The following is a 57,671-nucleotide window of genomic DNA, read 5'->3' as shown; positions in this document are numbered from 1 at the left end:
CCACAGATATTTGTGAGATTTGGAGAGATGGAATAATCCAATGACTATCAGAATACTACATTTTGAAAAAATTGTAAGATTCCATCTCACCAAATAAATAGGTGTGGTTTAATAATGGGTAATGTGCAAAGGGCTTTCAAATCTGAAAGTCCTTTGTTTTTAGATAGTTAATTCAAAGACATTTTTCTATCTTTGTTTTGACCCTATCAAATACTCTATTATTCCATATCATTGACAATCTTACTATATATCTCCGTCCCATTATTAATTTAGAGACCATTAAACACACCCCTATGTCAAAGCGAAAAACAGTCATATCTGAAGACTCATTGGTGGCTTTATTGCGAAATAAAGACCAGCGTGGTTTTTCGATTCTGTATGATAACTATTCGACTGCTTTGTTTGGAGTTATACACAAAATTGTACACTCCGATGAAATAGCTGCAGATGTTATGCAGGATTCCTTTGTGAAAATTTGGAAAAATATCGATGGTTACAATCAGGCGAAAGGTACATTATTTACTTGGATTCTGAATGTAGCGCGCAATACTGCCATTGATAGAATTCGCTCTCAAGAGTATCAAAACTCTCAGCGAAACCAAGACTTAGATTCAACCATAAATTTGATTGACAGTCAGGGCTCTAGTCAGTTTGATATAGATGCCATTGGCTTAGGCAAAGTTGTAGAAAAATTAAAACCAGAGCATCGTCAAGTAATTGATTTGTTGTATTTCAAAGGCTACACACAAGAAGAGGTTTCAAAAGAGTACGGAATTCCATTAGGAACAGTGAAAACACGTGTTAAGTCAGCTATCAATCATTTGAGAGATTACTTTGTAAGTTTTTCATTGATGCTTCTGACGTGGCTTATATAGAGAAAATCGAAGTAGCCATTTCAGTTAGTATTAAAAGTTGGATCTTTCCCACTATAAAATTTTTTTAAAAATGAATATTCAAGAATATATAGCATCAGGTGTTTTGGAAAGCTATGTGCTCGGAACTACCACTGCCGAAGAATCAGCAGAGGTAGAGCGTCTAGCCCAATCCTACCCAATCATTCAGCTAGAAATAGACGCTGTCCGAGACAGTATTGAAGAATATGCCCTAAAATTTGCTAAAACACCTCCTCCAGAGCTAAAATCAAGGGTGATGAACGCACTATTGGAATTGGAGGAAGCTGAAAAAGTAAATACGCAGGCCATTGCACCAGAGGCAAAGGTGGTAAGTTTTACTCCTGAAAGTAAAAAGTCGCCTTTCACTTTTAGTTATGCAGCCTCATGGGTGTTACTAGCATTGAGTATAGCCGCTAACTGGTTTTTGTATAGCAATTGGCAAAAATCTGAAGATAAGGTGGTTGCTCTGGAGTCACAAACACAGATTTTGGCAAGTAGCGAACGTGCCTTAAAAGCTAGTTATCAGGAAAATATTAACATCTTGTTGAATCCAGAAACAAAACGAGTGCAGTTGGGCGGCCAAAAAACAGCGCCAGATGCTCAAGCAATTGTTTATTGGAACTCTGCTACGCAAGAAGTGTATTTGTCATCGGTAAAATTGCCTGTTGCTCCTGAAGGAAAACAATATCAGCTTTGGGCAATTGTAGATGGAAAACCTGTAGATGCAGGTTTGCTGGATAATCCAGAGACTTTTGAAAAAATGAAGTCATTAGGCAATGCTCAGGCATTTGCGATTTCGCTAGAAGCTAAAGGTGGTAGCACTACCGAGGCAGGACCAAAAGGCGAAATCTTTGTACTTGGAAATGTATAGGTTTAAAGTTGAAAATAAATTGAGTGTAAAAACCTCGCAGGAAAATTCTTGCGAGGTTTTTGTTTGAATAGCGAATAAATCGCAACTTCACAAAATACTTGATTCCTATATTTGACTATGAAAAACCATTATGCCCAAAGGATACTGATACTCTTTGGTATCATATCTATTCTCGAATTATTCTTCTTAATTTTTCCAACTGAAAACTTTCCCATTCGGTATTTTACCAAACCTCTACTTTTGCCTTTGTTGATATTCTATGATTACCTAAGCCAACAAGATAGAAAGCCATTCCTCTCTACATTTCGAATTGCCCTTGCCTTTGCATGGCTTGGCGATGTACTTCTGATGTTACCCAATGCTTTTGTGCCTGGCCTACTGGCATTTTTGGTGATGCAGGTATTATATAGTAAGATTTTCTGGCAAGATTGTGTAACCTCTCGAAAGGGTTTTGTTTTTCGTCATCTGTGGATTTTGTTGCTATTAGTAGGCTATCATTTGATGATTATGTTGCCCGTTTGGCCTTATTTAGGAGCTATGCAGATTCCAGTATTGGTATACTCCATCGTCATAAGTATCATGGTTTTAGCGGCTATCAATCGAATAGGAGAGGTGCCAAATGCTTCAACAGTAGCTCTTGGTGCAGTCTTGTTTATGGTATCAGATAGTTTGATTGCTATTACCAAATTTGGTTCAGATTTTGCCTACAGTGGCTTTTGCGTGATGCTAACCTATATCGTTGCCCAATATTTGATTGTAAAAGGTAGAAATAGGTAATAAGAAGTTATTAGTTAACAGTATATCCTTTTTCTGAAGTTAGTGGGCAAAATTATATCTAAGTTTTTTATTTTAGGGACAAGGCAACAGGCACAAGGCAAAGAGTGTTAAAATGTTTTTTATTAACGATAGATATGTTTTGCCGAATGCCCATACCTGAAAGCCGAAAGCTTAAAAATTAAATTCTATTTTGCACGATTACTTATGATAAAATAAAAAAGTGCTAGGTTAAGTATTTTGTCGCTCCTAGTGTTTCTAACCGAAAACCATATTTTAAAAAAAATAAAAAAAGATAGGGGATGTTTATTAAATAGTTGTCATAGAAGTAATTAAGGTTAGTTAATGAGAATATTATTTTTGTACATCATTTCAAAACCTAGGACTTTTTTAAAATACACTATACCTTTTATAATTAATAGATGCCGTTTAAAACTAATTGCTTAAGATTAAAAACTGAAGCTGTGTAACTTTGTGATGTCTTGATTAAAATTGCTTTTTTTAATCAATTTGATTTTCTTTAAACTTAAATCCATCACAAGCTCTTGGCCTTGCAACTTACTGATACCGACATACTCGAAGCAATTCGACAAGGAAATGAACGTGTTTTTGAAGTAGTCTTTCGAAAATACTATCAAGCCTTGTGTAATTATGCCTTTGGCCTTCTCAAAGATATGGACGATGCCGAGGAGATTGTACAAGGGATGTTCCTGAAGGTATGGGATCAGCGTCAGGACTTAGAAATTACTGTTTCGCTGAAATCCTATTTATATCGAGCTGTGCATAATACTTGCTTAAATCGTATTAAGCACCTCAAAATCCAAGATACCTATCGCCAGCATGTGGGTGATTTTATGGAAAATAACCACGTGTCAGCTACCGATGAATTATATAAAGCAGAATTAGAAGCGCGTATTGCCGAGGCCATCGAAAAACTTCCAGAGCAATGTAGATTGATTTTTCGAATGAGTCGTTTTGAGGAACTTAAATACCAAGAAATTGCCAATGAACTCCAACTATCTGTAAAGACGGTTGAAAATCAAATCGGAAAAGCACTCAAGATATTAAGACAAGAGTTAGCAGAGTATTTGCCAAGTATTCTTTGGCTTGGACTGTTGTTATTTCACCACTGATAAAAAGATTCTTACTTGTGCCAAGCGTACACTTGGCTTTGAATAAATATGGCAGAGCATCAAAATATAGACGAACTTTTAGCAAAGTATTTGGCAGAAGAAAGCCCAGAGGAGGATTTCCCCGAAATCCAAAACCATCTGAATGAGCTTTCTGATGGAGATACCGTCTTTGAACATTCCAAAATCATTTGGGATGCGAGCGCTGCATTTCAACAAAAAAAATCTTGTGATGTAAATGCTGCTTGGCAAAAAGTCAAAAAGCAAATGTCCTGTCCTGCCAAATTGGAAAATCAGACGCCAATTGTGCATCTCAACGAGTCTTCCACTATTATTCGTCCATTATCCGAAAAACGAGTAATTCCTTTCAAGAGAGTGGTAGGTATCGCAGCAAGTGTAATTGTACTGATTGGGGTATTGCTCTTTGTCTTTTGGAAACCAACATCTGAATCAGCTCCACTTCAAGAATCATTTGCACAGGAAAAAGTTCTCAACTACACTTTGCCCGATGGTACTAAAGTAACCCTAAATCGTGGTTCAAAAATTTCGTACCCTTCTACCTTCGAAGGACAAACACGTGAGATTACTTTGCAAGGAGAAGCCTTTTTTGATGTCGCGCACGATGCTCAGCATCCTTTTATTATTCATGCACAAGGCGCAGCTATAAAAGTATTGGGAACGTCGTTCAATGTCAATGCTTATTCGAAACAGGTAAAAGTGTGGGTGAAAACAGGTAAAGTTCAAGTCAAAAAATCCTCTTCAGTTATACAATTACTCCCAGGCGAACAAGCGGAAGTCCAAGGCGACGATGTTGTACGCTCGGCCAATGTAGATGCCAATCAAGCTGCTTATTTTTCTCAAAGTTTTAATTTTGAAAATACCGATTTATCTTCTGTTGTAACGACCTTAAGTCAAGTTTATGGGGTAAAAGTAACCTTAGCCAACGAGGCGATGAGCCATTGTAAATTGACCGTAAATTTTGAAAAGGAGTCGTTGGAAAATATTCTTGCCGTAATTGCTACAACTTTCGACATAAATGTACAAAAGCAAGGTCAAAATTTCGTTTTAGAGGGAAAAGGTTGCCAATAATTTCCTAATTTTGGAACCTCAAAACTCTCTTTAAACAATTTGAATCTATGTCCTTTAGTGTACGAAGCATAATAGCGTTTTGGACTTTGTCTGTATGCTTGTTGGTACACTCCAATACCCTTGCACAATCTGCTAATCTTGAGCGAGTAGTGACTGCTCGTTTTTCGGATGCTTCTGTAGAGGAAGTATTATCCTATTTGTCTTCTCAGGGCAATTTTAAGTTTTCATACAATTCTTCATTGATCGACGAAGACAAATCGGTTGAATTAATTCTTGTTAATAAGACGATACGCGAAGCCATTGGTTTGTTGTTCAAAGGAACGATTCGTTACAAGGTGCAAGGTCAATATGTGATTTTGCTCAAGGCCGAACGCGACCCTGTGTATATCAGTGGCGTGGTATACGACGCTGTGTCTGGCAAAAAACTTCCCAATGTCAGTATTTACGAACGTAACAGTTTAGCCTCCACCATTACCAATCAAAATGGTTATTATCGCATAAAGCTCAATCATACAAAAACGATTTTTAAGTTATCAGTATCAAGTCCTCAATATGAATCACAGACCTTGACTATCAAGATTTTACAGTCAGAATCTAAAGATTGGGCACTTCAACCTAAAGTCAAACAGCCTGAATTACCTTTTGATGACAATTCACCTCATTTTCCTAACTTGATAGATACCATTGCGGTGCCAGAGGAGGTTCCTATTTTGGTACCTAGAGTGCCTATGACAGGTTTGCTACTTTCTGAATATAGCGTGGCAGATACTACGGATAATATTTTCCCGATTTATCGAAAAGACTCTAATCGCTTGTTTCGATTTTGGGAAGAAATCAAGTCGAGATTTAGTAGAATGATGATTGCTCGTACCCAAAGAATTCACGATAAAAACGTAACAGATACCTTATCTCGTCCTTTTCAACTATCAGTATTACCATTTTTAGGAACCAATAAGCTTCTTTCTGGAAGTATCGAAAACAGAGTTTCGGTCAATATCCTCATGGGTTATTCGGCAGGAGTACGCAAAATGGAATTTGGGGGTGGTCTGAATGGAGTACGCCGAAATGTCAATGGATTTCAGTTTGCGGGTATCGGGAATATTGTAGGAAAGAATGTAACAGGTGTACAAATGGGCGGGGTGTTCAATACGGTTTTGGGCGAAACCCAAGGTGTGGCTATGACACTTGGTTGGAACCATACATGGAAAAATATGAGGGGTTTACAAGCCGCTGGTCTTATCAATATTACTCATAAAGAAACCAAAGGTGCACAATTATCAGGTGTGTTAAATGTGACAGGGAAGCTATCTAAAGGACTTCAAATGGCGCCAGTCTTGAATGTGGTGTTAAAAGAGTCAAAAGGATGGCAAGTTGGGCTTCTCAACTTTTCCCATAAAATCTCGAAAGGAGGACATCAAATTGGCTTTTTGAACTTTAGTGATTCATCGGCCACCGCACCAATCGGCTTTTTGAGTTTTGTGGGCAAAGGCAATGGCTATAAACGATTTGAAGTAGCTATAGATGAGATACAGTCCGCTAATATCACTTTCAAAACGGGTGTTCCTGCATTTTATAATATCTTGACGCTTGGCTCCAATTTTGTTCGTGCCTACGAACTGGTAAATATTGGTTATGGTTTTGGTCGTGCTTACAAACTAGGAGGTAGGTGGATGATGAATACTGACGTTACAGGTGGGTTGATGGTTGAGTACAATCAGTATGGAGAAATAAATCAAGGGGTTTTATGGCGCTTTGATTTAGGCTTTGAAAAATTCTTAGCACGTAATTCAACGCTTACTTTTGGTCCATCCATCAAGGCACTGGTAATCGACCCTGCCAATTCATCGTATGCCAATGGCAAACCCTTCAAAAATATGCCAACTTATCAGGCGATTCGTTCTACAGAAAGATTTACACTTTGGTATGGTTTCCAAATGGGATTACGCATCAAACAACGATATGGAGACTAGTGGAGTTTGGAGTTGTGAGTGCTGAGTGAGGAGTTATCCTTTGTCCTTGCCTAAAATACGCTATAGGCTTTCAGGTAACGGCTTTCGGCGGAGGGCTTTGTAAAAAAGCATGCCTATGGTCATTAAAAATTGGGTTATTAAAAACATGTTAACACTCTTTGCCTTGTGCCTGTTGCCTTTTTTCAAACTACTTCTATAAAACAAAAAAGGCGTCGAAAATTCGACACCCTTATTGTATGATTAAGAGGCTAAAAGGGATTTCTATCAAATATTTTCTAGAAAACCGATGGAGCCTCAGCTAAAGAATCTTCCGATTATTTACCAGATTTTTTCTTAGCAGGCTTTGCTGGAGCAGCAGGAGCAGCATTTTTAGTTACTGTTGGTACTGGAGCCACTGCAGGAGCAGCTTCAGTTGCAGTTCCTTTTGGAGCTACTTCACCTTTGATTGTCAAAGCGATTGTTGGAGTTTCTGAGTTACTGATAACTGTAACAGTTTTGTTAAAAGCACCAGGGCGACCAGTTGAGTTAAAAGAAGCAGTTACTTTACCTGTTTTTCCTGGAAGTACTGGTTCTCTAGTCCAATCTGGAGTTGTACATCCGCAAGAAGGTTGAGCATTAGAAATTACTACAGGTGCAGTACCAGTGTTAGTAAATTCAAATGTGTAAGTAGCCTGTGTTCCTTCTTCGATTTTACCAAAATCGTGACTTTCAGTTTTGAATTTGATTACTCCTTGTGCATTTGCCAATGTCGCAGTGAACAAAAATGCGAAAAAGAAAAATAGTTTTTTCATTTGAACAGAATGTTTAGTTGTTATTAAATAGCTTTACAAGCTTTCGTAATAAATATACGAAAAAGTAAGGAATTTGTTTCCGCAAAACTTATTTAAAGGACCAAACTAATGAGCTTTAAGCGGATTTTATTCTAAAAAAAAGCTGAAAAATTATATTTTTTTGAAAAAAGTATAAAATAATACAGAATCAAAATAATACTTCAGTTTTTCTTGAGTGAATTGATTTATTCCGAAACAAAAGTATACTACATCAAAAGGTTGGCAAAATCTTTGAGAACCTTTAACAAATTATTAACAACTCTCCAAAATTTCTACTGTTTGTTATACTAATTAAATTATCTTATTTTTGATACAGCTTTAAGTTGGAGGGTAGATGATTTTGATTCTAACTTAGAAAACTTAAACACACCATCAACTGTATCTTTAATTCTATTTTTATCAGCCCGAAATTGCCGTGTTGGAAAACGAACTACTGTCAGAAACAATTTTATTTAAAAAAGAGTCGGTTATCGAGGATTACCGTCTTGCACGTATTAGCCGCGAATGTTCTTTATTAGTAAGGAAAGAAGTGTTTGCTGGACGTGCCAAGTTTGGTATTTATGGTGACGGCAAAGAGCTCGCCCAAATTGCTCTTGCAAGAGCTATGAAGGCAGGTGACTTTATTTCTGGGTATTATCGTGACCAAACGATTGTGGCTGCTGTAGGTGATTTGACTTGGCAACAGTACTTCGCACAGCTGTATGGTCATCCTGATAAGGCGCACGACCCCCACACTGGCGGACGTACCATGAACAACCACCACGCTACACAGTGGCTAGATGAAAATGGGCATTGGGTAGACCAAACAAAATTATTTAATTCGGTTGCTGGTATATCTTCTACAGCTGGACAAGTACCAAGAGCTATTGGTATTGCCTACGCTTCGAAGCTCTATAGAAATGTACCTGAACTTCAGGGTGAAATCGCTGAAAAGTTTTCGAAACAAGGCAATGAAGTATGCTTTTCGACGATTGGTGATGCTTCTACTTCAGAGGGTATGTTCCTAGAGTGCATCAATGCCGCTGGCGTTTTACAAATACCACTAGTGATGGCAGTTTGGGATGATGGTTATGGAATTTCGGTGCCAACTCAATATCAAACTACTAAACATTCTATTTCAAAGGCGCTTGCAGGTTATCAACGTACAGAAGATGAAGCTGGTCTTGAAATTATTTCCGTAAAAGCCTATGATTATGTAGGCTTGATGGAGGCTTTTCACAAAGCAGCTCAGTTGGCTCGTGAAAACCATATTCCTTCCTTGATTCACGTAGAAGAGGTGACCCAACAACAAGGACACTCGGCTTCTGGCTCGCATGAGCGCTATAAATCTCCCGAACGTTTACAATTCGAAATAGACTTTGACTGTAATACTCACTTCAGAAAATGGATTCTTGACAACGAGTTTGCTACAGAAGAAGAATTATTAGCCATAGATCAGGAAGCTGTAAAAATTGCTCGTAAATCACAGAAAGATGCTTGGCAGGCCTATATGGACTCAATTAAGCCTGAAAAAGAAGATGCTCTTTCGTTGATGAACCAAGCAGCGGCAGAAAGTAAAAATGGCGCTACCATTAAACAAATAGTAGAAGAACTTCGTAAAACCATGAATCCTATCCACCGTGATAGCGTAGTGGCAGTAAAGAAAGCCTTACGTTTGTTAAGGTTCGAAGAATTTCCTGCTAAACGTGGTTTAATAGAATGGCTTGAAAAGTCAAAAGAGGCTAATTTTGATCGCTTTAACTCGTTCCAATTTTCGAATTCAGACGAATCGGCTTTCAAAGTTTCAGCACAACCAGCTATTTACGAAGAAGGTGCGCCACTGGTAGATGGTCGTGAAATTTTAAATAAAAACTTTGATCATTGGTTAGCTACAGACCCACGTGTTTTTATCATTGGGGAAGACGTTGGAAAAATCGGTGACGTTAACCAAACTCTTTCAGGCTTGCAAGATAAGTTTGGGGAGTTGAGAATTACCGATACTGGTATCCGTGAAATGACCATTGTAGGTCAGGGAATTGGTGCTGCAATGCGTGGATTGCGTCCGATTGTTGAAATTCAATATTTAGATTATATATTTTATCCATTTGCAACACTTTCAGACGATTTGGCTTGTTTGCATTACCGTACAAAAGGTGGACAAAAGTCTCCGATGATTGTGCGTACTCGTGGACACCGTTTGGAGGGAATCTGGCACTCAGGTTCGCCAATGGGAGTGTTATTAAATGGTTTGAGAGGGGTTCATTTATGTGTACCTCGCAACATGACCCAAGCGGCAGGTATGTACAATACATTGCTTCACAGCGATGACCCTGCTGTGGTAATTGAATGCTTGAATGGCTATCGTCTCAAAGAAAAATTACCTATAAACTTGTACGATACGCGTGTTCCTTTGGGTGTTCCTGATATCCTTCTTGAAGGTAGCGATGTTACTATTGTTACGTATGGTTCTATGTGTCGTATTGTGATGGAAGCAGCAGCTCAATTGGCGCAAGTAGGTATTTCGGTGGAAGTTATAGATATTCAAACCTTGTTGCCATTTGATTTAGGACATAAAATCGTAGAGTCAATCAAGAAAACGAATCGAGTAATTTTTGCTGACGAAGATATGCCAGGCGGAGGTACAGGTTATATGATGGGCGAGGTATTAGACAAACAAAATGCCTATCGTTGGCTCGATTCAAAACCTGTTTGTATTGCTGCCCAACCGCATCGTCCTGCTTATACATCTGATGGCGATTATTTCTCAAAGCCTAATGTTGACACAGTTTTCGATGCCGTTTATGAAATGATGTCTGAAGCTCAACCAAGTCGTTTCCCTGATTTATATTAGGGATTACATTTTGGGAAAAATATCAATGATAGTATGAGTTATTCCTAATTTTAGGATTATTCTCCAACGTTTCATCAAAAAAAGCGGTCGAAAAAGCAATTTCCGACCGCTTTTTTTGATACTAATTGCTAGCTGATTCAGCTTTAGGCGCAAGGTATAGGAATAGAGATTTTAAAAATAATCACTCATTCACTCAATCTCAACTCACTAAATTAGGGATGAGTCATGTTTATAGCAAATACCCGCTTCACAGGCTCAACTTGTTACTAAAAACTGTCCCCTCGGATTCATTTTCCAAAAAAAATGGTTTACTCTATAAAATCAGTATTTTATAGAGTAGTTTTGTGGTAATTGTCTGGAGAGCTAAAATTTCAAGGATAAAATCTTATCAAAAACTCTCCAAATGATATTATTCGGTATCAAATTATGCAAAAAGGAGCAAACAGTACATATTGGGGAAATATCAAAGAGGGCATTAAATCTTCTCTGAAAGGTTTGTCTTTGTCGTTTAAGCACTTTAAAGATGCTCGTCAAAGTCGCAAACCGATATTTGTAGATGACCCACAGTATTTCGATCAAAAAACAGGGATTGTCACTACACAATATCCTTATGAGCAATTACCTGTACCTGACAATGGACGTTATCAATTGCACAATGAAATGGATGATTGTATTGTGTGTGATAAATGTGCTAAAATCTGTCCTGTTGATTGTATCGAAATTGAGCCCATCAAAGCAACTGGTGTGGTGAGTTATGCTTCGGATGGCTCGGCAATTCGTTTGTATGCTGCCAAGTTTGATATCGATATGTCAAAATGTTGTTTCTGTGGCTTGTGTACGACGGTATGTCCTACCGAATGTCTTACCATGAAAAAGGAGTATGATTTTTCAGTATTTGATATCACGGAACACAATTTTGCTTTTGGCAACCTTACAGAGGAGCAAGCTGACGAAAAGAAAAAATTGTATGAGCAGTATATGCTTGAGAAAGAAGCATTCAAAAAAGAAACTGCTGCTCAAAAAGCAGAACCTAAAGTTGCGCCAAAACCAGCATTTAAGCCTGCTGCTCGTCCTGTAGCAAACAATACCGAGACTCCTGCTGAGTCTTCAGCGGAAGCTACTGCCGAAGCGCCAAAACCAGCACCAAGACCTGCTTTTAAACCAAAAATGAAGGTTGAAAGCGATGAGTCTAAACCTACTACAGACGAAACTTCTACGGGAGATACCCCAAAACCAGTATCTCGTCCAGCATTTAAGCCAAAAATGAAGGTTGCACCTTCAACCGAGACTTCTGTTGAAAATACGACAGAAGGTACGAATGAAAATGTTACAACGGCGGCTGATGAAGTCAAGCCTGCTGCTCGTCCAGCCTTCAGGCCGAAGTTTAAACCAGCCTCAAAACCAGCCGATGAGGTAACTGAGCCAGTTGTAGAAGCTAGCACAGAGGTATCGCTAGAAGTTGAAACACCATCTGATGAAGTCAAGCCTGCTCGTCCAGCTTTTAGACCGAAGTTTAAGCCAGCTTCAAAGCCAGCCGATGAGGTAACTGAGCCAGTTGTAGAGGCCAGTGCAGAGGTAGCTCCAGAAGTCGAAACACCATCGGAGGAAGTCAAGCCCGCTCGTCCAGCCTTCAGACCTAAGTTTAAGCCAGCTTCAAAGCCAGCCGATGAGGTATCACCAGAAGTTGAAACACCATCTGATAAAGTCAAGCCTGCTCGTCCAGCCTTCAGACCGAAGTTTAAAGTTCCAGCAAAAGCAGAAGATGAAACATCTGAGCCTGTTGCTAAAGTCGAACAAGAAGAGATAAAAACCGAAGAAACCAAGCAGGTGGATAGCACTACAAGCGAAGAAGCGCCCAAGCCTCGTCCTGTTTTTCGACCAAAATTTAAAAGACCAGAATAAGGTTTTTGAACTAGATATTTGACCAACCATAAATCTCAAGAGTTTTGATACAATTTGTATTTATAGCTTTCATGGTACTGACCTTAGCCTCGGCTTTGGTCGTATTACTTACCAAAAATGTCTTGTATGCGGCCTTTAGTTTGCTTGGTACATTTTTAGGAGTATCGGCATTGTATGTATTGGCAGGGGCAGATTTTTTGGCTGTAGCCCAAATCTTAGTTTACGTTGGAGGGGTATTAGTACTTCTTATTTTTGGGGTAATGCTAACCAATCAACAAGGAAATAAAAGCCGTGGACGCAATGATATTACCACCGAAAGTTCCAACCGAGTTCTTGGGGTATTTGTGATGTTGGGTTTTAGTGCTACTTTGCTATACACCTTTGGTAGAGCAAGATTTTTGACTATTCAAGATAACCTATTTGAGGCAGTAGAGCCTACTTCTACTACTCAAACGATAGGAGTAGAGCTAATGACCAACTATGTATTGCCCTTTGAAGTTTCAGGTATATTATTGATGGCAGTACTGATTGGAGCAGCTTATTTAAGTACCAAAACTAAAAACTAATCAATCCATGGATAACAGCTTTTTGCCTTACTACTTACTCACAAGTGCCTTGTTGTTTAGCATAGGACTTGCTTTGGTGGTTGTCAAACGAAACATTATTGTGGTACTGATGGGTATCGAATTAATGCTTAATGCTGTCAATGTGAATTTGGTGGCTTTTAGTAAAAATGACCCTAGTCTTCAGGGACAAATATTTTCTTTGTTCGTAATCGTTGTGGCAGCTTGTGAAGCAGTCATTGCTTTGGCGATTGTTTTGAAGGTTTATGAACATTTCAAAACCGTTAATCTCGACGAGATAAATGAGTTAAAGAAATAAATTCTTTCAATTGTCCTTTTCTCTTTTGCATTCAAGCCTGTCTGCCCAGGTCTGGTATATATAACTTCATCAATCTAGTAATAGGTAGAAATTACTTTTATTTAAACAATGGCAAAGAGCAAACCAGTATCAGAATCGCTTACTACCATGACCGAAATGATTTTTCCAAACGATACCAATACGCTTGGAAATTTGATGGGTGGAAACCTCATGAGAATGATGGACGTAGTAGGGGCTATTTGTGCACAAAAACATTCGAACCGAATTGTAGTAACAGCTTCTGTTGACAACGTGTCGTTCAAAGAGTCTATTCCGCTTGGAAGCGTAGTAACACTACAAGCCAAAGTGACTCGTGCATTTAGTTCTTCGATGGAAGTGGTGATTGATGTGTGGGCCGAAAATATCCCAGCAAAAGAAAGAGTTTCGACCAATAAAGCCTTTTTTACTTTTGTAGCAGTAGATCAATCTGGTCGCCCTATTGATGTGCCTCAGGCTGTTCCTGAAACAGAAGATGAAATTGCCTTGTACGAAGGAGCTTTACGTCGTCGTCAATTGCGTTTGGTATTGGCTGGACGTATGAAAGCTCAGGATGCTGTCGAACTAAAATCGATTTTCGAATAAACGTTTCGAGTAACGATATAACATGAGTTATTCAAAATTGAGTGATTGATGATTGAGTAAATGAGTGATTTTTATCTATATTCAAATAATAATCACTCATTCACTCAATCGCAAATCACTCAATGATTTCCACTCTTTCTGAAGAAAAAGCAATAGGCTTTTCCTTGAACAATGCTTTTGTGGCCGCCCAAGTTTTTTGGAAAAGTTCTGAATCACGATATTGATTCAAATGGTTTTCGCTTTCCCAATAACTGTACGTCATAAAGACATTCGGTTGGTTGGCATCTTTGAGAAATTCGAGATGATGGCAGCCTTCAAAATGCCGAATCTTATTTTTGGACGTATTAAAAATTTCAAGAAAATCATCTACTTTATCTTCCTGAAAAGTCATTCTTACCATTCTAATAATCATCTTTTTCTTGGGTTTTGTTTTGTTATAGCTGTTGGTTTTCGGCTATCAGTAAGCTGTACTATTAGGCAAAAAGTCGTTAAAGTATCTTATATTTCTTTAGCTTTTGGCTATAGGCATTCGGCAAAAATATATCTATTTTTTGCTAAAAAACATTTAAACACTCTGTGCCTTGTGCCTGTTGCCTTGTCCCTAAACACTTAAATCAAATCTTATTCTGCACGATTACTTAAAAGAATTATTTATTTTATTCTAAACTTTTCCATGCCTTTGCGGTCTTGTAAAGTCACGAATGCTTCTTTTTGATTTGGACTGAATACCAGATTACTCGTTTGCTTGCCTTTGGTAGTGACTTCTTTGATCAGTTGTCCCGAAGGGTTGAAAATAAGAATTTTACCTAATCCCCAACGAGTTACATACAGTTTTCCTGATTTATCACATTTCATGCCATCCAAACCACCGTCTTTGAATGAGGTAAAAAGACGTTTGTTACTGATATTTCCCTGAGCATCCACATCAAATGCCCAGATATTTCGCTGGATACTTTCATTGACATATAACGTTTTTTCATCGGGACTCAAACAAATACCATTGGTTGTACCCATGTCTGACGACAACAAATGTGAAGAGCCATCTGTATCTATTCTCCAGATTTGACCTGTGCTTTGTTTCCAATTGGGATCACTTGCAAAAAGTACATTTTTACGAGTAATACAAATATCATTTGGTTGATTAAAACGGTCATTATGGCTAAATTCCGATACTTCTTTGGTCTGCATATTTACCTTCAATACATTATGCCCTGAGAAATCTGCCAAATACATAGCACCTTTATCATCGAATTGAATAGCATTTGCAGTGCTTCCTTGTGGTAAAGTAAGAAATAATTCACAAGAGCCATCAGGCATTACCTTAGCGATGGTACCATCTTTTTGGAAGTTTACCACATACAATTGTCCTTTGGAGTCAAAGTTGGGGCCTTCGATGTTTTGAGTAAAAAGATTTTCCTTCGTGAAATCTTGTGCTTGAAATAAAGTTTTGGGACTACAAGAAGAAAGTCCAATAGCTGCGATAGCGCAAGCGAGGTAAGTTGACTTAAACATAGTTGATTAGAAAAAATTGGATAGTAGCTTCGAATATACTTGTAATAGGGGAGAATTAAAAGAATTTGAAAAGTTGAAGAGTTGAAAATTGACGTTGCGAAAAAATAGTACTGAAATACAATTAACGACTTTTCTCTTTTTGGATATTAGTGCAAAACAAGATTACATTGTTGGGCTTTCAGAAATTAGCTATAGGCATTCGGCAAAGTGTTTTATGGTTGCCCAAAGAATATTTTTGCCGAATGCCTATTGCTGCCGACTGAAAGTTTAAAAGTAAAATACTTTTATTTTTTACAAAATAGAGAAGCTAATACTTCCGAAATCCAACATCCGATATTAGTGCTGTACGAAGGATTCTAAACTATTTCAGATTTGGGATTTTTGATTTCGGAAATAAAGTAAAATGCCTCTATTTTTTACAAAACATAAAAGATTACAATTCCGAAATCCAACATCCGATATCCGAAATAAACAGTTTTAATGATTCAGAATTTACACTTAGCTTAGTATTCTGTTTTATCACTTTTATCTTTCCAGAATTGGAAAGCTTTTTGTGCTTCTTCACGACCGAGCGGAATCATTTCGATTTTGCGTTGATGTAGTGGTAAAGGAATTTCCTGATAGATAAAGGCATCGTCAAATCCAATTTCTGCGGCATCCTCGCGTGTGTTGGCGTAATATACCTTACGAGGTCGAGCCCAATAGATAGCACCAAGGCACATTGGGCAGGGTTCGCATGAGGTATAAATTTCACAATCTTCCAATTGGAAAGTCCCTAAGTTGTTACACGCATCCCTGATGGCTACTACTTCAGCGTGAGCCGTTGGGTCATTCGAAGAAGTTACTTGGTTAAATCCTCTTCCTACAATTTCTCCATTTTTGACAACCACAGCACCGAATGGGCCTCCTTTTCCACCAGCCGAACCTTTCAAAGAAAGCATGATCGCTTCCTGCATAAATTTTTCTTTTTGCATAAAATCTAAAAAGTTTGTTTAATGAAATTAGTAAGGGAACGAAAGTATATTTATGCTAAATAAATACCTGCTTGAGCCCTAAAAAACTGCCAGCTCGTAGATAGTAATACCTCCTTGTCGCCCAAAAGGCAACTTGGCAAGATACAAAAAAAATGCTTATAAAGGTCAGTGAAGTAAAAAGCGAAAAAACGCTAGTAGAGAAACAAGGATAGATCTAACCAAAATATATTCTTTTTGTAAGAATACATTCGGAATCATGTTAACCAAAAAGAAATAAACTGCAAACTTTCTTCGGTTTGGTGCATATTATTCCAAATTTGCCTAATTTAGATGCAATTTATGATGCCTAAAGCTAGGGTTCGTAATAAATACTCAAAATAAGATTCTATTTTCGATTCATAAATTGTAAATTGCAACATCATTTGAATTTTTGTCGAGTTGTCGAGAGCTCAATAGCTGTAAAAAGTAGAAGAATTCGATAACTTTCCCCAATCATATCCCTTAAACTGTAACCGAAAGATGTCTTATCAAAGAAAGACCAAGATTGTAGCTACGATTGGCCCAGCATCAGAATCACCAGAGATGTTGACCAAGCTTGCCCAAGCAGGTGCAAACATATTCAGACTTAATTTCTCGCATGGTACTCATGAAGATCACCTTCAGAGAGTAAAGAACATCAGAGCTGTCTCTGAAGCATTAGGTACAAACCTAACGATTCTTCAAGATTTACAAGGTCCGAAAATTCGTACTCAGCTTGTTGAAAACAACGGCGTAGAATTGATTGCTGGTAAAACGCTTACTTTCGTGATGGACGAAAATGTGGTAGGTACATCAGAAAGAGTAGGTACTACTTACACTTCAATGTACTTAGACGTGAATCCAGGAGAGCGTATCTTGATGGATGATGGTAACTTAGAAGTAAAAGTATTAGCAGTAGACAAAGAGAAAAAAGAGGTAGTTACCGAAGTAATTTATGGTGGTATCTTGAAGTCTAAAAAAGGTATTAACCTTCCAGGTACAAAAGTTTCATTGCCATGTTTGACTCCAAAAGACGAAGCGGATTTGTACTTCGGTTTGGACAATGGTGTTGACTGGGTTGCGCTTTCATTCGTACGTAAGGCAGATGATATTTATGATATCAAACAAAAAATCGCTGCTTACGGAAAAGATACTAAAGTTATCGCTAAAATCGAGAAACCAGAGGCTATCGATAACCTAGACGAAATCATTGCTGCTACTGATGCGATCATGGTAGCGCGTGGTGACTTGGGTGTTGAGATGGATGGTGCTGAAGTACCACACCTACAACGCGTAATGGTAGAGAAGTGTACTCAAGCTGGTAAACCAGTAATCGTTGCAACTCAAATGTTGGAATCAATGATTACTAATCCAGTTCCTACACGTGCAGAAACTTCTGACGTTGCTAATGCAGTATTGCAAGGTGCTTCGGCAACGATGTTGAGTGCTGAGTCTGCTTCAGGTACTTACCCTGTGAAGTCTGTAGAAACAATGGCACACATCCAAGAGGTGGTTGAAGAACAACAAAACAAAATCGAAATCGTAAAAGGTGACGAGGCTGCTATCTACTTCAAAAATCACTCGTTGGCTAACAATGATTCTAAATACGCTTTGAACGACCGAATGATTGCTAGTGCATGTCGTTTGGCTCGTGATACGAAAGCTGAAGCGATTCTTTGTATAACAAACAGTGGTTACACAGCGTTCCGTTTGTCTGCTCACCGTCCTAAAGCTAATCTTTATGTATTCACATCAAACAAAGCTATCATGACTGTGATGGGATTGTTGTGGGGTGCTAAAGTGTTCTATTACGAAGCTGACGGAAAAGATGTAGAAGCTACTGTAAATGGTATGACTGACATCTTGGTGGCGAAAGGATTACTTGCAAAAGGAGATACATATGTAACTACTTTGAGCGTTCCTTCAAATAAAGATTTGAAAACTAACACCGTACAATTAGGTGTAGTTGAGTAATATTACCCTCCCATAATAAAAAAGGCGTATCCTTCGGGTACGTCTTTTTTATTATTATCTCCTTCAAAATAACAGATTTTTCAGTTACCAAATGGTAATTTTTGTGCCGTAAGCCTAATATTTATGGAGCTTATTAGGAGATGAGGAGGTAATGATTGTATTTTTATGAGAATATACTATTAAAAATTGAGTCTTGTGAAAAATCAGTTGTAAGAGGGGAAATAAAGAGACTGTCGTTATTTCTTATTAGACGGTAGGTATAGTTGGCAAGAAAGTTGTTAATTTTATCCATAAAATACATGATAGTCGTGAGAAATGGGATTTAACACAGTTATTCCTGATACAACTTGGTAAAACTTCCTTAGCAATCCTCATGGTTTTTAGTGTTAATTTTTAATCATTTGAAGAAAAAATTAACATTTTGAGCAAAGACGATTTTTCGAATCTATTTGACTAAAAATAGGGCTGAGTTTTTCGAAATAATCAATGAGGACACAAACAAAATGCAATAGAATTTGCTATATTAGCAATAAATCCGAGGTATTTACTAAAATATCAATCCTGATTAGTTCACAGGTGTTGAACTGTTGTTGTTAATTAATTGAAAATCAGTTACTCAGGTATGGCTAATAGACTGCCTTATTCTCCAAGAGCTGGTAACCGCCATTATCACGACTTGTTAAATTTACAACCGATGAGTAAGAAAATTAAAACTATCTTGGTAGATGACGAGAGACTCGCGCGCCAAGAGCTAAAGTACTTATTACAAGAGTTTTCAGACATTCAAATCATTGATGAAGCTGAGAACGTAGATGAGGCTTTGGAGAAAATACACCGTCTTCAACCTGATTTGATTTTTCTAGACATTGAAATGCCAGAAAAAAATGGCTTTGATTTGCTAGAAGAATTAGAGTTTGTTCCGAAAGTGGTGTTTGTAACAGCCTACAATCAATATGCGATTCAAGCATTTGAATCTGAGGCTATGGACTATATTCTGAAGCCTACAAAAACTGAACGTTTGGCTAAAACGATTGAGAAAGTACGCTCAGAAATTCAGCAAGAAAGAGCTACAGCAGCTGTTTCAGAAGGTCGATTGTCACCAGACAAACGTATTTTCTTGAAAGATGGCGAAAAGTGCTATTTCGTGAGATTGTCTGAAGTGTTCATGATTGAATCTGTTGGTAACTATTGTCGCTTCCATTTTGGCAACAATCGCCCGATGATTCACCGTTCGTTAAACAAAATCCAAGAACGCCTCGATCCTACGATTTTCTTTAGAGCAAATCGTCAGCAAATTATTAATACTGAGTATATCCACGATATAGATTCTTACTACAAAGGTGGAATGAAAGTGGTGTTGAATAATGGTATCGAATTAGAAATTTCGACCAGAAACTCAGTAGCCTTCAAAGAAATGATGGGAATCTAAGTTTAATATTGACAGCTCATATCTATGATTATAGCAATATACAGAGACTAAATGTGATTCTTGCAATACAATATTTCCAGAGCTTGGTAGCTATTGCTATCAGGCTTTTTTATTGTTTTCTCAATTCTTTCCTGACAATTATCTTCTCACAACTGAAGACTTTTCTCTAATTTTGTCTCTATGCGTATTTTTAAAACTCTTTACAATATCTGGGCAGCGTTTTGGTTGCTATTTATTTTCTTGCTTCTGTTTCCGTTTTTCTGGTTATTTCTTCAAAAAGAATCATGGAAACCTAAAGCTCACTATCTAAATCGTTTGTGGGGAAAACTGTATTTCCCAATGATTGGAGTGCCTATTCGTGTTGAATATCGTTTTCAACCTGATACACAACAAGCTTATGTTTTTTGTGCTAATCACTTTTCATATTTGGATATTGCCGCTATGGGAGTTGTGTTGAAAAACTACTACGCATTTGTGGGTAAAAGTGCTATTAAGAAGGTGCCTCTTTTTGGGTATATGTTTTCAAAACTGCATATTCAGGTAGACAGAGAAGACCGTAGTAGTCGTGCCAAATCGATGACTCGTTCGGTAAGAGCTTTGCAAAATGGTAGAAGTATCGTGATTTTTCCTGAAGGTGGCATTAAATCTAAAACGCCACCATTGATGCACAAACCTTTGAAAGATGGGGCTTTTGTGATGGCAGTGCAGCAGCAGGTTCCAATTGTGCCTGTGACGTTTGTGAATAACTACAAAATCATGTTCGATAGTAATCCTTCGTTGACTCGTATGCCTTTGCGTGTGGTTGTGCATGAGCCTATTTCAACGATTGGAAAAACTCAGGAAGATATCGAGGCATTGAAAGAAGAAGTTTTTCAAGTAATTCAAAGTACGCTTTTGGCATACAATTCATAATATTTGCTAGTTTTTGAAGTACAGATATTTGACAGAGATAAGGTCGTCAGTTTTAAACACCGATTACTCAACAAATTTGCCAATTATCCACAAATGTTATTTTTAGAACTAATTCTTTATCTTAATTTGCAACATAAGATTAGCGTTTTACTGAATCTAAAAACTAAAACAAACTATGTACTCGCACGAAATTGATTACAAGATTATTGGTGAAGATATCCAAATTGTAGAGATTGAATTAGACCCTAACGAAACTGTGATAGCCGAAGCAGGCGCCATGGTTTATATGGAAGATGGTATTACTTTTGAAACTAAAATGGGTGATGGCTCTAATGCCGACAACTCTGTTTTGGGTAAAATCTTCCAAGCTGGGAGTCGTTTGTTGACAGGAGAGTCCTTGTTTATGACGCACTTTACCAATCGTGGCTATGGCAAACGTAAGGTAGCTTTTGCTGCACCACACCCAGGTACAATCGTTCCTATTAATTTGGCTACTATGCCAGGCAATACTTTAATTGCTCAGAAGGATAGTTTCTTGTGTGCAGCATTGGGTACAAAAGTATCTATTACCTTCAACCAACGTATTGGCTCTGGTTTCTTTGGAGGCGAAGGTTTTATTCTTGAAAAATTACAAGGCGATGGTTTGGCGTTTGTACACGCTGGCGGTACAATTGTAGAAAAGTACCTGAACAACGAAACCTTAAGAATTGATACAGGTTGTATCGTAGCGTTTGAGCCAACCTTGAGTTATGACATTCAACGTGCAGGTAATTTGAAATCAATGGTTTTTGGTGGAGAAGGGCTATTTTTAGCTACAATGCGTGGTACAGGGCGTGTTTGGATTCAATCAATGCCACTTTCTAAATTAATCCGTACACTTTCGCCTTATGGTCAAAATACTAATAAGGAAGGTGGCTCGGTATTGGGTGGATTAGGTAATTTGTTTGAAGATTAAGCGTGGACGTAAATTTTGCAATAAAGTTCACATAAGAACGTTTCCTCTTAGATTTTATACTTGAATGATGTAGTTTTGCAAGTATTATCAGCCTATCTGAAGCGTCTAGCTATTTGGAATAGGGCACAATCACCAATAACTACTTTTGTAATGAATCTCAAAAAAATTCATACATATACGATTCAAAGAAAACCTCATGGTCTGATGGCTGTGAGGTTTTCTGCTTTGTTAGTACTCCTTTTGATGAGCGTATCGGCTTGTCGTCAAAAGAAGGAGGATGATGGTTTTACGCCCAAACCTAAAGGCTATAATCGTATTGATCTGCCCAAAGCCGAATATCAAATGCTAACCGAAAAGCATCCATATAGCTTTGAATATTCTAAACATGCAATCATAAAACCCGATACTGTTCGATGGGCGGAGCCACACTGGATTTATATTTATTATCCAGAGATGAAAGCAATGATTCAGTTGACCTATAAATCTTTGGATGGCGACCAACAAAAGCTGGCTAAACTGATTGACGATGCTCACCGTTTGGCTGCAAGGCATAATATTAAGGCCTATTCTATCAAAGATTTGGTGATGAAAACCAAGTCGGGCAAAACGGCTAAATTGATAGAATTAGAAGGAGAGGTACCAACGTATGTGCAGTTTTATACGACTGATTCAACAAAACATTACTTACGTGGTGCTTTATATTTCAATACTGCCACCAAAAGCGATTCTTTAGCTCCTGTCATTGACTATCTCAAAACCGACGTCATTCGCTTGATTAATACCTTGCAGTGGCGTTAGTGGAATTGTGAGTTGTGAGTGAAGAATTGTGAATTATTTTAACAAGACTAGAAAATGGTAGAAGGTTTATTCTAATTCAAAAAATAATTCACAATTCACTCATTCAAAATTCACAATTAATGAATCGGTACTACCAATTTTATACTGACATTCCTTCCCATGTTATAAACTCCACGTCGTTGTGTAGTGGGGTTGGTGTCGAGGTATTTGAGTCGGCTTTGATGGTTTTGGTAGGCCAAGTCAAAGAGGTTGTTGACATTGATATAGAGAGAAGCAATGGTCTTTTTATCTTTGTTCCGCCAAGTCATACCTGTTCCTAAATTTACTAGGGAATAAGCTGGCGTAATCGTTTCGGTATTGTAAGCCAACAGGACCTGATTTTGGGTTTGATGATGTTCTAATTCTGCCAAGAAATACACATTTTCTATATATTTTCCCCAAGCTTTTTTATTCCATTTTACTTGACTAATCCATCGTGCTGGTGGCATAAACGGTAGATATTTTGACGAATCATTAGTAGCTTGTTGATTAATGCCTTTTACCATCGAATAGCTTTGATTAAGACTCAACCAAGGTACAGGAGTGAAGTTGACAGTTGCTTCCAAACCTTGCAGTAGAGCATTGCCTTGTACATATCTAAACACGGGCACTTGATTAACCAATGAATCTTTGCCATTTGGCGCCTGAACTCTCTCCGAATAGGTATAATGCTGAATTTGGTTTCTAAACCAGCTCACATCAAGATACCATTGACGGTTTTCCCATGTAAAACCAATATCTGTCTGTAGCGAAACTTCTGATTTTTGATTGATATTCCCAATTTCATAGCGAAAAGTCCCTGCGTGTTCGCCGTTGGATGATAATTCGGGAACAGATGGCGCCCGAAATCCTCTCGCCATATTGCTACGCATACTTAGATTGGAGTTGAATTTATATACTAGTCCCAAGCTACCAGTTATGTTACTATAAGAGCTACTTAAACCACTAAAACGTTCTTCGATTGCACCGTTAGGAGAGGTCTGAAATTTGCCATCAGCATCTACGTAAAGTTGTGCGATATTTAATTGACGATAGTCATAGCGAAGTCCTCCGCTCACAATCAAATTATTCCATTTCTTTTTTGAAAAAATAAAAACTCCTTTATCTGCTAAATCAAAATTAGGATATAGCGTTTCATTGCCTTTGTTATCCATATTTTGCCATAATCCATTACTTCCAAAGCTAGTTTCCCATTGATTTCGCTCGGGCAAATGTAAGCGAATATCATAGTAATAGTTTTGCAAAAAGAAATACAAATCTGGCTCAAAAGGCTTGTAGATATTCCCATATTCACGACGATGATTTTGGGCATATGAGAATGTAAAACTCAATGAAGATGCCCCTAGTTGAAATAAAGAGTTACTGGTTAATTTGTAATTACTCAATGCTTGTGAGTTACTAGGGTTAATGGTTCTGCCTTCAAGTTCTTGAGGAGATACAGGAATCAATTTTTCTTCTCCATTTTCTAAAATAGCTTTTACAAAACGTCCTTGTGTATCGCGCTGTCCATCGATGATATTGATATTTTGTCCAAACTTTGAAAAGTACAAACGAGTGTATCCCCATTTCTTTTGTACCCCAGCGATTCCGGAAAAATTGAGTTCATTGAAGTTTGAACCCCAAACTCGACCATCATACTTATTTTGATAGTTTTGAGCATCTTTTAGACTGAATCTCGCTTGCCAGAGTAAGCCATTTTGGTTGTGTGCCAAAGTGCCAGATACTCCATGAAATCCTTGATTACTCTGATAATTGTATAAAATATTTCCAGCTAATGAGGTATTTTCTGGTGGTAAAATGGAAATGACAGACATGACCCCTCCAATACCATCCGAGCCGTACATCAACGAACCAGCACCTCGAATAATCTCATATCGATCAATAGAATATTCGTCGATATGTAATGAATGTTCTTCGCCCCATTGATTATCCTCTTGCCGTACTCCATCATGCATCGTAATTACTCGATTAAAACCCAGTCCACGAATAATAGGCTTCGACAACGTAGCACCAGTGGTAATTTGCGACATGCCAGGGAGTTTACTAATTGCATCGACAAGGTTGGTACTACCCGATTGTAGCCATTGTGTTTTGGAGAGTGCCGCAATAGGAATAGGACTTTCCTTAACGACCGTCTTGCTTGCCGAGCCAGAAACAATAACTTCTTCGAGCGAAACTGCACTTGGTGTAAGCTTAATATGTAGCGTAGTGTCAGTGTGAAGATCGATTTTTTGAGTATAGGTTTTATACCCAATATGACTTATTTGTAGAGTATAGGTGCCTTTTTTAAGGTCACTGAAGTAAAATTTACCATGCTGTTGACTCAAATTTCCTCGACGCAATTCAACAAGGTAGAGATTAGCCCCGATGATTTCTTCTTGATTATCGGAGGAAATAACCTTTCCTTGAATTTGTACCTGTGCTTGGCACATCACAGAGTACAATAGTCCTAAAAGTAGTAATAATTTTTTCATGAGAGTGAAACAAGAGTTTTGTAGGGCTTAGATAGATCTAACTATTGACAATAGTTTAGTTTTGGTTTATTAAATTTTTAGGTTAATCTAAAAATTCAAACAAATATAGGCTAAAAAATATATTTGTCAATACTTATATCTCTAAAAATCAGAAGGGAACAAGGTTTTAGTTGTCAAATCGATTGTATCAAAATGATTTTTTCCTTGGTATTCCCTGCCTTTCTGCTTTGATTTTTGGCTAAGAATTTTAACTTTGTAAAACAAGCCCAATTTGATTCATCAACACACGACTCATGCAGCAAGATTTTTTTGCCAAGATTGTTAACTATCGCCGTTCGGTTCGAGTATATGATGCTCAAGCCGAAATAGACGAGCAGGTTATCCAAAAAAGTTTGGAGTTAGCCACACTTTCGCCCAATAGCAGTAATATGCAACTTTGGGAGTTTGTGTGGGTAAGTAGTCCAGAGAAAAAGGAAGCTATAGCCAAGGCTTGTTTCAATCAGTCTGCCGCTCGAACAGCCCCGCATCTTATCATATTTTTAACCCGCCAAGACCGTTGGAAAAATATGGCTCAATGGAACTTGGACAATATCAAAAAACAATTTCAGGGAAAAGAACTCACGGGTCGTGACAAGCGAGCTATGGATTATTATGGCAAACTGATGCCCTTGTTTTACCGCAATGACTGGTTTGGCTTTATGACTTTGCTTCGCAAACTTATCATTTTAGTCAAAGGATTTAATCGACCGTTTTTGAGAGTTTCGTCACATGCTGACCAACGAGTGATGGTGCATAAGTCATGTGCTTTAGCAGCACAAACATTTATGCTGAGTATGGCCTCGCATCAATATGATACCTGTCCGATGGAAGGTTTTGATAGTCGTTTGGTCAAAAAATTGATTGACGCTCCAGCAGGAGCCGAGGTGTGTATGATTGTAGCTTGTGGAAAGGGAGCAGACGATGGCGTCTATGCAGCCAGAACAAGAGTGCCATCAGAGGAGATCATTCGGAAAATATAGTATGTTAGTGGGCAAAAATTAGAGCTAAGTTTTGTGTTTAGGCACAAGGCAACAGGCATAAGGCAAAGAGTGTTAAAATGTGTTTAATGATCACAGACATGCATTTTTCCCAAAGCCCACCGCCGAAAGCCGATACCTGCAAGCCCAAAGTACAATCTTAAATTTTATTTTGCCACTAACTTAATACCAAAGTCCACAATATTCACTTTACTAAAACTAAAACTTACCTTTATTTATGAAGAAATGCGTTTTGCTAGTGCTTTCGATGTTATCATTCGCAAGTATGGCACAAAAAAAGAAAGCTGCTACAGCAAGTCCTTTGGAAGCTGAGAAGCAAGCGATGATTGGTAATCTTGACAAACGATTCGATGAATATGCCAAGATTTCAAAACAAATTTGGGATTATGCAGAGCTTGGCTACATGGAAGAAAAGAGTTCTCTTTTATTGCAAGAGCAATTGAAAAAAGAGGGCTTTCAAGTACAAGCAGGTATAGCTGGCATTCCTACGGCCTTTGTTGCAACCTACGGTGCAGGTAAGCCCGTGATTGGTATTTTAGGCGAGTATGATGCTTTACCGGGCTTGGCACAAGAAGCTACTCCCGAAATAAAACCTATTCCTAATCAAAAGGGAGGACATGGTTGTGGACATAACCTTTTTGGTACGGCGTCGGTGGCGGCGGCTATTGAAGTAAAGAATTGGTTGCAAAAATCAGGTAAGCCAGGAACCATCAAAATTTATGGCTGTCCAGCCGAAGAGGGTGGTTCAGGCAAAGTATATATGGTTCGTGAAGGGTATTTCAACGATGTAGACGTGGTATTGCACTGGCACCCAAGTTCTGCGAATGCGGCGGATGCAAGTACGTCATTGGCCAACAAAAATGCGAAATTTCGTTTCAAAGGCATTGCTTCGCACGCAGCGGCCGCACCTGAGCGTGGTCGTTCGGCATTGGATGGCGTAGAGTCGATGAATTATATGATTAATATGATGCGTGAGCATATCCCTCAGGATACGCGTATTCATTATGTAATTACCAAAGGTGGTGAGGCTCCTAACGTAGTACCAGCTTATGCCGAGGTATATTATTATGCACGTCATAAAGACAGAGCAATTTTACAGAGTATTTGGAAACGTATCGAAAATGCAGCTCAAGGTGCAGCTTTAGGTACAGGCACAAAAGTTGAATGGGAAGTGTTAGGGGGTGTTTACAACCTTTTACCCAATGTAACATTAGCAACGCTTGTTCATCAAAATATGCAGAAAGTAGGAGGGGTTGTGTATAATGATGAAGAGAAAAAGTTTGCAGAAAAAATCGCTGAAACATTAGGGGAGCAAAAGCAGGATATCAACAATGCTGCTAAGATTAAAAATTTTACTGATGCATCAGAAAGTGCCACATCGGGAGGTTCGACCGACGTAGGCGATGTAAGTTGGGTAGTACCAACGGTTGGTTTAGGTACTGCGACTTGGGTGCCAGGCTCATCGGCACATAGCTGGCAATCTACCGCAGCAAGTGGTATGTCGATTGGACAGAAAGGAATGATTGTAGCCGCGAAAACACTCGCAATTACTGCCCTTGATTTGATGAACGACCAAGCGACGATCGATAAGGCTAAGGCTGAGTGGCTCGAAAAACGAGGAGGAGCGGACTTTAAATATGAAGCCTTGTTGGGCGACAGAAAACCAGCTTTGGATTATAGAAAGTAAGCATGAGTCATCCCTAATTTAGTGATTGGTGATTGAGTGCATGAGTGATTTTTCGAAAATTGGCATAGTGATATCAAAAAAGCGGTCGAAAACATGTTTTTCGACCGCTTTTTGATGCTATTAAGCTAGATATGAATGGCTTAAGACGCAATCATTGCGTCTCTACTGATGCAATACAAATTTTTACATAATCCCTCACTCGCTTAATCACTAAATCGCTACATTAGTTATGTTTCATGTTTGTAAGAAAAAATAGATGTTAAGAATGACATTTTTGAGAATCAATCGTTTCTAGTTAGACTATATTAATTCTCTATTTCAAGCTAAATGATTTAGGCTTTGGTAAACTAAAGGATGTTTTTTTTACCTAAAACTTATTACCTTTATTCTAAAGCCTCACAATTAAAGTTTCATTTTACTCATTCTTACTTATGAAAACACTTGGATTCCTTTGCGTTACTTTACTACTTTTTGTCAGTACTGTTACAGCTCAAAACACCGTTAGTCCCGAAGACCAAAGCAAAATCAAACAATTGATAGCTGACGAGACCAGAGCTTTTTATGCTAAAGATTATGAAACATGGATGACGCTTTATCGCCAAACGCCACAAACCTACTTTGCTCAATACGAAAAAGGTCAATTGATTGTGAAAGATGGTTGGGATGCCTTGAGCTCTTGGGCAACTACTTGGTTTAATGAGGGCAAAAAAGGGGCAAAGCCTACGTTTGCTAGAGAAAAAACAAATTTCAGAAAAGTAAATCCTACCTATGTTTGGGTGACTTTTAAACAAATAAAAACCTTAGATGGTAAAAAAGAAACTTCTCAAGAGTTAAGAATTGTAGAGCTGATTAAAGGCGAATGGAAAATGGTAAATCATACCAGTATGCCAGCCTCAACAAGTTCTGTCAAAGAAGAATTACCGATTTCTGAAAAAGATAAAAAGCCCTCAGCTAAGTCAGAAAAGAAACAGAAATAATCTCAGCCACTGATGGGAACAACAGGTAGATATGTTTTTGCAAGATTGAATTTTACTTTGTAAAAAGTATTTAGAAAAAGGAATAAAGGCACAAAGTGTAAAACGCTTTGTGCCTTTATATTTGAAGAAATATTCGCAATTATTTAAAGAAATTAGCCTATGTCGCACAAAATAGGATGGAAAACCGCCACTATGTTAGTTATCTCTAATATGGTGGGAACGGGCGTTTTTACGAGTTTAGGATACCAGTTAGTCGATGTACAAAATGTTTGGAGTATTGTATTGCTGTGGGTGTTAGGAGGTGTTTTAGCATTGATTGGCGCATTTACATTCGCCGAACTAGGAACGCACTATAATGAATCCGGTGGCGATTATATTTTTGTCAGTAAAGGTTTTCATCCTTTCTGGGGTTATCTCACCGCTTGGGCTTCTTTGATTGTAGGTTTTTCGTCGCCCGTAGCCATTGCAGCGCTTGCCATGGAAGCCTATTTGAGCCCGTTTGACATACCTAATTTGCGTTGGTATATCGTTTTGCTGATTATTTTAATCAGTTTATTGCACTCATTTTCACTCAAACATAGTAGTGTTTTTCAGAATATTACCACTGTGGTAAAAGTACTATTTATCGGTTTTTTATTAGGAATAGGCATTTGGTATGCACCTATTCCTCAAAATGCCATCAATGTACAAGTGCCAATTTTGGATGAAATAACCCAAACGGGTTTTGCTGTTTCACTCCTTTATGTGACCTATGCTTACACAGGATGGAATGCTGCGGCGTATATCGTAGGCGAAATCCGAAACCCAAGCAAAGATTTACCCAAAGCTTTGATTTTTGGCACCTTGGGCGTCATTGTAGTGTACGTACTTTTGCAGCTGGTATTCTTGAAATTTGGAACTTATGCACAGTTGAAAGGACAAGCCGAGGTAGCGATTTTAGCAACTCAAAATATACTAGGTCCTACCGCCAATAAGTGGATTAGTGCAGGGATTGGATTTCAATTGATAGCTACAATGAGTTCTTATATTTGGATAGGTTCTAGAATAGTACACTCGATGGCACAACATTACACTTTATGGAAATGGATTCGTCCAACTAACAAGCACGATGTGCCAATTCGAGCAATATGGCTATTATGTGCAGTGATTTTGATATTGTTGTTGTCGGGAAGTTTGCAACAGATTTTACTGTATTCGTCTTTCGTATTGCAATTGATGGGAACAATCGCTGTGGCAAGTTTCTTGAAAATTCCTCACGAGGGCGACCGTTTCAGAAGTCCTTTGAGTCCTTATATTCAGTATTTGTATGTGGGTTTTAGTATGATTGTTTTATTATTTATCATTTATGACAAACCTCAAGAAAGCTTTATTGGCTTAGGGATTTTGTTGGTTGGGGCAATAACGTATTTTTGGTCTAAGAGAATGTAAAACGCCAAAGAGCTATCTCTAATTTAGTGATTGAATGAATGAGTGATTAATTTAAAATTTGTATTCTGGCGGTAGAGACGCAATGATTGCGTCTTAAGCTGAGTGAAATTTAGTATAGTAGTATCAAAAAAGCGGTCAGAAAATATTTCCTGACCGCTTTTTTGATGAAAACTTAGAGAATAACCTCAACCTTAAAATTCGGGATTACTCATATTGATGAAATTTATAGAATCGTTCTAATTTCAAGATGACCTATGTTGATATTTCGAATAATAGCTCTGGTGAGGCAAAGCATTGTATCCCTACAGTAAAATACCTATTAAAATTAATCACTCATTCGCTCAATCACTAAATCGCTCAATTACGAATGATTGAAAATCCGAACTCCAACATCCACAATCTCCAATCTAAATGACTGGCATAGCGAAGAGTTTTACGTCATCGAGGTTAATGATATCACCACACATGATGACCAAGCGTTCCACTACGTTGCGTAGTTCACGAACATTACCCGTCCATGGAAGCGACTGAAGATACTTCATGGCATCATCGGTTACTTCTTTGGTTGGCTGACCGTATTCATCGGCGATATCTTGTAAGAATTTATCTACCAATAATGGTACGTCAGTTGGGCGCTGATTCAAAGCAGGAACGTGGATAGGAATTACGTTCAAACGGTGGAATAAGTCTTCACGGAAACGTCCTTCTGCTATTTCCAATTGTAAATTTTTATTGGTAGCGGCAAAAACACGTACATTGATTTTGATTTCTTTATCGCCACCTACGCGTGTGATTTTATTTTCTTGCAAAGCACGAAGTACTTTAGCTTGAGCCGAAAGACTCATATCGCCAATTTCGTCCAAAAATAAAGTCCCACCATCTGCTTGCTCAAACTTTCCAATTCGTTGTTTGATGGCAGAAGTAAAGGCTCCTTTTTCATGTCCGAACAGTTCTGACTCAATCAGTTCAGAAGGAATAGCTGCGCAGTTTACCTCGATTAAAGGCATGTGGGCACGATTACTTCTTTCGTGAAGACGTTTGGCAACCATTTCTTTTCCTGAACCATTTGGTCCTGTAATTAATACTCGAGCTTCGGTAGGTCCTACACGGTCAGAAGTATCAATTACTCGGCGAATAGCATCCGAGTCTCCAACAATTTCATTGAGTTTATATACTCTCTTTTTGAGTACTTTGGTTTCAGTGATCATTTTTCCCCTTTCCAAGGCATTTCGTACTGTCACCAATAGGCGGTTCAAATCTGGTGGCTTCGAAATAAAATCAAAGGCTCCACGTTTGGTTGCTTCAACGGCTGTTTCCACATTACCAAAAGCCGAAATCATAATGAATTGAGTCCCTTTGCCCATTTCTGTGGCTCGTAGCAACAAATCCAAACCTTCGATTTTGGGCATTCGTATGTCACAAAGAACTACATCATAGTCATTGTTTTTGACCATTTCTAGTCCCTGTTCTCCATCGCTTGCTTCTTCTACGCTATACCCTTCATATTCAAGAATATCACGTAAGGCGCCACGGATGGCTTTTTCATCGTCGATTATTAATAGTTTTGCCATAGGCAGATTGTAAATTTTCTGGCGAACTGGTTCGTTTGGATTAGGATGGTAAATTCAATATTAGTAATTGTCAAAAATACACAAATTTTGAAGCTTTTAGACTAAACTAGCTCGATAATATGAAGTTTTATTAACTTTCTAGTAAAAATTTACCCGTACAGTCGCAATTAATTATGGTTTATCAAAGTAAAAATTATTGAATTGTATTGTCAAACCTAGTGATTATTTATTGCTACTAGATTCTAGGAGAAAGATACATACTATACGTAATTTTTGAGCTAAGGTTACATAAATATTGACTTTTGTTAAGAGTTTATGGTAGTTCTTTGCCGCAATGTGGACAAAACCTATGTTTTTCTCGCTCTTTTTTGTGAATATTGATATGTTCTGCAAATCCTGACGCTAAAATACCTGTTGGTAGTGCAATGATAGCAATTCCCGAAATTGCGATTATCCCGCCGAATACTTTTCCCAAAATAGTAACTGGGTAAATATCGCCATAACCGATTGATGTTATGGTGGTTATGCCCCACCATAAAGTTGCAGGAATACTCGAAAAAACTCTTGGCTGAGCTGGACTCTCGAGATAGTACATTACCGAAGATGCAATGAGTAGTAGGAAAATTAGAAAAACTAAACTCAATACTAATTCTTCTCTTTTTTCCTTAATCACACCTTCAATCACTCTTAAGGCATGAACATATCGAGAAAATTTGAATAGCCTAAATACCCTGAATAATCTCAAAATACGGATTAGTCCAGTATCCGAAGTAAAGTGAGATACGTAAAACGGTAGAATAGCCAGCAAATCAATAATACCGCCTGTTGAGGTCATATACCGTAAACGCCCCCAAATAGGATGTTTATATTTCTCGTTTTCGGTGCAAACCCATAATCGTAAGCAGTATTCGATAGTGAAAAATACAGCTGAAAAATATTCAAAATCAACAAAAACTTCATCAAATTCGCGTCTAATACTTCGGACAGAATGGAGAATAATGGCCACGGTATTGAGCGCAATAATGCTCATAATAAGGATATTGACTAGCCAATTGACCCCATTTTTTTCCCCCGCGCTACCTCTAAGACGTGATATACTTTGTGTTTGAATGTATGCTGCATAAGCACTTATCGTTTTCAAGAATATAATGACTGATTAGGAATCTGATTTGAATAAATTAAAATGCACAAACGCAAAAAACGCCCTGCCTTTACAAGCAGAGCGTTTTGCTGAATATATTAAAGCTAAATCGTCACTCCAAAATTTTATAAAGGTTAGCTCCAATTTACGAATTAGTTTCTTCTGTTTGAAGTTGTTTCTCAAAAAGTTCTTTATAGGCGCCTTCCTTAGCCATAAGTTCATCATGCGTTCCCTGCTCGATAACATGACCGCCATCAAGCATGATAATTTTATCAGCTAGCTTTGCTGAAGATACTCTATGAGAAATTACGACAGATGTTCTGCCTTTCATAATTTCTTGTAAGTTATTCAAAATCTGATGCTCTGTTTTGGTGTCTACGGCCGAAAGACAGTCGTCCAAAATAAGAATCTTCGGACTTTTTGCAATGGCTCTTGCTATAGACAAACGTTGCTTTTGACCGCCTGATAATGTAACACCTCTTTCGCCCAACACGGTATCAAATTGTTCGGGGAAGTCCATGATATTATTGTATAAATCGGCATCTTTCGTGGCTTGAATTACCTGTTCGTCAGACATATCTGTGCTACCAAAACGTACATTGTTTTTGATAGAATCAGAAAACAAGAATACATCTTGAGGCACATAGCCGATTTGACCTCGGAGACTTTGTACATTCCATTCTTTCAACTCAAAACCATCCACTTTGATTTGTCCTTCTGTGGTATCGTACATTCTACAAAGCAAGTTGGCTACGGTACTTTTACCCGAGCCTGTAGTGCCCAAAATCGCTACAGATTCACCTGCTTTTACGTGCATACTAAAATCATGTAGCGCTTCAATTCCTGAGTCTGGATACACAAATCGTACATGGTTAATATCAATAGTTCCTTCGATGGTCTGAGAGATGTCTTTTGTTGAAACGATATCTGTTTTGATATTCAAAAATTCATTGATACGTTGCTGCGAAGCTGCCGCACGCTGAATTTGAGAGGTAGTCCAACCCAAGGCAATCATTGGCCATGTGAGCATATACACATACATGATAAATTCGGTAATACTACCAGGCGTTAGTCTGCCTGACATTACTTCTTGTCCACCAATATATACAACCAAAACCGAACTTAACCCTGCCAAAATAGAAACCAGCGGTGTAAAGAGAGAATCTACTTTTACCAAGTCTAATGATTTTTCACGATAAATATTCGATTGTTTGGTAAAAGCCACCGTAGATGGCTCTTCCTGTACAAAAGCTTTTAGCACTCTAATTCCTGAAAAAGCTTCCTGAACAAATGTGGATATTTTGGAAAGGTTTGCTTGTATCTCTTCTGATTTACGAATGATAATGGTATTAACAAAATAGATACTTCCTGACAAGAACGGCACAGGCAATAATACATACCAAGTCAACTTAGCATTTACCGAAAGCATATATCCAACCACCAAAACAAATACCGAAATAAGGTTGAGTCCATACATCAAACTCGGCCCTACGTACATTCTCACTTTGCCAACATCTTCCGAAATACGAGCCATCAAATCGCCAGTATTGTTTTTACGGTAAAAGCTTAAAGGCAAGGTTTGGTAATGATGATAAATTTCGTTTTTGAGGTCATACTCAATATGGCGTGACATCACGATGAGGGTTTGTCTTACAAAAAATAAGAAAATCCCTTTGAGTAAAGCCATGATGAGAATCAAAGAACCATAGAGTAAAATCGAGAAAGCAAATATTTCATATACGACGGTTTGCGCACCAAATCCATCATATAGAAAATAAAGAGAAATTGTTTCTTTTACTAAATCTAAAGCGTAACGAACAATTTGGGCAGGCACCACTCCAAACAAATTGGAGATAAATGTAAAAAGCGTACCCAGAATCAAATACCACTTATATTGGAAGAAATACTTATTGAGATGTTTTAATGCTTTCATGTATAATTAACCAATGTACTTTCGCAATAGTTTCCAGCGATGTTGATACATTGATATGTTTTTGGGTCTATTGTACAATCTTCCACAAACATAATTAGATGATTGTGGATTTTGGATATTTGATTTTAATTTTTTGCTTACAAGTCATTATTGGTCATGCACTTCTTGAGGTTTTGGGTTGATTTAGAAAGAATTGCGAAAAGAATGGACAATTTCAAGCCCTTGCTTCAGAAATCGAAAAGTATCGCTTTAAAATCGAAGCTTTTTTTCTTTTTACTAATGTATGTTTCTAAAAAAAATACTAATTTTGCACACTGATTTTCAGCGCCAAGGTATGGTGCAGTTAAAAATTTACAAAAACGTTCTTTGCATATCCAATGGTCAACCGACGCTTACTCCGTACAAAAGCATTCCAAACTATCTATGCCTTCCGCACAGTGGAACGTGCCAATTATCAATTAGCCTTCGATTATATTGCCGAGCAATTTTTACCAAATCTTGATTTAATGATTCCGAAAGAAGAACAGATGCCTAAACTTGAAGGTTTACGCAAGCTGGCTGAACTCTATTTCGAAGAATTATTCAAGGGTGAGGTTAAAGCTGAAGATATTCCTGCTGATTCAAAAAATGCAGGAAGACAAGCATTGGCCATTTATCGCGATGCGGTAAAACGCGACCGTGTGCGTATCAAGCACGCTATGATTGAAGAAGTAGAAAAAATCTATGATAATTACTTGAAATTACTTTTGTTGTTGGTCGAACTTGCTGACGTGGCAGTTTGGGACGAACAACGTCGCCTTTTGGAAAGTGAACACAAAACTTCTCGTTTTGGCGAAAACCAAGTAATTCTTGCCCTTCGTAATCTTCCTAACTTCGAAAACGAAATCATCAGACGTGATCTTCGTTGGACAGAAGATGACCAAAACTTTATCCGTAAACTTTTCTTGGATGCGGTTTTGCCAGATACACAATTCCAATCTTACCTTCGTACATCAAAGCATAATTTTGAAGAAGATTTAGCCATTGTTGTACATATTCTTAAGACTTTCATTTTGAAACATCACTCTGTGGTGGCGTATTTTGAAGAAAAAGACTTAAATTGGGGCGAAAATAAAGATGTTTTGAAAAGCTTAACAACGAAGACTTTCAAAATCCAAAACATCGCTGAATTGGTGTTACAGCCATTAGCTTTGAATTGGGACGACGATAAATTTTATTTTACAGACCTATTTGACCAAACGCTCAACAATGACGATGAATATGAAAAAATCATCATTGAGCAAACCAAAAACTGGGAAGCTGACCGTTTGGCAATGACCGACATGATTATCTTGAAAATGGGCTTGGCCGAAATGATTCATTTCTCAAGTATTCCAGTAAAAGTATCTATCAACGAATATATCGAGCTTGCTAAAAATTACTCGACGCCAAAATCGGGACAATTTGTGAACGGTTTGTTAGATGTACTTTCTCAAAAACTTGCCGAGGACGGTATCGTTCGTAAGTCTGGTCGTGGTTTGATTGATAATAAATAATTTTTGATTGATGAGTTGTGGATGTTGATGTATATATTCGCAACTCATTGAATAATAAAAATAGGCGATTAGTAGCCTAGTTATGGTTAGAAATGGATTGTAAACAGCAATGTTTACAATGAATGTTTGAAAATTAGATGATAACGTGTTAGCTGACATCAAACCTATTTTGCCATAGTCTACCGCTTTTCTAACGTCTTAACACTTGGTTCAGTTATAAATCTAATTAACGAAAACAACTCATGAGCAAATCATCAAAGACCTTTTGGGCATTTATGACAGGTGCTGCTGTTGGTGCGGTGTTGGGCATCTTGTATGCTCCAGATAAAGGAGAAAATACTCGTAGCAAATTGTTGTTCCAATTGCAAAAATATCGTGATCAACTACAAAACCTTATTACTGATTTGATCGAAGGAAAAGAAATTCCTGAAACTATGGCAAAATCAGAAGGGAAAAAAGTAGTAAACGAGGCTCGTGAAAAAGCTGAGAGACTACTTGAAGATGTTGAGAATATGATGAATCAAATCAAAGCAAAAGCTTAATAGAACTCAAAAATACAGACGGTTGGTCAATACACACCCCAATCGTCTGTTCTTCTTTTTGCCTTTATCATCATGAAAAAGATTCTTATCGTTGTTGCGGCAATCGTAACATTGGCGGCCTGCCAAAACAAACAAAAATCACCTAGCGAAGCTTTAGCCGATTCATTGGCAGGTCTTCGCCCTACAGCCGACAGCTTCCCTGTGATGCAAATCGATACACCATTTGTCGATCTTGGCACACTTACCGAAGGCGATTCTGTCGTTCATACCTACAAATTCAAAAATACTGGTAACATGCCGTTGGTAATTAGTAATGTTAGTACTTCTTGTGGTTGTACTACACCTTCTTATTCAACACAGCCAGTAGCTCCGGGTGAACAAGGCTTTATTACGGTAAAGTTTAATAGTAAAAATAAAGAAGGCAAGCAAAATAAGACCATTACGGCTTATGCTAATACGGTGCCTTCCGAAAATACATTTAGCTTTAAAGTAGAAGTGTTTAAAAGAAAATAAGAATTTCTAAGCACAAAAGAATCCCAATAATTCCCATATTTGGGAATATTTTCAAATGTTAAATCTTCAAATTGGTAAAAATTTTATGTTGAATTCAATTCTTTTACAAGTAGCAGGTAGTAATATGTCATCATTGTTTTTGATTGTTGGGATGTTTGTTATCATGTATTTCTTCATGATTCGTCCTCAACAAAAGAAACAAAAAGAGCAACAAGCTTATGTAGATTCACTTAAAGCTGGTGACAAGGTAGTTACAATTGGTGGTGCTCATGGAACAATCGTTTCGGTTCGTGAAAAAACAGTTGTAGTTGAAGTTGATGCTAGCAAAGGTGTACGTATTGTATTTCTAAAGACAGCCATTTCTAAAGATGCTTCTTCTCAATTAACTGCTGAATAAGTAGTTGAGAGCCATTCATCTAAGGAAATAGAGTGGGTGTGAAGATTTACATTTCTCTTTTCTGACTGAAATCTTATTTTCGATGAAACCAAATACTTCAAAAACAGACTATCGTGCGTTTTTTCTAAGCATTTTGGCTGCAACAGTTTTTTGGATCATGAATGCGTTGAATAAAGACGGTTATTCCCAAAAGATTTCGTTTCCGCTTCGTTTTACGTACAACGATTCTCTGTATATCCCGACTCAGCCATTACCCGAAAAAATTACAGTTCATGTAACAGGTAACGGATGGAGTTTGCTACGAAAGGCCTTGGCTTTAGATGTAGCACCCGTATATTACTCGATTAATAAGCCCTTAAAAACTAAGTTTTTAAATACAGGTTCATTAGCCGACTCTCTTTCAGATTATATCAAAGATGTTCGTGTAAATTATGTTGTTACCGACCGCTTTGAATTGGAGTTTGACAAAAAAGTAAAACGTATCATCAGGTTGCGTGTCGATAGCCTTAGTATTCCTTTACAGGAACGCTACATTGTTTCTAGTGTGATTAATCTTAATCCTAGTACAATTGAAGTGGAAGGTCCTGAAAGTACCTTAAATGAGCTAGGAGAGACACTTAATGTCAAAGTGCCAGGTCGCCGAATTCAAGATAATTATGACGATGAAATAAGAATTCCACTTCCTAAAAATTCTTATCTCAAAGCCAATAAAGAACGTGTTTCGGTGAGTTTTGAAGTTGCAGAATTATTGAAGTAATTCATAAATTAGTGGCCGATAGTTTTCTATCGGCTATTTTTTGTCTAGTATTATCAAAAACAATAATTAATAGTTAAAATATACAATTCAAAATTAAAAATTTGAATTTTTTTTTCAAATTTTTTAATTATTGAATTGTATATTTGCTTTCCGAAATAAATAATAATAATAATAATAACAGATATGTTGATAGAATTCAGTTTAGAGAATTTCCTTTCATTTAAAGACTTTACAACACTTTCAATGGTTGTTGCTAAATCTTTTAAGGAACACACTGATACACATATTATTGAGACAGAAAGTAATCTTAATCTCTTAAAATCGGCTGTGGTTTATGGAAATAATGCAAGTGGTAAAAGTAATCTTCTTGAAGCGATGGGCTTCATGAAGCAAACTGTTTTGAATTCTTTCCGAGATGCTTTAATGGAAAATAGCGAAAGAAAATTTCCATTAGAAAAATTTGCACTTAATACCAAAACAGAAAAGGACACTAGTTTCTTTGAAATATCTTTCATTCAAAAAGAAACTAAGTATCGATACGGATTTGAAATAGACTATGATAAAGTTGTAGCTGAATGGCTTTTCCATACAACTAGTAAAGAAGTTTATCTATTCAAACGAGACCAGCAAAAAATCGAAGTTAACAAATCAGCTTTTAAAGAAGGATTAGGAAAAGAAGAAGATGTAAAAGAGAATGTTTTATTTCTTTCCCTTTTAGCAACTTTAGGGAAAGAAACCTCTACAAATATTGTTGACTGGTTTAAAAAATTTAGTTTCGTTAATGGAATTCATGATCAAGGACACAAAAGATACACTATCAACAAATTAAAGTCAGATAAACAGTTCTTTAACTGGGTTTTACATTTTGTTAAATACTTAGAAATAGCCAATCTATCAACGACTGAAGAGGATGTTAATGAAGTAAATCTTGACTCTTTAAGAGAAAAAGAGAAAGATGAAGAAATAATCAATCTGCTCACAAGTATCCAAAAGATACAGTCGAAACAGCCTAAAAGAGACCAGCTAGTTACCTTTCACAGAAAATATGATGAAAATAATATATTGGTTGACACAGTGCCGTTCAACTTTGATCAACAGGAATCTGAAGGGACTAAAAAGCTTTTATACTTACTCGGACCTTGGTTTGATACACTACAAAATGACAAAGTGTTAGTTATAGATGAACTTGATTCAAAATTACACAGTCGTTTAACCTTACGGCTCATAGATTACTTTCATAAGTTTCACAAAAGTAAAGCTCAGCTAATTTGTGCTGTTCATGATATTTCATTACTCAACAAAGAAACATTTAGAAGAGATCAAATATGGTTTACAGAAAAAAACCAATTTGGAGCTTCTATGTTATTTTCTCTGGCGGACTTTAAAACTGACAAAGTCAGAAACAAATCAGCGTTTGACAAAAACTATCTTGAAGGTAAATATGGAGCAATACCATATTTCGATATGGATGAAAAATTAAATGATTTACTTTATGGGAAAAGGGAAGCAGAGCAAGTTTAAAGAAAGGGGTGCTGCTTCTTATAAAAGAGAAGTTAAAAGCATTGAATTACGTCCAGCCCAAAGAGAAAAATTGATTGTTATTAGTTTTAAGGATTTGGATGGTAATCAAGGACAAACATTTGAATTGTGGGAGGAAGAAAACTTACTCGCTCTAGCTGTGAGAAAACTTCAAGGTGTATGTAGCCTAACCAGAATTGAAGCAACACGGCAACAAATTATTAAGGAATATCCGAAAGGAACATTCCCTGATAAATCGGATTTTTATCACCCAAAACACATTCCTGAAGATATTTCTTGGTGTTCGATGCACATTCAAGGAAAAGAGTGCATTATAGGTTATTTTGAAGATAATGTATTTTATATAGTGTTTCTAGATAAAGATCATAGATTTTGGATAACTGAAAAGAAGCATACTTGAAAGAATACGTGGAATGAAGGGGTAAGGATTATACCCTCAAAAAAGGCGATTCTATGTTTGAATCAAACTGTATTCTTGTATTAAAATTTTTATTTGGATAAGTGTAAGTTTCTGCGAAATTGCGTCCTTCAAGTAGGTCATAAAATATGTAGAAAATGGAAAGTAAAATACCCATTGTTGTTGGCATTACAGGTGGTATTGGCTCAGGTAAGAGTACCGTAGCCAAGGTATTTTCGCTATTGGGTGTACCTGTTTACGAAGCCGATTCGAGAGCGAAATGGATTATTATCCAAAATCAAGAGCTGAAAAGGGAAATTATTGCTTTGTTGGGTTCTGAGGCATATTTACCTGATGGTAGCTATAATCGTGCATGGGTCGCCTCACAAGTTTTTGGCCAACCTGCATTGCTTCAAAAGCTCAATGCTCTTGTGCATCCTGCTGTACGAAAAGATGCGCAAGATTGGGTAATACAACATCAGGATGTCCCTTATGTGTTATATGAAGCGGCTTTACTAAAGGGCGCAGGAGATGGTAATCTTTGTGATAAAATGATTAGTGTAATAGCTCCGATTGATTTAAGGGTAAAACGTGTCAAATTGAGAGATAATCGTACGGAGGAAGAAATAAGAGCGATTATCGAAAGGCAACTTCCAGATGCCGAACGAATCAAGTTTTCGGATTGGCTTATTCAAAATGACGACCAGACTCCAGTGATTCCTCAGATTTTGCAGATTCATCAAAGTTTGCTCAAATGATAAGATTGTTCTCTTTTTCGAAAAGTACAAAAAAAGAGACTATCCGATAGGGTAGCCCCTTTTTAAACCTTTTAACACTACAATATTTTATTGGTGTCTCACTAGTAATTTTTTGGTAACCAATGAGCGTCCGTCTGCTGTCAATTGATACAAGTAAATGCCGTTAGGCCAATCTTTTGTCGAAATTCTAGACTTACGTTGATCTTTTTCTAAAATCTCTTCTTTTACTTCACTACCCAAAATATTATAGAAAGTAATTTTTGCTTCACTTACCTGCGACGAGATATTGAAATTGATATCTGCATGATCGTCTGCTGGATTCGGGAAAATATTAGATACCCAAAGTTTATCGTTAGAGAACAAATGTTCTTCTGAGCTTACTGCTTCCTCTGTACGAACTGTTTCTGCTATAGCGTTATTATTCGTAACCTCATTTTTTGCTACAGTCTTAACTGATTGTTGAGACATTAATGAGTTAGAAAAATATTGATTAATGGCAGTAGAGCGCTGTATATGAATACCACGATCAACACGGTCAAGTGTATTCGAATAAGGTTGAAAATAAGAAAAAGTTGATTTTCTTAAAGATGAAACCGTGGATGTTGAAGTGCTAGTTTTTTGCTTAGGCTTAATATCCAAACGGCTTTTATATTTATTTTCAGTTTGGGCGTTAGCATCAATGCTCGACATTACTGCTGTGAGCATTAATAAACTACCCAATATGTATTTTTGTAGAAGTTTCATTTCATCTAGTTGGTATTAATAAATTTTTAAAACAAAAAATAAGGAAGTTTACAACGATAAGTTTAATGATGCTTGGTGTTTTCTATTTTCGAGCAATAATCATACAAACTTTATACTATAGACTGATAAATGTATGAAAAGGTTGCTCCAAACGTAAAATTTTTTTTATGATTTGCACAATAATTTTACATAATCACTATTACACAAAAATATAGTAAAATATTTCAATTATACTATCACTAACTATTTTTTAATATTTTTTTAGCTAACGGCTTTGCAGGTGTTTTAACGGTGTTTTTCTTCTGTGAGACAGAATCTTTTGGCACAGGTTTAGTCTCGATAGGTGCGATGTAGGCTACTTTTTTCAAAATACCTTCTTTACTAGGCTTGTCGGCAATTTTCCATCTAAAGCCATCTAGCTCTTTATCGTCTTCTTTGATTTCTTTTGGAGGCATGAACTTGCCGTCAGGTTTAGCTAAGAAAGCAATTTTGCTAATTTTACTTTTCCCAAAATACATATTCATTTTGCTACACTGAACACGATTCATCCCTGTAAGCTTATTCTTATCATCTATGGCAAAATAAATACTCTCACCATTTCCATCGACACTTACCTTTTCTACTTTCGAATCCTTCGTGAAATTGGCTACAATCCTACGACCTTTCACTTGGTTGAAATTATTGAGGGTATCTACCGAGACTACAAAAGATTTACCTTTCATATTCATCACGTGTACTTTGTTGTTTTTCAACAAAATATTGATAGAATCGGCCTCAGATTGATTTTTATTATTCCACAGAATAGGTTTTTGATAAAAATAAATCGTCGAATCAGACACGTTATAACTTAGTGAGTCGCATTTTGCCGAGAGGTCAGATTTATACACTTGAACCTTCTTGTAGGCATAAAGCTTGCGAGTCTTAGTTTCTTTGTTATCCAATGAAACTAGCGTATCGGCAGTTAGAAAAAGCGTATCATTTTCAAATACATTTTTCAGTAAAGCTCTTCCAAAGACTCTCGTTACACCTGTTTTCTTGGCGTAACGTCCATGTTCTCCTGTAAGAATGGCCTTATCTTTTTTCGAAACAAAAACGATATTACCATTGGCAATCCCAATTTCGGTAGGAGGGTCATAAATCATCGTGTCGGCTGTCATGACATAGTCGTCCGTTTTGACGGTTGAGCGTCCTTTGAGATTAGCGATTTTGGTAATGGTATTATATTGACTTCCAGGATTGGCGTAGGTTGTATCTTTTTTGTTGACAACCGTGGTTGGGGCAATAAAGAATGCTTCTTTTGATAAAGTACTGTAGCGCAAGGAGTCGGCGGTAAGTGAGCCATCTTTGTCTACAACTTTTACATTATGCTTAAAATCAAAAAGCTTCGTTACTGTGTTATAATAACCCTCACGACTAGTCAAAGTACTTTTTTTATCCACAATTTTCCCGTTGGTATTGTAATACGCCACGTGTGAATTGAGGTTGTAGTCCATCTGTTTGGTAGTCAGAATAATCGTCCCATCGTCTAGTTTGACACGCCCATTCATTTTCGCCAATCTGTCGTTACCAAAGTAATAGGCCGTATCACCAGTAATAGTCACGGTATCAGCCTGAATGATTTTTACCTTGCCATAAGCCTCCAAAACGTTGGTAGTTTCGTTCAAAATAGCTTGGGTACAATACACCAAAGTAGTGCCTTGACGTAGTGCCACGTTGCCCAAAAGCTTCCGAATTTGCATGAAAGGCGTATTTTGACCCACCAAGCTATCAGCTTTAATGATTTCGACCTGACTTTGTCCAAAAGAGTTTGATTGAAAGCCCAAGAGGCTGAAAATCATGAACAAAAGGATATACGGTTTTGAGGCAAAAAAAGATTTCTTTGTCTCAAATGAATGAATCGAGCGAATAAATGACCCGATTTGCTGTATTTTAGAGTAACTTTGTCGCATAATATTAGAGCTACAAAATTAGCCAATAAAACCATGCTTGACGAGTTTTTAACGTTTATTAACAACAAAAATCTGATTAATTCTTCCGACAAAGTCCTCTTGGCTGTAAGTGGTGGAATGGACTCAGTAGTAATGTGTGATTTATTTAGCAAAGCCAAAATAGACTTTGCGATTGCGCACTGTAATTTTGGACTTCGTGGTGAAGAATCAAACGAAGATGAGACTTTTGTAAAAAAGCTTTCTATAAAATACAAGGTGCCATTCTTTGTAACCACTTTTCAAACAGCCGAATTTGCTGAAAATGAGAAGGTTTCAATCCAAATGGCGGCAAGAGTTTTGAGATATCAGTGGTTTGAAAAATTGCGTACGCAGCACCAATTTGACTATATCGCAACAGCGCACCATCAGAATGATGTACTTGAAACGGTACTTTTGAACCTGACGAAAGGCACAGGCATTGCAGGAATGCACGGGATTCAAATTAAAAATGGTGTAATCATTCGCCCAATTTGGTTTGCCGAAAAAGAGCAGATATTTGACTATGTAGTTGAAAATCAAATTATTTGGCGTGAAGATTCTTCCAATGAGTCTAACAAATACCAACGTAATTTGATTCGTAATGAAGTGGTTCCTTTGTTGAAGCAAATCAATCCAAATCTGGAGCAAACGATTCAACAAACTGTTGAGCGTATTGCTGCGGTAGAGGAGATTTTTTACCAAGAAATCGAAATGCTTCGTAAGCAAATTGTTTGGAGTGATGGTAAGGTGTTTTTTGTGAATTATAAAGCTATTCAAACACTTTCTCAACCGATCGTGAAACTAACGGAGTTGCTGAAGCCTTTCAACTTTACTTACCAACAGTGTCAGGAGATTTTTGCAAGCTTTGACAAAGAACCTGGTCGGACTTTCTTATCGCCTACGCATGAGTTGGTGAAGGATAGAACCGAATTAGTTATTACGCTCAAAAACTTGACTAGCTTCGAAAGTCGCGTCATTGAAGCAAATGACACGAAGGTTAGAACAGATAGTTTCCAATTAGATTTTGAGGTTTTTGACCGCCCAGAAGATTATAAAGTACCGACAGCCAAAAAGTACGCTTGCTTGGATGCTGACAAAGTTCGTTTTCCTTTGCAACTGCGTAAATACAAAGAAGGAGATTGGTTTTGTCCACTTGGGATGAATAAGAAAAAGCTCATCAGCGACTTCTTGACAGACCAGAAAGTACCTTTGAATCTGAAAAAAGAAACCTATTTGCTTACCTCCAATGGCTCAACGATGTGGGTTGTCAACCAGCGTGTAGATGACCGTTTTAAGGTAACGGATAAAACTACTCGTATTTTGTTGATTGAGTGTTTTAGTTAGGGTTTAAAAATACGAAGATGTTTGAAATTTTATTTGGCATTTGTTGAAAAAACAAAATTTCCCTTCGCCACACCTTACTTTTCTTGTCTTGCCACAAGAAAAGTAACAAAAGAAAGGCAAGAAATCCTAAACTCGCCTTCGGCTCAAACAGTAGGATTTCATAAAATAAATACTAAAGATGTAAAATGTTTATTTATAGGATCTTATAGGATTTAAACGTGTTCTAAATAGAGATATGCCCCGAAGGAATTTGAGTCTTTCGGGGTATTTTTTTGTCCATTTTACAAAAAAATAGACCACTCCTGTAATTCTATTGTAGTTGTAACGACTAATGTCATAGATTCCTTAAAATGAGTTTGATGGCAACCTATTTTAGGCAAGGACAAAGGACAACTCATCACTCTCAACTCAAAACTCAGAACTCATACGTGTCTATCGAAAAGCAATTTGTTAAAGCATTACAGGCTCATCAAGCTATTATCCACAAAATTTGTGGGATGTATTGCCGTGACTTTGACGATCGAAAAGACCTTTTTCAAGAAATAGTGATACAGCTATGGAAGGCATTCCCCAAGTTTAGACATGAATCAAAAGTGTCGACTTGGGTGTATCAAATCGCTTTGAATGTTGCCATTTCTGATTTACGAAAAATAAAACGAAAGCCTGTTGCACAATCACTTGACGAGCTTAATCACGACATTCCTGATTGGATACCTGATTCAAGTCAAGAGGAAAAATTACAATTATTATATAAAGCCATGGAATATCTTTCTTCTGTAGAAAAGGCGCTATTGATGTTGTATTTTGAGGAAAAAGAAAATGAAGAAATTGCCGAAATTATGGGTATTACAACCAATAATGTCAGGGTGAAGATGACGAGAATCAGAGAGAAACTAAGAACTGAAATAGGTCGGAAATAGTAATTTATTCCGTTAAATCACTCCATTTCAAATTACAATATCCAATATGGAACTAGATGATTTAAAACATATTTGGCAAAATTCGGGTGAGGCATCTCAGCCTGCGATGAATGCTGAAGCCTTATTGCTGATAACCCGACAACGTTCTCAAAATATCATTGAACGTTTGGTCCGAAATATCTGGTATGAACTTGTAGTTTCTATTTTCGTGGTCATCGCATGGTTCTATTATACCTTGTTTCATGCTGAAGAACATTGGAGAATAGGAGGGCTAACGATGGGTATTGTTATGATAGCAAGTTTAGGGTTTTACCTATGGGGTTTGTTGCGTTTAAAGTCTATTTCGATGGCTGATGTTTCGTTAAAGGAATCTTTGACACAACTCATTAAACAGTTTAAGCTTTATATCAAAGCCTATACATGGCTGAATATTTTGTTGATACCCTTTGCCAATTTTTTAGGAGCATATCTCATTTTTAGTCCATTGGAAGATGGTCTAAAGACTTCTGCGATGATAGCTGTTGGCATGGCTCCCTTAATGTGGTGGTTGATGCGCTGGTATATCAATCGTCTTTATGGGCAGCACCTCACACGATTGGAAGGAGTTTTGCAAGAATTGAATGAATAGTTTTAGTTTTGTGGTTCAAATAGAACATCAATCATGCAAACAGATATTCTCAAAAATTTACTAGCACAAAAAGTAGAAAGTTTTTCGACCGAGCAAAAAAAGCAATATAAGGTAATTGAGCTTTATAAAATCATTCATAAACTTAGTAAGTCCTTGAAAAACAGTGATCAGCAACAAACTGCTTTGAGGCTTTTGAAAAAAACAATTGATGCTATATCTCCTCGAAACCCTGAACCTTCAGACGAGTTTTTGACTAGTTACCAAGCATTACGCCAGCATTGCTTTATGGAGTACAAATATGATCCTGAAGCAAAGGCAACGATTTATTTATTGGTGGGATTACTTTTTGGAGTCGTATTAGGATGGATTATTAAAAGTTTTTGGCTCGGGTTACCAATCGGTTTTTTTGTTGCCTTTTTCTTCTATTATACCTCTCTGAATAACGTGAAGAAAAACTAAGATAATGATTAAAGAAAGTAAAATCTCAAAACTCCTCACTCAAAATTCATAACTCAACATGACTTATTTGGCTAAATGTTTTACGATAGTTTTATGTTTTAGTGCATTGTTGCTTCCGCGCTTGTATGCACAAGAAAAACAGCATTCTTTGCTGTGGGAAATTTCTGGAAATGGACTATCTAAGCCTTCCTATCTTTTTGGGACTATTCATGCGATTTGCCCAAAGGATTTTGTCATGAACCAGAGCATTGAACATAGTGTGACAAAATCATCCCAAGTGTATTTGGAGCTAGACATGGACGAGCCTTCGATGATGATGGATATGCAAAAAATGATGTTTATGCCAGAAGGAACAACCCTTAAGTCACTCATGAAAGAGGGCGATTATCAGTTGGTAGCGCAATTTTTTAAAGATTCGATAGGGATAAATGTTGATAAAGTACAAAAATTAAAACCCTTTGCCTTGAGTTCGATGACCGTGATGAAAATGCTTAACTGTCCTATCAAAAGTTACGAAATGACTTTTGTAGAAATGGCAAAAGCTCAGAAAAAAGAAGTGTTAGGGTTAGAGACGGTAGAAGAACAAATGTCTGCCATCGATAAAATGGGATATGAGCAACAAGCAGATTTGATGTTGGTCAAAATGGTAAAAAACTGGAATGCCGATAAAAATACCTTTGGCCAAATGATTAAGGATTATAAATCACAAAACCTAGAGGGTTTGCTCAAAGATATGACCTCATCGTCAACGATGGATGTGGAGTTTGAAAAGAACTTATTGAATGACCGAAACAAAAATTGGGTACCAAGAATCAAAAAAGTTATACATGAAAAATCTACTTTTTTTGCCGTAGGAGCAGGGCACTTGCCTGGCGAAAATGGAGTGATTAATTTATTGAGAAAAGAAGGATATATCGTGAAAGCTGTTGTGAAATAGATTTTATTTACATTGTACAACCAAAGCGTTTTAGGAATAATAGAGCCAAATTAAATTTGACTCTATTATTCCTAAAACGCTTTAATTTTGGCTTCACCACCCTAATGCTACCCCAAATCCCATCCTTCCAAGCCGACTTCCCTACTTGATTTATATCATCTTTTTTATTGACGGTGCTAAGAATAATATGTGATGTTTCGTTCTACCTTTAGTATATAAAGTTTTCATCCAAAAACAAACTTATCTAAAGCTATGAAACTATCATTTCATGGTGCTGCTCAGACCGTTACAGGAAGCAAGTACTTAATTACGTTAAAAAACGGCAAGAAACTTTTATTGGATTGTGGCATGTTTCAAGGGCGAGGAAACGAAACTGATTCGCTCAATAGAGAATTTGGATTTGACCCTGCCGAAATTGACTATATGGTGCTTTCTCATGCTCATATCGACCACTCTGGTCTGATTCCTAAATTGGTTAATGAAGGCTATAAAGGGAAAGTCTATTGTACCTATCCCACCAAAGATTTAGCTCAAATTCTCTTGTTAGACTCTGCGCATATACAAGAAACAGATGCTAAGTTTATCAACAAAAAACGCCGAGATGCCAACAAATCAGCTTTAAAACCCCTTTATGAAACGCAGGATGTTATGCGTTGTTTGATACGATTTGCGCCCAAAGAGCTAGATGAGTGGCACCAAATCGATGAGGATATTCAGCTCAAATTTACCGAAGCAGGACATATTCTTGGGGCAGCCGTTGTAAACCTTAAAATTAAGGAAGATGAGGAAATTAAGCATTTAACATTTACAGGTGATGTGGGTCGATACAACGATTCTATTTTGAAATCACCAGCTCCTTTTCCACAGGCAGACATTATTATTTGTGAGTCTACTTATGGGGATTCTTTGCATGACGATGCACAAGTTTCGGAAGAAGAATTTATTAAGGTTATTTTGAGAACTTGTTTTGAACGAGAAGGCAAATTGATTATTCCAGCCTTTAGTGTTGGACGTACACAGGAGCTAGTGTATATCTTAAACCGTTTGATTGAAAGCGGTAGGATTCCTTCTTTGAATGTATATGTGGATAGTCCCCTTTCGACAGAAGCGACACGAATTACCTACAATCATCCAGAATGTTTTAACAAAAAATTGTTGAAATATATGGAGCATGATGAAAATCCATTTGACTTTTCGACTTTAAGATATATTACTGATAAAGAATCTTCACAAGATTTAAACCAGAAAAAAGAGCCTTGTATTATCATTTCGGCATCAGGCATGGCAGAGGCAGGGCGCGTAAAACACCATATTGCTAATTCTATTCAAAATTCCAGAAATACCATTTTATTAGCAGGTTATTGTGAACCCAATTCATTGGGGGGACGACTCAAATTACGTCCTTCGAATGTCACTATTTTTGGAGAAGAATATCAGGTAAAAGCCGAAATAGCTGAGATAAAAAGTCTTTCGGCACATGCGGATTATGAAGATTTGTCACAGTTTTTGTCTTGCCAAGATCCACAGTTGGTCAAGCAGTTTTTTGTCGTGCATGGCGAGCCCGAGGTACAGGAGCATTTTAAAAGTAGACTTATCAAAAAAGGATTTGTGGAGGTCTATATCCCTGCCCCGCACCAATCTTTTCATGTCTGATTTTTCTCAGAAATACGACTAATTTCTATCTCACAATGAGGTGATTAGCGTCATTTAGTTACAAGTCAATGCTGTGTAGTTTTGATATAGAAACTCAACCTAAACAGCATTGGTCATGAAAAAAGTTATCGTAGCGTTTGATGGTCTTCATTTCTCGAAAGGAGCAGTAAATTATGCCATTCAGTTGGCCAAAGATAGTGGCTCGGTTATTACGGGCGTATTTCTACACGATTTGTACTACCGTTATGGTGCTTCGGCTACCGTGTTGGAAGGTCAACCCTATTTTGATGCAAGTCCCTTGTTGAAATTGGCAGAGGAAGAGGAGGTAGAACTCAATAAAAGCATTCAGCAGTTTGAGTGGTATTGCAAAGAGTTTTATCCCCATTATGAGGTCGTTAAAGATATGGGAATACCTGATTATGATTTGGTGCGTGAAAGTCGTTTTGCTGATGTGATTATTGTAGGAGGGGAGGTATCGTTTACCGAAGAAAAGCAAAAAGCTAATAATCAGTTTGTAAAAGAGTTGTTGAAAGATGCCGAATGCCCTGTCATTATAGTCCCAGAAGACCCTGACCCAATTCATCATATTACGCTAACTTATGATGGTTCTGCGTCTTCAGTTTTTGCAATTAAACAATTTTTGTATTTATTTCCTGCCAAACGTTACAAAGAATTTACGGTGGTTTCGGTGGCTGAAAAAGAAGACTCCATGACGATTCCTCGTGAGGAGGCATTTATGAATTTTCTGAAAAAACAGGTAAGTACTGTTCATTTTGAAGTATTGCCACACGGTAATCCAGGCGAAATGCTGGCAAATTATATCAATACGCACCGTACGTCTATTGTAGTCATGGGGTCGTATGGAAGAAATGTATTATCAAGAATTTTACATAAAAGTACTTCAGAGGAGCTTTTACAAAATCTGAAAGTACCTGTGTTTATTACACATATTTAAGCAATAGGAGTGTAAAATTTACTATCCAATTGCGGTTTCATAGAGAGAGATAAGTATTAGGGATTTCAAAAAGCATCGACAAATTTTGTTGATGCTTTTTTTATTTAATTGTGAGTTGTGAATGAAGAATTGTGAATAAGTGTAAGCTGAGTCTGAGTTCTCAGTGCAATACCAAAAATATACCTTCGAAATCCAATATCAGAAATTGATATTTTAGGACAACTCAGCACTCAAAACTCCCAACTCAGCACTCACAATTATTTCCCTGGATTATAGATTCTTTCTGCAAACTTCATGACGTCTTCTTTGTAGTAAAGTACCTCTTTAAATTGTCCGTTGGTATACATTTCGGCTTGGTCGAAGAAGTGGATAGAGTTTGGATTACCACTTTGACCTCCTGCTAATAACGATTTAGCTTTTACTTTTTCTCCAAATTCTACGGCACAAATAAAGCTATTGCCATTTACGCCGTAGCGTTTTTTAGTACCATAATATCTTCCTGTGTAAGAAGGCAGCATTCCCCAAGCCGAAGAGGCAAATGGTACTGGAATACTTGCTTTGCTATCGTCATACTTTTGTTCAATATCGCTCGAAATACGCTGGAATCGGTTGATTTCGCCCCATGCAACTTGCCAAGTACCAAAACGGCTACGTAAATCTTGGATAGTCTCGAGCATAGGGTCTAGGAGTTCTTGAGCAGATGCTGTGGCTACATACTGTTCTGTACGACCAACTTGGTCTGCTTTTAGTTCATCTTTTACTTGTACTTTAGCGATGGCAGATTGTAGTCTTGTGGCCCATTCGATGGCTAATGCCGTAGGAATAGAGCTTTTGCTAGTACGAAAATCCCAAAGTTTTAATTGTTCAATAGGGTCGGCAATAGAGGCATATTTTGAATTTTGACCTTCTTTTTCATACGCTTTTATCAAAGCAGGAACTAGCACTTCGAAGGCTGCCAAATAGGAATCATAACCTGCTTCAATAACCTTATCTAAATTGTACTTTGGAATGCTACTCAAAACTCTTACCGCATTAATTCCTCTAAAGTTTTCTCCATCAGGGGCCATGTATTTTGGATAATCGGCACGTTTCGGACTATTACTTCCTGCTACCGTATAAGGTGTGGCATTGCAGTTTTGAAGCCAGCCATTGGTAGGGTTATACACATGCAATGACTCTTTTACTGGGTGCAAACCTTTCCACTCGGTAGCTGCAATAGAGCCATCTACTGGTTTCGACCAGTCGTATTTGTTGTCACGAATTGGCAAATAGTTTCCATGCCAGTAAGCAATATTTCCTTCTGCATCGGCATAAACGGTGTTATTGGAGGTATTTGCCAATAAATCCATTGTTTTTTTATACTCAGCAAAGCTTTTTGCTTTGGTGCGTTGCCAACTTTGAATCAAGCCAGTCATCGAGCGGTTATTGGCTTTCACACTAATCCATTGACCGTTGCGTTTTGCCATCACAGGACCGTGATGTGTGTACATGACATCAAAGTTTTTATTTTCAATTTTGCCATTTTTCAGTATGCCAATTTTAACTTTTTTGATTTTAATAGGTCGCTCTTTGCCTTCATATAAATATACCCAGTTGTTACCCTTCTTTTGAATTTTTTCAAGATATGTATCCGCAATATCGGTATAACTAGAGGTATGCATCCAGCCACATTTTTCATTAAAGCCTTGATAAACAAATAGCTGTCCCCACGTAACTGCACCGTAGGCATTGAGTCCTTGCTCGCTAATTACATGTACTTCGGGTCTGAAATAAAAGGTTACGTGCGGATTGATATACAATATAGCCTTACCTGATTCAGTGATTTTGGGTGAAAAAGCAAAGCCATTCGAGCCTGTCAGGATTTCTTCTTCTTCAGGTTTTTTGTAAAAATACCCTAAGGCGTCTTTTCCTTCATATAAACTTTTGAGGTCGTTGGTTGTAACATCAGCGGTATTAATGGCCCCAATACTGCCATCTGTCCATAGCAACGAATACCACGGTTGGAAGCGAGTCAGCAAAGCAGGTTTTACTTCTGGGTGTTTATAAAGATAATAATTGATTGCATCGGCATGCGCATTAAGTAGCGTTTTGAGCCAAATAGGAGCTTTCTGATAATCAGCCATTGCTTCCGAAGAGTCAATAACCATGCGGATGAGTAAATCTTCATAAAGCTGACTTTCTCCTTTTATTTCAGAGAGGCGTCCTAGCTTTTCGATATAATTCATTTCTACTCGGTTGAAATCGTCCTCGCATTGCGCATAGAGCAAACCAAAAACCGCATCTGCATCGGTTTTGCCATAAATATGTGGAATCCCCCAATTGTCACGGATAATTTGCACTTGCTGTGCTTGCTTTTCCCATCGAGCAATTTCGACCTTGTTGAATTTTTGAGCAAAAAGTGCAAATGGTAAAAGGTAAAAAAGTAGTAAAGTGATTTTTTTCATAGGATTGTTGATGAGTGCTGTTGATAATTGAGTGATTTTAACAAAAGTAAAATTATTTCTGCCTGTAGAGACGCAATGCTTTGCGTTTTACATGATATAGTGATACACCATTAACACTTATTTTTTTCTGAGTAAAAATAGAAATTATTTAAGACTCACAAATGAGGCCTTGTCGAAAAACTTGGTTTAGCATTTCTTGGAAAAGTAATTTTGTGATTTTTTAATAAAAAATAAAAATAAAATAAGCCTTTCGGGTACATTTGTATCCAACTATCCAATTGATTGCACTTTGGTGCAAAATAAAATTTTTTTGGTGTAAAGGACTTCCCAAGAACCCCCAATTGCCAATTTAATACCTTCAGAAACTATCATTCTATGAAAAAAATCTACTTACGACGATACCTTTGGGTCGTCCTTATTGCCGTGGGGCTATGTTCCTGCGTAGACCCTTATGAGTTTGATTTTGAAAAAGACGGAAAACATTTGGTTGTGGAAGGCTTTTTGAATGATAATCAAGCCGCTCCCGATACCATTCAGATTTACTATTCTAATTATTCCAATGAGTTTGCTCAAATTTTAGATGCTGATGTCGTAAAAGCTTCTATAATTGTGGAAGAAACTAAGCAGGAAATTCCATTGAAAATCTTAGCTTCGGGCAGACTAATTCCTTTCCCTGACTTCAAACTAAATCCTAATTATGCCTATCGGCTGGCTTTTGAGTTAAAAACGGGTGATAAATACCAGTCAACACCAGAGAAAATCAATACTACCCCACCGATTTTGAATGTCAAAAAGCAATTTAATTTACAAAGTGTATTGTCAAACGATGGCAAAACTTATACCTCCGCTACAGAATTATACGTAGATTTTCAGGACGACCCAACCGCAAATAATTTCTATTTATGGAGATATACACACTACGAAAAACTGGCATTTTGTAAAACTTGTAATAATTCGGTATTGGATTACAAAACGCAATCGTGCGTTACCGCACCTCGTGGATTAAATAAGGCGTATTATGATTATCCATGCGAGTCTGCCTGTTATGCTATTTTACATAATTCGAAAGTCATGATTCAGGACGATAGAGCCTCTCAGGGGAAATTGATAAAAGAGAAATTGGTTGCCCAAATTCCTTTTTACAATGATTACGGTTGCTTGGTCAATCTTGAACAAATTAGTGTTTCGCTAGAGGTATATAAGTTTTACCAATTGGTTCGTCAGCTTACTCAAGGTACAGGAGGCTTAGCCGATACACCTCCTTCTGCTATTGTTGGAAATATTCAGAACGTGTCGAATCCCGATGAAAAAGTAGTAGGGTATTTTGGGGTAGCCAATGTTCAAAAATATAGTTTTTGGATTGACCGAAGCGATGCTGTAGGGCCAATGGCCTTGATTTTGGGGCATTCTATTGTGGAGGAGCCTTCTAATCCTCCTACAAGACCGCCATCTGCGGGCTGTGTCCCAAGTGCAAATCGAACGCCAATTCAACCTAAAGGTTGGCAACAATAATTGTTGAACCCTACCAAAATAATCATGAAACACTTTTTACTCATCATATTTATGCTTTTGTCGCTTGGCGGTTATTCGCAAAACGGAAATAAAAAGCAATACTCATCCTTTACAGGCACCGTCATAGATTCGTTGGATAGAAAGCCAATAGAGGGTGTTGCTGTCAAAATCGATAATCAGGGCGTATATACCCAAGCAGATGGAAGTTTTGCTTCTTTAGTTCCGTATGGCGAATATACAGTAACTATCAGCATGATAGGATATAGGACTTTTCGAAGAAGGATATCTTTTAAAAAAACTACAGTTTTGCTTAATGTCAGTCTACTAAACATTGCTAAAGAGTTAGATGAAGTAGTGGTATCAACACAAGGTGCTACCAAAAATGTAGATAGAACTCTCTTGGGGGTAACGCCCATGAGTATGAAAACCATTAAAAAAATCCCTGCGATTATGGGAGAGGTGGATGTACTCAGAGGTATTCAAATGTTGCCAGGCGTGACGTCTGTCGGAGAAGCCGCCAATGGGGTAAATATCAGAGGAGGTACTACCGATCAAACCTTGATTTTGTTGGACGACACACCCATCTTTAACCCTACGCACTTATTTGGATTATTTTCTGTTTTTACACCTGATGCAGTTAGTGGTGTAGAATTGTACAAAGGCGGCATTCCTGCCAGATTTGGCGGTAGAACAGCCTCGGTATTGGATGTGACACTACAAAATCCTAGTCTGACTCAAACCAAGTTGAGTGGAGGAATTAGCCTAGTTTCCAATCGTTTGAGTATCGAAACCCCCTTAATTAAAAACAAATTGAGTATGTTGGTGTCCACCAGAGGTTCATTTAATGACTTTTTGTTTCAGTTGGGTTCTGAGCGGCTTAAGAATATTCGAGCAAACTTTTATGATATTGCCACGAAGTTTTTCTTTCAACCTAATCAGAAAAATACTTTTACCTTTTCAGGATATTTTAGTAAAGATTTTTTCCAGACAGATTTATTAGGAACTGTCAATAATATCAGCGCAACATCGACTCAGTATGATTACAAATCTTTGAATGCTTCGTTGAAATGGTTTCATTTGTTTAGTAGTCAACTCGATTGGCAGACGTCGGCTATTTATACAAATTATCAGCCCAAGACGATGTTGCCCCAGTTAAATTCGAGTAATACCGTAGATATTACGTCGGCAATTTTGTATCGCCAGCTCAAATCAGAATTACATTATAATCCGAATGAAAAACATAAGTTGACGGGAGGAATTTCGTCTATTTGGTACAAAATCAGTCCAGGGAATTTGGTGCCCAATGCGTCAACAAGTGTAAATCCTATTACCATTCCTGATGAAAATAGTATCGAAGCGGGTATTTACGGAGAAGATGAAATGACTGTAAACGCTAAGTTGAGTGTATCCTTTGGCTTAAGGTATGCCCAATATTGGGCGATGGGAGCAGGAACTGTACGACATTATCAAAGTGGCGTTCCACTTTCAGATTTTACCGTTACAGATTCCACCAAATATGGTTCTGGACAAGTCATTGCTTCTTATGGCGGGCTCGAACCACGTATATCGGCAAAGTATTCGCTAACCAATTCCTCTTCATTGAAGTTTGGTTATAATTTTATTCGACAGTATTTACAAGTAGTTTCCAACACAACAACGCCTTTGCCAACCTCGCGTTGGGCCACTAGCAACGACTATATTCGTCCACAAAGTAGTCATTTGTTTTCTTTGGGTTATTTCAAAAACTTTAAAGATAATATCTATGAATTTTCGATGGAAGGGTATTATCGTCGCAACGAAAATGTGCTTGATTACAAACCTGGGGCTGATTTTATCTTAAAACCCAATCTCGAAACACAGGTCTTGCAAGGTAAAGGAATGGCGTATGGTTTGGAGGTAATGTTGAGTAAAAAGAAAGGTGATTTGACGGGTTGGCTAGGATATACTTATTCAAGAAGTTTAAATCAAATCAAGCAAAGCGACCGATATGAAGAGCAAGTCAATGGTGGAAAATGGTATCCCAATAACTTTGACCGACCGCATAGTTTCAACGCCAGCTTGATTATTGGACAAGGAGCGCATCATGAATTTGGCTTTACGATGGTCTATAATACTGGACGACCGTTTACAGTCCCGACTGGTATTGTGGTTTTTGATGGCGTGACCTATCCATTTTATCAAGACCGCAACAATGCTCGTATAAGTGATTATCACCGTTTGGATTTTTCTTGGACAATCCGAAATCCGAGTATGCGCAAGCGCCGATGGGAGGGAAGTTGGACTTTTACGGTGTATAATTTATATGGTCGCAAAAATGCCTATTCAGTGTATTTACGCACCGAAGCTGGGATAAAAGCGTATCAGTTAACTATTTTTGGTTCACCAATACCTTCGTTGACTTACAATTTTCATTTTATGTAAAAATCAGTAAAATAAACTATTCTAAGAGATGAATTTTAAATTTCATTCTTAGAATAGTTTATCCAAGAATAACCCTATGCTCAAGGGCTTGGCGGATTTCGCAAACCAATAGCCCGCTTCCTCCTCCATAGTGCTGGATAATCAAAACCGCTGGATTAATGGCCAACAATTCAGCTCTTAGTTTTTCCTCTTCTTCTGGTAAAATGCCATTTCCTAAAAGTACTAAAGCAATATTTTCTTGTTGAAAAATCTGTAGCGCTTCCTGATCAACGCAAGTTCCGATGGCATTCCAATCGGGCTGTTGATTAATCAAGCGCACCACTACACCCAATATTTCGGGGTGGCGACTGATGACTAAGATATTCTCCATGTTTATTGAGTGGTTGAGTGAGTTGTGAATGAGTGAATGATTCAATCATGAATGAGTGAATGATGAATTGTGAATGAGTGTTTTTTTCAATAAAAGAGAGGCAGAAAAGTAAGAAAAATATCGATAATTAATTGATAGTTAGGTTGTTGTAAAATAACTTTGCCTCTTTGCCTCTTTGCCTCTTTGCCTCTTTGCCTCTTTGCCTCTTTGCCTCTTTGCCTCTTTGCC

The 57,671-nt window shown here is 37.5% G+C and carries 49 protein-coding genes; 37 read left to right on the top strand and 12 right to left on the bottom strand.

Annotation, left to right across the window (positions count from 1 at the left end; genetic code table 11):
• Window positions 1-293: 293 nt before the first annotated feature.
• From BWI92_RS00660 to BWI92_RS00635, 6 genes are all read left to right on the top strand, one after another.
• A complete protein-coding gene (locus BWI92_RS00660; protein WP_217903369.1) occupies window positions 294-875 on the top strand; it encodes an RNA polymerase sigma factor in 582 nt (193 codons plus the stop codon).
• 70 nt (window positions 876-945) lie between these two features.
• Window positions 946-1,764 (top strand): anti-sigma factor domain-containing protein, encoded by an 819-nt coding sequence (locus tag BWI92_RS00655; RefSeq protein ID WP_095160194.1) that lies wholly within the window; start codon window positions 946-948, stop codon window positions 1,762-1,764.
• 117 nt (window positions 1,765-1,881) lie between these two features.
• Window positions 1,882-2,541: a lysoplasmalogenase gene (locus BWI92_RS00650; RefSeq protein ID WP_095160193.1), complete on the top strand. Its 660-nt coding sequence runs from the start codon at window positions 1,882-1,884 to the stop codon at window positions 2,539-2,541.
• 548 nt (window positions 2,542-3,089) lie between these two features.
• Complete coding sequence (locus tag BWI92_RS00645) at window positions 3,090-3,671, top strand: RNA polymerase sigma-70 factor (RefSeq protein WP_095160236.1); 582 nt, start codon at window positions 3,090-3,092, stop codon at window positions 3,669-3,671.
• Between the two features lie 48 nt (window positions 3,672-3,719).
• Entirely contained in the window at window positions 3,720-4,757 is a 1,038-nt protein-coding gene (locus BWI92_RS00640; RefSeq protein ID WP_095160192.1) for a FecR family protein, read from the top strand.
• 47 nt (window positions 4,758-4,804) lie between these two features.
• Window positions 4,805-6,727: an STN and carboxypeptidase regulatory-like domain-containing protein gene (locus tag BWI92_RS00635; RefSeq protein ID WP_095160191.1), complete on the top strand. Its 1,923-nt coding sequence runs from the start codon at window positions 4,805-4,807 to the stop codon at window positions 6,725-6,727.
• A gap of 314 nt (window positions 6,728-7,041) precedes the next feature.
• Here BWI92_RS00635 and BWI92_RS00630 read toward each other — a convergent pair whose 3' ends face one another.
• The gene (locus BWI92_RS00630; protein ID WP_095160190.1) at window positions 7,042-7,518 is read right to left on the bottom strand and encodes a DUF1573 domain-containing protein; all 477 of its coding nucleotides are present in this window, start codon (window positions 7,516-7,518) and stop codon (window positions 7,042-7,044) included.
• Window positions 7,519-7,972: 454 nt separating this feature from the next.
• Between BWI92_RS00630 and BWI92_RS00625 the strand changes: the two genes are divergently transcribed.
• From BWI92_RS00625 to BWI92_RS00605, 5 genes are all read left to right on the top strand, one after another.
• Window positions 7,973-10,387, top strand: a complete 2,415-nt coding sequence (locus tag BWI92_RS00625; protein ID WP_095160189.1) for a thiamine pyrophosphate-dependent enzyme — start codon at window positions 7,973-7,975, stop codon at window positions 10,385-10,387.
• Window positions 10,388-10,813: 426 nt separating this feature from the next.
• Entirely contained in the window at window positions 10,814-12,289 is a 1,476-nt protein-coding gene (locus BWI92_RS00620; protein WP_095160188.1) for a 4Fe-4S binding protein, read from the top strand.
• A gap of 71 nt (window positions 12,290-12,360) precedes the next feature.
• Window positions 12,361-12,855, top strand: coding sequence for an NADH-quinone oxidoreductase subunit J (locus BWI92_RS00615; protein ID WP_095160187.1), 495 nt, complete (start codon window positions 12,361-12,363; stop codon window positions 12,853-12,855).
• A gap of 7 nt (window positions 12,856-12,862) precedes the next feature.
• On the top strand, window positions 12,863-13,171 hold the full coding sequence (gene nuoK / locus BWI92_RS00610) for an NADH-quinone oxidoreductase subunit NuoK (RefSeq protein WP_095160186.1): 309 nt from the start codon (window positions 12,863-12,865) through the stop codon (window positions 13,169-13,171).
• A 108-nt stretch (window positions 13,172-13,279) separates the two neighbouring features.
• Window positions 13,280-13,792: an acyl-CoA thioesterase gene (locus BWI92_RS00605; protein ID WP_095160185.1), complete on the top strand. Its 513-nt coding sequence runs from the start codon at window positions 13,280-13,282 to the stop codon at window positions 13,790-13,792.
• A 115-nt stretch (window positions 13,793-13,907) separates the two neighbouring features.
• On the opposite strand, the gene BWI92_RS00600 is transcribed toward BWI92_RS00605, so the two are convergent.
• The 3 genes from BWI92_RS00600 to BWI92_RS00590 all read right to left on the bottom strand — a co-directional run bounded on the left by BWI92_RS00600 (window position 13,908) and on the right by BWI92_RS00590 (window position 16,278).
• Complete coding sequence (locus BWI92_RS00600; protein ID WP_095160184.1) at window positions 13,908-14,204, bottom strand: putative quinol monooxygenase; 297 nt, start codon at window positions 14,202-14,204, stop codon at window positions 13,908-13,910.
• A gap of 239 nt (window positions 14,205-14,443) precedes the next feature.
• A complete protein-coding gene (locus BWI92_RS00595) occupies window positions 14,444-15,304 on the bottom strand; it encodes an SMP-30/gluconolactonase/LRE family protein (RefSeq protein ID WP_095160183.1) in 861 nt (286 codons plus the stop codon).
• 503 nt (window positions 15,305-15,807) lie between these two features.
• Complete coding sequence (locus BWI92_RS00590) at window positions 15,808-16,278, bottom strand: nucleoside deaminase (RefSeq protein WP_095160182.1); 471 nt, start codon at window positions 16,276-16,278, stop codon at window positions 15,808-15,810.
• A gap of 519 nt (window positions 16,279-16,797) precedes the next feature.
• Between BWI92_RS00590 and pyk the strand changes: the two genes are divergently transcribed.
• The 5 genes from pyk (at window position 16,798) to gldD (ending at window position 22,364) form a co-directional block, all read left to right on the top strand.
• On the top strand, window positions 16,798-18,270 hold the full coding sequence (gene pyk, locus BWI92_RS00585; RefSeq protein ID WP_095160181.1) for a pyruvate kinase: 1,473 nt from the start codon (window positions 16,798-16,800) through the stop codon (window positions 18,268-18,270).
• Window positions 18,271-18,892: 622 nt separating this feature from the next.
• Window positions 18,893-19,699, top strand: a complete 807-nt coding sequence (locus BWI92_RS00580) for a LytTR family DNA-binding domain-containing protein (protein ID WP_229241890.1) — start codon at window positions 18,893-18,895, stop codon at window positions 19,697-19,699.
• 180 nt (window positions 19,700-19,879) lie between these two features.
• Window positions 19,880-20,611, top strand: a complete 732-nt coding sequence (locus tag BWI92_RS00575; protein WP_095160180.1) for a 1-acyl-sn-glycerol-3-phosphate acyltransferase — start codon at window positions 19,880-19,882, stop codon at window positions 20,609-20,611.
• Window positions 20,612-20,786: 175 nt separating this feature from the next.
• The gene (locus BWI92_RS00570) at window positions 20,787-21,566 is read left to right on the top strand and encodes a TIGR00266 family protein (RefSeq protein ID WP_095160179.1); all 780 of its coding nucleotides are present in this window, start codon (window positions 20,787-20,789) and stop codon (window positions 21,564-21,566) included.
• A 150-nt stretch (window positions 21,567-21,716) separates the two neighbouring features.
• Complete coding sequence (gldD, locus tag BWI92_RS00565; RefSeq protein WP_229241892.1) at window positions 21,717-22,364, top strand: gliding motility lipoprotein GldD; 648 nt, start codon at window positions 21,717-21,719, stop codon at window positions 22,362-22,364.
• A gap of 116 nt (window positions 22,365-22,480) precedes the next feature.
• On the opposite strand, the gene BWI92_RS00560 is transcribed toward gldD, so the two are convergent.
• Entirely contained in the window at window positions 22,481-24,877 is a 2,397-nt protein-coding gene (locus tag BWI92_RS00560) for a TonB-dependent receptor (protein WP_095160178.1), read from the bottom strand.
• 293 nt (window positions 24,878-25,170) lie between these two features.
• Between BWI92_RS00560 and BWI92_RS00555 the strand changes: the two genes are divergently transcribed.
• From BWI92_RS00555 to BWI92_RS00540, 4 genes are all read left to right on the top strand, one after another.
• On the top strand, window positions 25,171-25,896 hold the full coding sequence (locus BWI92_RS00555; protein ID WP_095160177.1) for a nitroreductase family protein: 726 nt from the start codon (window positions 25,171-25,173) through the stop codon (window positions 25,894-25,896).
• 235 nt (window positions 25,897-26,131) lie between these two features.
• A complete protein-coding gene (locus tag BWI92_RS00550) occupies window positions 26,132-27,601 on the top strand; it encodes an amidohydrolase (protein ID WP_095160176.1) in 1,470 nt (489 codons plus the stop codon).
• Window positions 27,602-28,032: 431 nt separating this feature from the next.
• Window positions 28,033-28,578 (top strand): nuclear transport factor 2 family protein, encoded by a 546-nt coding sequence (locus BWI92_RS00545; RefSeq protein ID WP_095160175.1) that lies wholly within the window; start codon window positions 28,033-28,035, stop codon window positions 28,576-28,578.
• 159 nt (window positions 28,579-28,737) lie between these two features.
• Window positions 28,738-30,006, top strand: coding sequence for an APC family permease (locus BWI92_RS00540; protein ID WP_095160174.1), 1,269 nt, complete (start codon window positions 28,738-28,740; stop codon window positions 30,004-30,006).
• A gap of 407 nt (window positions 30,007-30,413) precedes the next feature.
• Here the strand turns inward: BWI92_RS00540 and BWI92_RS00535 are convergent, their stop codons facing one another.
• From BWI92_RS00535 to BWI92_RS00525, 3 genes are all read right to left on the bottom strand, one after another.
• A complete protein-coding gene (locus tag BWI92_RS00535; protein ID WP_095160173.1) occupies window positions 30,414-31,577 on the bottom strand; it encodes a sigma-54 dependent transcriptional regulator in 1,164 nt (387 codons plus the stop codon).
• Between the two features lie 313 nt (window positions 31,578-31,890).
• Window positions 31,891-32,718, bottom strand: coding sequence for an ion transporter (locus BWI92_RS00530; RefSeq protein WP_310588845.1), 828 nt, complete (start codon window positions 32,716-32,718; stop codon window positions 31,891-31,893).
• Between the two features lie 145 nt (window positions 32,719-32,863).
• Entirely contained in the window at window positions 32,864-34,651 is a 1,788-nt protein-coding gene (locus BWI92_RS00525) for an ABC transporter ATP-binding protein (RefSeq protein ID WP_095160172.1), read from the bottom strand.
• Between the two features lie 377 nt (window positions 34,652-35,028).
• On the opposite strand from BWI92_RS00525, the gene nusB reads away from it, so the two are divergent.
• From nusB to coaE, 8 genes are all read left to right on the top strand, one after another.
• The gene (nusB, locus tag BWI92_RS00520; RefSeq protein WP_095160171.1) at window positions 35,029-36,186 is read left to right on the top strand and encodes a transcription antitermination factor NusB; all 1,158 of its coding nucleotides are present in this window, start codon (window positions 35,029-35,031) and stop codon (window positions 36,184-36,186) included.
• Between the two features lie 242 nt (window positions 36,187-36,428).
• Window positions 36,429-36,728, top strand: coding sequence for a YtxH domain-containing protein (locus tag BWI92_RS00515; RefSeq protein WP_095160170.1), 300 nt, complete (start codon window positions 36,429-36,431; stop codon window positions 36,726-36,728).
• 72 nt (window positions 36,729-36,800) lie between these two features.
• A complete protein-coding gene (locus tag BWI92_RS00510; protein WP_205749701.1) occupies window positions 36,801-37,241 on the top strand; it encodes a DUF1573 domain-containing protein in 441 nt (146 codons plus the stop codon).
• Window positions 37,242-37,326: 85 nt separating this feature from the next.
• The gene (gene yajC, locus BWI92_RS00505) at window positions 37,327-37,638 is read left to right on the top strand and encodes a preprotein translocase subunit YajC (RefSeq protein ID WP_176464326.1); all 312 of its coding nucleotides are present in this window, start codon (window positions 37,327-37,329) and stop codon (window positions 37,636-37,638) included.
• A gap of 82 nt (window positions 37,639-37,720) precedes the next feature.
• Window positions 37,721-38,395 carry a hypothetical protein gene (locus BWI92_RS00500; protein ID WP_095160169.1) on the top strand — a complete coding sequence of 225 codons (675 nt, stop codon included), beginning with the start codon at window positions 37,721-37,723 and terminating at the stop codon, window positions 38,393-38,395.
• Between the two features lie 183 nt (window positions 38,396-38,578).
• Window positions 38,579-39,916, top strand: a complete 1,338-nt coding sequence (locus BWI92_RS00495) for an ATP/GTP-binding protein (RefSeq protein WP_095160168.1) — start codon at window positions 38,579-38,581, stop codon at window positions 39,914-39,916.
• The gene (locus BWI92_RS00490; protein WP_095160167.1) at window positions 39,888-40,334 is read left to right on the top strand and encodes a hypothetical protein; all 447 of its coding nucleotides are present in this window, start codon (window positions 39,888-39,890) and stop codon (window positions 40,332-40,334) included. Before BWI92_RS00495 ends, BWI92_RS00490 begins: the two co-directional genes overlap by 29 nt.
• Before the next feature lie 155 nt (window positions 40,335-40,489).
• Window positions 40,490-41,089 carry a dephospho-CoA kinase gene (gene coaE, locus BWI92_RS00485; protein WP_095160166.1) on the top strand — a complete coding sequence of 200 codons (600 nt, stop codon included), beginning with the start codon at window positions 40,490-40,492 and terminating at the stop codon, window positions 41,087-41,089.
• Window positions 41,090-41,176: 87 nt separating this feature from the next.
• Here the strand turns inward: coaE and BWI92_RS00480 are convergent, their stop codons facing one another.
• On the bottom strand, window positions 41,177-41,833 hold the full coding sequence (locus BWI92_RS00480) for a T9SS type A sorting domain-containing protein (RefSeq protein WP_095160165.1): 657 nt from the start codon (window positions 41,831-41,833) through the stop codon (window positions 41,177-41,179).
• A gap of 239 nt (window positions 41,834-42,072) precedes the next feature.
• On the bottom strand, window positions 42,073-43,671 hold the full coding sequence (locus BWI92_RS00475; protein ID WP_095160164.1) for an OstA-like protein: 1,599 nt from the start codon (window positions 43,669-43,671) through the stop codon (window positions 42,073-42,075).
• A gap of 144 nt (window positions 43,672-43,815) precedes the next feature.
• On the opposite strand from BWI92_RS00475, the gene tilS reads away from it, so the two are divergent.
• The 7 genes from tilS to BWI92_RS00435 all read left to right on the top strand — a co-directional run bounded on the left by tilS (window position 43,816) and on the right by BWI92_RS00435 (window position 50,696).
• Window positions 43,816-45,144 (top strand): tRNA lysidine(34) synthetase TilS, encoded by a 1,329-nt coding sequence (tilS, locus tag BWI92_RS00470; RefSeq protein ID WP_095160163.1) that lies wholly within the window; start codon window positions 43,816-43,818, stop codon window positions 45,142-45,144.
• Window positions 45,145-45,572: 428 nt separating this feature from the next.
• Window positions 45,573-46,064, top strand: coding sequence for an RNA polymerase sigma factor (locus tag BWI92_RS00460; RefSeq protein WP_229362619.1), 492 nt, complete (start codon window positions 45,573-45,575; stop codon window positions 46,062-46,064).
• Between the two features lie 46 nt (window positions 46,065-46,110).
• Window positions 46,111-46,692: a hypothetical protein gene (locus BWI92_RS00455; RefSeq protein ID WP_095160160.1), complete on the top strand. Its 582-nt coding sequence runs from the start codon at window positions 46,111-46,113 to the stop codon at window positions 46,690-46,692.
• A 33-nt stretch (window positions 46,693-46,725) separates the two neighbouring features.
• Window positions 46,726-47,151 carry a hypothetical protein gene (locus BWI92_RS00450; RefSeq protein ID WP_095160159.1) on the top strand — a complete coding sequence of 142 codons (426 nt, stop codon included), beginning with the start codon at window positions 46,726-46,728 and terminating at the stop codon, window positions 47,149-47,151.
• 58 nt (window positions 47,152-47,209) lie between these two features.
• The gene (locus BWI92_RS00445; protein WP_095160158.1) at window positions 47,210-48,088 is read left to right on the top strand and encodes a TraB/GumN family protein; all 879 of its coding nucleotides are present in this window, start codon (window positions 47,210-47,212) and stop codon (window positions 48,086-48,088) included.
• Between the two features lie 252 nt (window positions 48,089-48,340).
• The gene (locus tag BWI92_RS00440) at window positions 48,341-49,741 is read left to right on the top strand and encodes an MBL fold metallo-hydrolase RNA specificity domain-containing protein (protein WP_095160157.1); all 1,401 of its coding nucleotides are present in this window, start codon (window positions 48,341-48,343) and stop codon (window positions 49,739-49,741) included.
• Window positions 49,742-49,856: 115 nt separating this feature from the next.
• Window positions 49,857-50,696 (top strand): universal stress protein, encoded by an 840-nt coding sequence (locus BWI92_RS00435; RefSeq protein WP_095160156.1) that lies wholly within the window; start codon window positions 49,857-49,859, stop codon window positions 50,694-50,696.
• Between the two features lie 257 nt (window positions 50,697-50,953).
• Here BWI92_RS00435 and BWI92_RS00430 read toward each other — a convergent pair whose 3' ends face one another.
• Window positions 50,954-53,140 carry a penicillin acylase family protein gene (locus BWI92_RS00430; protein ID WP_095160155.1) on the bottom strand — a complete coding sequence of 729 codons (2,187 nt, stop codon included), beginning with the start codon at window positions 53,138-53,140 and terminating at the stop codon, window positions 50,954-50,956.
• Window positions 53,141-53,515: 375 nt separating this feature from the next.
• Here BWI92_RS00430 and BWI92_RS00425 point away from each other — a divergent pair, with 375 nt between their 5' ends.
• Window positions 53,516-54,652 (top strand): DUF4249 domain-containing protein, encoded by a 1,137-nt coding sequence (locus BWI92_RS00425; protein WP_095160154.1) that lies wholly within the window; start codon window positions 53,516-53,518, stop codon window positions 54,650-54,652.
• Window positions 54,653-54,676: 24 nt separating this feature from the next.
• Window positions 54,677-57,073, top strand: coding sequence for a TonB-dependent receptor (locus BWI92_RS00420; protein WP_095160153.1), 2,397 nt, complete (start codon window positions 54,677-54,679; stop codon window positions 57,071-57,073).
• Between the two features lie 58 nt (window positions 57,074-57,131).
• On the opposite strand, the gene BWI92_RS00415 is transcribed toward BWI92_RS00420, so the two are convergent.
• Window positions 57,132-57,443: a hypothetical protein gene (locus BWI92_RS00415; RefSeq protein WP_095160152.1), complete on the bottom strand. Its 312-nt coding sequence runs from the start codon at window positions 57,441-57,443 to the stop codon at window positions 57,132-57,134.
• Between the last annotated feature and the right edge of the window lie 228 nt (window positions 57,444-57,671).

The sequence above is a fragment of the Flectobacillus sp. BAB-3569 genome, assembly GCF_002270355.1.
In the GTDB taxonomy this organism is placed as follows: domain Bacteria; phylum Bacteroidota; class Bacteroidia; order Cytophagales; family Spirosomataceae; genus Flectobacillus; species Flectobacillus roseus.
The sequence above is the reverse complement of the archived record's forward strand: the minus strand, read 5'-3'. Positions and strand labels throughout refer to the sequence as shown.

Excerpts from the sequence above, each read along its gene's own strand:
- BWI92_RS00660 (WP_217903369.1), top strand. The coding sequence starts at position 294 with ATGTCAAAGCGAAAAACAGTCATATCTGAAGACTCATTGGTGGCTTTA.
- BWI92_RS00655 (WP_095160194.1), top strand. The coding sequence starts at position 946 with ATGAATATTCAAGAATATATAGCATCAGGTGTTTTGGAAAGCTATGTG.
- BWI92_RS00650 (WP_095160193.1), top strand. The coding sequence starts at position 1,882 with ATGAAAAACCATTATGCCCAAAGGATACTGATACTCTTTGGTATCATA.
- BWI92_RS00640 (WP_095160192.1), top strand. The coding sequence starts at position 3,720 with ATGGCAGAGCATCAAAATATAGACGAACTTTTAGCAAAGTATTTGGCA.
- BWI92_RS00635 (WP_095160191.1), top strand. The coding sequence starts at position 4,805 with ATGTCCTTTAGTGTACGAAGCATAATAGCGTTTTGGACTTTGTCTGTA.
- BWI92_RS00630 (WP_095160190.1), bottom strand. The coding sequence starts at position 7,518 with ATGAAAAAACTATTTTTCTTTTTCGCATTTTTGTTCACTGCGACATTG.
- BWI92_RS00620 (WP_095160188.1), top strand. The coding sequence starts at position 10,814 with ATGCAAAAAGGAGCAAACAGTACATATTGGGGAAATATCAAAGAGGGC.
- BWI92_RS00615 (WP_095160187.1), top strand. The coding sequence starts at position 12,361 with ATGGTACTGACCTTAGCCTCGGCTTTGGTCGTATTACTTACCAAAAAT.
- nuoK (WP_095160186.1), top strand. The coding sequence starts at position 12,863 with ATGGATAACAGCTTTTTGCCTTACTACTTACTCACAAGTGCCTTGTTG.
- BWI92_RS00605 (WP_095160185.1), top strand. The coding sequence starts at position 13,280 with ATGGCAAAGAGCAAACCAGTATCAGAATCGCTTACTACCATGACCGAA.
- BWI92_RS00600 (WP_095160184.1), bottom strand. The coding sequence starts at position 14,204 with ATGATTATTAGAATGGTAAGAATGACTTTTCAGGAAGATAAAGTAGAT.
- BWI92_RS00595 (WP_095160183.1), bottom strand. The coding sequence starts at position 15,304 with ATGTTTAAGTCAACTTACCTCGCTTGCGCTATCGCAGCTATTGGACTT.
- BWI92_RS00590 (WP_095160182.1), bottom strand. The coding sequence starts at position 16,278 with ATGCAAAAAGAAAAATTTATGCAGGAAGCGATCATGCTTTCTTTGAAA.
- pyk (WP_095160181.1), top strand. The coding sequence starts at position 16,798 with ATGTCTTATCAAAGAAAGACCAAGATTGTAGCTACGATTGGCCCAGCA.
- BWI92_RS00580 (WP_229241890.1), top strand. The coding sequence starts at position 18,893 with ATGGCTAATAGACTGCCTTATTCTCCAAGAGCTGGTAACCGCCATTAT.
- BWI92_RS00575 (WP_095160180.1), top strand. The coding sequence starts at position 19,880 with ATGCGTATTTTTAAAACTCTTTACAATATCTGGGCAGCGTTTTGGTTG.
- BWI92_RS00570 (WP_095160179.1), top strand. The coding sequence starts at position 20,787 with ATGTACTCGCACGAAATTGATTACAAGATTATTGGTGAAGATATCCAA.
- gldD (WP_229241892.1), top strand. The coding sequence starts at position 21,717 with ATGAATCTCAAAAAAATTCATACATATACGATTCAAAGAAAACCTCAT.
- BWI92_RS00560 (WP_095160178.1), bottom strand. The coding sequence starts at position 24,877 with ATGAAAAAATTATTACTACTTTTAGGACTATTGTACTCTGTGATGTGC.
- BWI92_RS00555 (WP_095160177.1), top strand. The coding sequence starts at position 25,171 with ATGCAGCAAGATTTTTTTGCCAAGATTGTTAACTATCGCCGTTCGGTT.
- BWI92_RS00550 (WP_095160176.1), top strand. The coding sequence starts at position 26,132 with ATGAAGAAATGCGTTTTGCTAGTGCTTTCGATGTTATCATTCGCAAGT.
- BWI92_RS00545 (WP_095160175.1), top strand. The coding sequence starts at position 28,033 with ATGAAAACACTTGGATTCCTTTGCGTTACTTTACTACTTTTTGTCAGT.
- BWI92_RS00540 (WP_095160174.1), top strand. The coding sequence starts at position 28,738 with ATGTCGCACAAAATAGGATGGAAAACCGCCACTATGTTAGTTATCTCT.
- BWI92_RS00535 (WP_095160173.1), bottom strand. The coding sequence starts at position 31,577 with ATGGCAAAACTATTAATAATCGACGATGAAAAAGCCATCCGTGGCGCC.
- BWI92_RS00525 (WP_095160172.1), bottom strand. The coding sequence starts at position 34,651 with ATGAAAGCATTAAAACATCTCAATAAGTATTTCTTCCAATATAAGTGG.
- nusB (WP_095160171.1), top strand. The coding sequence starts at position 35,029 with ATGGTCAACCGACGCTTACTCCGTACAAAAGCATTCCAAACTATCTAT.
- BWI92_RS00515 (WP_095160170.1), top strand. The coding sequence starts at position 36,429 with ATGAGCAAATCATCAAAGACCTTTTGGGCATTTATGACAGGTGCTGCT.
- BWI92_RS00510 (WP_205749701.1), top strand. The coding sequence starts at position 36,801 with ATGAAAAAGATTCTTATCGTTGTTGCGGCAATCGTAACATTGGCGGCC.
- yajC (WP_176464326.1), top strand. The coding sequence starts at position 37,327 with ATGTTGAATTCAATTCTTTTACAAGTAGCAGGTAGTAATATGTCATCA.
- BWI92_RS00500 (WP_095160169.1), top strand. The coding sequence starts at position 37,721 with ATGAAACCAAATACTTCAAAAACAGACTATCGTGCGTTTTTTCTAAGC.
- BWI92_RS00495 (WP_095160168.1), top strand. The coding sequence starts at position 38,579 with ATGTTGATAGAATTCAGTTTAGAGAATTTCCTTTCATTTAAAGACTTT.
- BWI92_RS00490 (WP_095160167.1), top strand. The coding sequence starts at position 39,888 with ATGGGAAAAGGGAAGCAGAGCAAGTTTAAAGAAAGGGGTGCTGCTTCT.
- coaE (WP_095160166.1), top strand. The coding sequence starts at position 40,490 with ATGGAAAGTAAAATACCCATTGTTGTTGGCATTACAGGTGGTATTGGC.
- BWI92_RS00480 (WP_095160165.1), bottom strand. The coding sequence starts at position 41,833 with ATGAAACTTCTACAAAAATACATATTGGGTAGTTTATTAATGCTCACA.
- BWI92_RS00475 (WP_095160164.1), bottom strand. The coding sequence starts at position 43,671 with ATGATTTTCAGCCTCTTGGGCTTTCAATCAAACTCTTTTGGACAAAGT.
- tilS (WP_095160163.1), top strand. The coding sequence starts at position 43,816 with ATGCTTGACGAGTTTTTAACGTTTATTAACAACAAAAATCTGATTAAT.
- BWI92_RS00455 (WP_095160160.1), top strand. The coding sequence starts at position 46,111 with ATGGAACTAGATGATTTAAAACATATTTGGCAAAATTCGGGTGAGGCA.
- BWI92_RS00450 (WP_095160159.1), top strand. The coding sequence starts at position 46,726 with ATGCAAACAGATATTCTCAAAAATTTACTAGCACAAAAAGTAGAAAGT.
- BWI92_RS00445 (WP_095160158.1), top strand. The coding sequence starts at position 47,210 with ATGACTTATTTGGCTAAATGTTTTACGATAGTTTTATGTTTTAGTGCA.
- BWI92_RS00440 (WP_095160157.1), top strand. The coding sequence starts at position 48,341 with ATGAAACTATCATTTCATGGTGCTGCTCAGACCGTTACAGGAAGCAAG.
- BWI92_RS00435 (WP_095160156.1), top strand. The coding sequence starts at position 49,857 with ATGAAAAAAGTTATCGTAGCGTTTGATGGTCTTCATTTCTCGAAAGGA.
- BWI92_RS00430 (WP_095160155.1), bottom strand. The coding sequence starts at position 53,140 with ATGAAAAAAATCACTTTACTACTTTTTTACCTTTTACCATTTGCACTT.
- BWI92_RS00425 (WP_095160154.1), top strand. The coding sequence starts at position 53,516 with ATGAAAAAAATCTACTTACGACGATACCTTTGGGTCGTCCTTATTGCC.
- BWI92_RS00420 (WP_095160153.1), top strand. The coding sequence starts at position 54,677 with ATGAAACACTTTTTACTCATCATATTTATGCTTTTGTCGCTTGGCGGT.
- BWI92_RS00415 (WP_095160152.1), bottom strand. The coding sequence starts at position 57,443 with ATGGAGAATATCTTAGTCATCAGTCGCCACCCCGAAATATTGGGTGTA.